Raw genomic sequence first — 55,608 nt, 5'->3', positions numbered from 1 at the left:
GCGCGCCGAACGTGATGAGCAGTGCGCCGAGCACGACAGCGGCGATCAGCGCCATCCAGATCGCCTGCCCGACGCCGCGACGGATGCGATCCGGGCGGCGCGCTCCCAGGTTCTGGGCGGCGTACATGGATGCCGCGAGCCCGAGAGACTGCAGGAGCGCCACGGCCAGGCCGTCCACGCGGGAAGCCGTCGTGTAGGCGGCGACCGCATCGGCGCCCAGGGTGTTCAGCGCGACCTGCACCGTCAGGGTGCCGATCGCGATGATCGACGCCTGGAACCCCATGGGCAGGCCGAGTCGCAGGTGCTCGACGAGATCGGCTCGCGTGATGCGCCAGTCGGCGCGCTGCACGTGGAGGACGGGCAGCCGACGGCGGACGTAGACGAGGCAGAGGATCACCGACAGCGCCTGCGAGACGACGGTCGCCAGTGCCGCTCCGGCCACGCCCAGTCCGAACGGCCCGACCATGAGGATGACGAGCACCACGTTGAGTCCGCAGGCGATCGTGAGGAACACCAGCGGCGTGCGCGAGTCGCCGATCGCCCGGATGATCGCGGAGAGGTAGTTGAAGCCCATGATGGCACCGGCACCGAGGAAGCTGACCTGGGCGAACACCGTCGCCTCGTCCATCAGCTCCGGAGGCGTCTGCAGCAGGTGCAGGGCGGGTCCGGCCAGCAGCGGCGCGCCCACGGTGAGCACGATCGTCGTGATCGCGGTGAGAATCGTGCCCGCCGCCACCGAGCGGCGCACCGCTGTGACGTCGCGGGCGCCGAAGGCCTGCGCCGTGGGGATCGCGAATCCGCTCGTCAGGCCCCAGGCGAACCCGAGCAGCAGGAACAGCAGACTGCCGGTCGCGCCGACCGCGGCGAGCGCATCGACGCCGAGATGGCGCCCGACGACGATCGCGTCGGCGAACTGATACAGCTGCTGCACGACGTTGCCGATGAGCAGGGGCACCGCGAAGGCGAGGATGACGCGCCAGGGGCTACCGGTGGTGAGAGAACGTGACATACGGCCGGTTTCGAGACGGGGGCGGAAACGGCGAAAGGCGCTCCTCAGGAGAGCGCCGGATTCCAGGCTATCGAATCGATTCGAGAAGCGCAAGGCCCGGCATCTGTCGGTCGCATTCGGCGAGGCCGGTACTGTTGCAGGCATGTCCGTAGGTCTGCTCGCCGTCGTCGATGACATCCTCAGCGCGGCGCTGAAGGCGTCGGCCAAGTCCGCCGGAGTGGTGATCGACGACGCGGCCGTCACCCCGCAGTACGTGCAGGGGCTCTCTCCCGCGCGGGAGCTTCCGGTCGTGGGTCGCATCGCCCTCGGGTCGCTCGCGAACAAGTTCCTCATCATCATCCCCATCGCGATGCTGCTGACCGCGTTCGCACCGTGGGTGCTGCCGTGGCTGCTCATCGTCGGCGGCGGATACCTCTGCTTCGAGGGCGCCGAGAAGGTGCTGGAGTGGTTCGGCTTCCACCACGGCGGTCACGACGACGAGGGAGGGCGTGACGAGAAGCGCCTCGTGATGGGCGCGATCCGCACCGACCTGATCCTGTCGACCGAGATCATGCTGATCGGCCTGTCGAACGTCGATCCCGATCTCGACTTCTGGCTGCGGCTCGCCGTGCTCGCGGTCATCGCACTCGCCATGACGGCGCTGGTCTACGGCGCCGTCGCCCTGCTCGTGAAGATCGATGACATCGGCCTGAAGATGGCCAAGAGCTCCTCGGCGCGCGTGCGCCACACCGGCACCCGCATCGTGCGGTCGATGCCCGCGGTCTTCCGCGTCATCTCGATCGTCGGCACCGTCGCGATGCTGTGGGTGGGCGGCCATCTCGTGCTCGCCAACCTTGGCGAGGTCGGCTGGCATGCCCCGGTCGAACTCCTGCACGCCGTCGAGCACGCGCTCGAACCGCTCGGCCCGGTCGTCGTGTGGATCGGCGACACGGCCGTGTCCGCCGTCGCAGGACTGTGCGTCGGGCTCGTGATCGTCGGCATCGCGCTCGTGATCGGCAAGGCGTTCGGTCGCAACCTGAGCTTCAGCGAGGGGCACCGCGCGCCCCACGGCGAGACCGACTGACGGCGACGACCCCGCGGCCGAGCGGGCGCGGCCCCGCGGCCGAGCGGGCGCGGCCGAGCGGCGACGTCCTCGCAGTCGAGAAACCACATCCACTCCGAGAAACCGTCGGCGCCGTGGTTTCTCGGAGTGGATGTGGTTTCTCGCGTGTGGGCGCGGCGGGCGCGGCGTCAGTCGAGCGTGATGACCGGGTCCACGCCGTCCGGGCGGGTGACGTGGATGCCGCGAGCGTCCGCGACCGTCCACGTCGGCGCCGCCGCGGCGGCGTGCGGGCCGACCCCGATCACGCGCATGCCCGCGGCGAGCCCGGCGGCGATGCCGTTGTCGGAGTCCTCGACCACGATGCATCGCGCGGCATCCACTCCGAGCGCCGCGGCCCCCGCGAGAAACCCCTCGGGATCGGGCTTGCTGCGCGAGACATCACCCGCGGCGATGACGACCGGCGGCATCGGCAGCCCGGCGGCACGCATGCGCGCCGCCGCGAGCTCGGCCGTCGCCGACGTGACGAGGGCGTACGGCACGCCCTCGCGGTCGAGGGCGGCGAGCAGGTCGGCGGCACCGGGGATCGCGACGACGCCGTCGGTCTGCGCTGTCTCGGCGGCGAGCAGCTCGGCGTTCTCGGCGAGGTTGATCTCGTGCGGACGATCGGGAAGCAGCAGCGCCATCGAGTCCTGCCCCTGGCGGCCGTGGATCACCGCGAGCGTCCGTGCCGGATCGACGCCGTGATCGAGCGACCACTGCGTCCACAGGCGCTCGACGACGGCGTGCGAATCGACGAGCGTGCCGTCCATGTCCAGCAGCAGCGCGGCGGCCCGCGTCTCGATGCGAACGACGGATGCCGGCACGCGCAGCACCTCCCACCCGCCGCCGAGCGGTGGCACGTGCCACCCGGCGTGGACGGTGCCATCACCGTCGCGCGACACGATCACCCGGTGCGGCGAGGTCGTGTCGACGAGGTGCACGAGCGCGGCGCCGTCGTCGCGGCGTTCCCCGCGCGTCGCGAGGCGCAGATGAGTGGCGGCGGGGGCATCCTCGAGGGCGGGTCCCGTCACGGACACCTCCTGCCAGAACGTGTCCACCGGCACCGAGCCGACGCCCGGCAACACCAGCGTCCAGCCGTCGCCATCGGCGCGGTCGTGCAGTGCGGCACCGTCGAACGGGTCGGCGGCGAGCAGGCGGTCGCGCTCGGCCCAGGTGTCGCGCTCGACGCGGCGCGCCGACACGGCGGCATCTGCCACACCGGCATCCGCCCGGCCGGCGGCATCAGCCCCGCCTGCGACATCCGCCCCACCGGCCGCGTCCGCGACCTCGACGGCCGCGACGAAGGCCCAGAACGCGCGCAGCGTCGCCTGGGTGTCGAGCGTGGCGCCCTGGTAGGCGATGACGAGATCATGCTCGGGGAGGACGAGACCGAACTGCCCCGCGGCGCCGTCGAGCCGGAACCCGTGGCGGCCACGCCAGACCTGGTAGCCGTAGCCGAGGGCCCAGTCGTTGACCTCGCCGGTGGCCGCAACCGGGCCGTCGAAGGCGGCGGTCTCGGACCAGGGGCGCGACATCTCCTCGACGTACCACGCGGGCGCGACCTGCACGCCGTCGAACGCCCCGCCGGCGCTCAGCATGATGGCCGTGCGCGCGAGGTCATCGACCGTCAGGTGGAAGCCGGACGCACCGTGCTCGATGCCGCCGTAGGGCTGCATCCACCGCTCGCCGATGCCGAGCGGATCGAGCAGTCGCGGGCGCAGGTACGCGGTGAGGGGCTGGCCGGTGACGCCGGTGACGATCGCTGACAGCAGGTGCGTGGCCGGAGAGCTGTACGCGAAGTGCGTGCCCGGGGCGAAGGCGGGCGCCTCGCGCAGCAGCACGAGCGGATCGGCGCCGATGCGCTCGATCTGCGCGGCCGAGTGGCCGGTGTTCATCGTGAGCAGATGACGCACGGTGATGCCGTGCGGGTTCGCCCGACCCACGTGCAGACCCGCAGAATCGTCGAGGCCCAGCCGCCCCTCGTCGGCGAGGAAGCCGATCGCCAGTGCCGTGTAGGTCTTGGATGCCGAGTACACGAGCGCCGGCCGCTCCAGGTGGTACGGCGCCCACGCGGTCTCGAACGCCACCTCGCCGTGACGGGCGACGAGCAGCGCGTGCGGGTCGAGGCCCTCCGCGGCGACGCGCTCGGCCAGCGCGAGGACAGCGGCTTCGGGGATGCCGAGCCCCTCCGGGGCCCGACGGACCAGGGGGCGGGACGACAGGGGACGACGGGACTGCGGCGAGGAAGTCATCTCCTCCACTCTACGAGCGGAGCCCTGGTCGGGGCCGCCCGCCCCGGCATACCGCGGTCGCGCTCAGTCGCGGAGAGCGCCCAGCACGGCGTCGAGGGCGGCGACAAAACGGCGCGCGTCGGCCTCGGTCAGCACGAGCGGCGGCTTGACCTTCAACACGTTCTGCCGTTCCGAGGCGGCCTGCACGATGAACCCGTGCCCGAGCAGCAGATCGCACACGCGCGCCGCCTCCTCCCGCGCGGGCTCGAGCGTCTCGCGGTGGCGCACCAGCTCGATACCGAGATACAGGCCCGTTCCGTGGACGGCGCCGATGAGCGGATGCCGCGACATCAGCGCCCGCACGCCGTCGGCGATGATGCCGCCGACCCGCGCTGCATTCTGCTGCAGCCCTTCCGCGTCGATGATGTCGAGGATCGCCGATCCGGCGACGGCGCTCGCGGGGGCGCCGCCCGCCGACGAGAAGAACGTGCCCTCGCGGGCGAGCGCGTCGACGATCTCCCGCCGCGTGATGACGGCACCGAGCGGATAGGCGTTGCCGGCGGCCTTCGCCACCGACACGATGTCGGGCACGAGCCCCTGCATCGTGCTCCCCCAGAACGACGATCCCAGGCGCCCGTATCCGACCTGCACCTCGTCGGCGATGACCAGTCCGCCGTGCGCGCGCACGGCGTCGGCCACCGCCGTGAGGTAGCCGGCCGGAGGGATGACGCCACCGGCGTTGCCCAGCACCGGCTCGCAGATGAAGGCGCCGGCCGGGCGGCCCTCGTCGGCCAGGGAGCGCGCGAGGTCGGCGACCTCGCGCGCGTAGGCGGCCCCGGCATCCGGTCCGCGGTGACGGCCGCGGTAGGCGTTCGGGGCGTCGACGAGGTGCACCCAGTCGGGGCGCGAGTCGGCGGCGTGCGGGTTGTCGAACGCCGAGGTGCTCACGGCGTCGGCCGCGCTCGTCCAGCCGTGGTAGCTCTCGCGCACCGCGATGACGTCGCGCCGGCCGGTCGCGACCCGGGCGAGCGTGAGGGCGAGGTCCACGGCCTCCGACCCGCTGTTGACGGGGATGACGGTGTCGAGCGACGGGTCGGGGCTGTGCGCGACGAGCCGCGCGGTGAACTCGGCGAAGGCGTCGTAGAGGAAGCGCGAGTTCGTGTTCAGCAGGTGCAGTTGACGCGAGATGCGGTCGGCGAACTCGGGATGGGCGTGCCCGATCGCGGTCACGTTGTTGACGAGGTCGACGTAGGCGCGGCCCTGCGTGTCGATGAGCAGCGCTCCCCACCCGCGCTCGATCTGCGGCGGCTCGGCGTAGAAGCGCTCGGCGGCGGCGCCCACGGCCTGCTCGCGCGCCCGCCGAGCACGGCGCGTCGCCCGCACCGGATCGGGTACGCGGTCGGTGCCCACGATCACCGAGGGATCGGCCGCCCCGGGAGTCTCGGCTTCGCCCTCGGCATCTGCGAACACGTCGCCGGGCGCGGCGTCGCGCACCCTCCGCGTGACGCGCAGCCGACCGAGACCCGGTTCGAGCTCGGCGATGCGTCCGAGGCGGGCGCCGGCATCCACCCCGCTATCCGCGACCGCCGGGTCGAGAACGATCCCCTCGATCCGCAGCACGACACCGGCATCGCGCACCTCGACCGCGCCGGCGCCGCCGTCGGGATCGGTGTCGACCGTCAGAATGCCGCCGAACGGCGCGGTGACCTCGACACCCGGGCGGGTCCACAGCTCGACGCACCGCGCCCGGGTGGCAGCGGGTCGGGTGGTGTCGGTCGACACGCGGCTCAGGCGGCTCTCGCCGTAGCGCAGCACCGCGACCGGGGCGGAAGCGAGGGTCTCGCGGACGAGCGCCTGCTCGGTGCCGGGAACCGTCCAGCGACCGCGATCGAGGTGCGCGCTGCGGATGCCGAGATCCACGGTGGCCGCGGCATCCAGCTGCGACAGGACGGGACGGTAGACGAGGCCCGCGCGGTGCGGCCGGCCCGCGGCCAGGCGCAGCTGCGCCGTCACCTCGGCGGACGGCACCCGCGCCGTGCGCGCGAAGACCTGCCATTCGTGCTCGACCCGCTCGCGCGCGTAGTCGTTGCCCGGGTCGATGCGCAGCTGGCTCCACCCGCTGACGGCGAGCACCGCTCCGCGCAGCACGACGAGGGGCCACAGCGCCTCGATCTCCGCGTCGGTGAGGCGCGCGCGCCGATCGAAACCCGCGACCGCGCGGGCGACGATTGCGAGGTCGTCGGTGCGACCCATGAGGTCGGCGAGGAGCATCGCCAGCTCGGCGGGGCGCCACGACGTGGCGACATCGCCCAGGTCGATCACCCAGTGCCGCCCGCGCCGATCGCGCATGACGTTGTCGGCGGTGAGGTCGCCGTGGATCACCTGCCGCGGAAGGTCGGCCGCGACGGCGTCGAGCTCGGCGGCGGCGCGGCGGGCCGCCGCCAGGCACTGCTCGCGACGGTCCTCGGGAAGGTCGTCGATGAGCTGCTCGACGACGGCGAGGGCGTTGCCGAGCTCCCACTGCAGGTTGCGGTCGGTGTCCTCGGCATCCATTCCGGCCAGAACGTCGGCGACCTCGGCGACGAGCTCACCCAGTTCTTCGGCCTGGGCGCCGTCGGCGTCGGTGATGTCCGACAGCGGTTGCCCGTCGACGATCTGGAACCCCGCGACGCGAGCGACCTGCCCGTCGGCGCAGACGATCTGCGTCGTGCGAGCGCCGCCGGCGGTCGTCAGCACTTCCGGTGTCAGCAGTCCTTCTGAGCGCAGGCGATCGGAGGCCGCGATGTGCAGGTCGACGGCGAACGCGTCGACCGTCGGGTGGAAGATCTTGACGAGCATGCCCGCCCCGTCCACGCCGCGCACGAGGAAGTTGCGGTCCTGCTGACTGCCCAGCTCGGTGAGCTCGCCGTCCACGCCGTACTCGCGCCGCGCGAGCGCGCGAACCTCGTCGAGGTCCACCTCGGGTCGGGCGAGCAGCCAGTTGTCGGTCATCGGGTCACGTCCTTCGGGAGAGGGCGGTAGAGCGGAGATGCCGCCGGTGCGCGCCGCACGGGCACCACGATTCTGGCGGATGCCGCGGCATCCGTGTGTCCGGATCGGTTCGGCCATCCGGTCATCCCGTCCGCCCGTCGATCCTGGGCCCCTCACCGCTCCCGCAGGGCCGTCGCCGCGCCTACTGCACCGTCCACCAGGCGATGTCGACGAGACAGAGCTCGCCGCCGGCCTCCCGGTAGAAGACGTCGCCTGGATACTGCGCACCCGCGACGACGCCCGACGCAGGGAGCGAGAGGTTGATGCTCCACGTCGGATCATGATGGGCCATCTCGGGCCAGTGGGCGGCGACGAACCGCTCGGGCTCTTGAGCGGTCAGCCCCTCCCAGTCCGCCGGATCGCGCACGTCGGGTTGCGATCCCGGGCAGACGAGTGCCGCAGCCTCGCCCGCCGCGGCGGCCGCGATCAGTTTCTGGGTCGTGTCGATGACGTGTGCACCGTCGGCGCCCCAGATGAGTTCGTTCATCGTGCAGCCGCTGAGGCCGACCGCGAGGGCTGCGCTCAAGCCGACGACGACGATCTTCCGCACCGGCGTCATGCGGCGACTCTATCCGCCACAGACGGGCACCGCCACGCCCAGCCGCAGGACCGCCTCACCGCTCCCGCAGCGCGGTGACCAGCTCCTTCGCGTAGCGAGCGCCCTGCGCGGTGGTGCTCCAGGCGATGCCGATCGCGCGCACGCGCTGGGGCTCCAGCGGCAGGTAGACGACGCCCGGGTCGTCGCGGCCCGGAGTCCGCGGAAGGATCGAGACGCCGAGGCCACCCGCGACCAGGCTGCGCATCGTGTCGATCTCACTGCTCTCGAAGGTCACGTTCACGGCGACGTCGGCCTCATCCAGGATGCCGGTGACCGCCGTCCGCAGCTCCGCGATGCGCGAGAAGCCGATGAAGTCGCGCCCTGCCAACGCACGCACATCGACCGGACCGGATGCCGCCGCGAGCGGATGGCCCGCGGGGACGGCGATGCACAGCGGCTCTTCGGCGAGCGGCTGCCATCCGATGTCGTCGGAGGTCGCGGAGGTTGCGAGCGGTGCCGTGCTCAAGGCGACGTCGATCGTGTCGAGGGCGAGCCAGCCGTAGAGGTCGCGGGCGAAGCCCTGACGCAGCGAGACCCGCACGTCGGGTCGCAGTGCGCGGAAGCGCTGGATGACGTCGGGGACCATCCACCGCGCCACCGAGTGCAGGAACCCGACGCGCAGCAGGCGCCCCTCGTCGGCGATCAGTTCCGCGTGACGGCGGGCCGACTCGACCGCGTCGAGGATGCCTGCCGCGTCGGCGCGGAAGGCGAGGCCATTGGCGTTCAGCTCGAGCCGTTTGCCGTGTCGGGCGAACAGCGCCATCCCGACCTCGTCTTCGAGTCGCGCGAGCGCGCGTGACACGTTCGACTGGTTGACGCGCAGTTCCGCGGCGGTGTCGCGCGTGTTCTGCGTCTCGGCCAACGACAGGAAGATGCGGAGGGTCTGCTCGTCCATGACACCGATTATGCGCCGAACGCATCAAAAGTGGCTTTCGTTTCATTTCCGGCCCGTCTGTGCGCGGGACGACGATGGTCCGCATGGCCGTCACCCTGCTCGATCGCACCCCCACCGGGTCGATCGCGCGCATCGCCGCAGGCACCCCCTCCTACCGACGCGTCGTGGGGCTGCTCGCCGCAGGCGGACTCGCGAACTTCGCGATCATCTACTTCCCGCAACCGTTGCTGCCGGCGATCGCGGCGTCGTTCGGAGTGGATGCCGGGGTCAGCGGACTCGCGATCTCGGCGACGACCGCGGCCATGCTGCTCGGGCTGCTGCTGTCGGCACCGCTGTCCGACCGCATCGGGCGGGTGTCCGCGATGAGCGGGTCGCTGGTGGCAGCCGGCGTCCTGTCGGTCGCGTGCGCGTTCGCGCCCACGTGGGAGGCCTTCCTCGCGTTGCGTGCCGGCGGGGGTCTCGCGCTGGCGGTGCTGCCGGCCGTCGCGCTCGCCTACCTGCGCGACGCCGTCCGCGACGACGCGCACGGGCGCGCCAACGCGCTGTACATCTCGGGCACGGCCCTCGGCGGCGCCGTGGGCCGGCTCGCGCCGCTGCCCCTCGCGACCCTCGGCGGCTGGCAGCTCGTGAGCATCGCGCTCGGTGCGCTCAGCGTCGTCGTCGGCGTGCTGGTCTGGTTCGCGCTCCCCCGCGACGGCGCCGCCCCGCTGCCGCTGCGGATCGGCGACCTGCTCGGCGGCACGGTCGCGTCGCTTCGCGACCCCGTCATCCTCGCCGTGTGCGTCGCGGGCGCGCTCGCGATGGCGACCTTCGTCGGGTTGTACAACGCGGTGCCGTTCCGGCTGGACGGGCCCCCGTTCTCACTCGGCGCGGCGGAGGTGTTCGTCTACTTCGCCTACCCCCTCGGCATCCTCGCGCCGGGCCTGTTCCACCGGATCTCGAGGCGCCTCAGCCGCGCGATGACGTCGCTGGTCGGCGCGATCGCGATGCTCGCCGCGATCGGTCTGGTGTTCTGGCCCAACGTCATCGCGGTGTTCGCCGGTCTCGGTCTGCTCACGGCGGCCTTCCTCGGGACGCACTCGATCCTCAGCGGCTGGGTCGTCGCGCGCGCTCACGCGGTGGGGCGCAGCACCTCGCGGGCCTCCAGCGCCTACCTGCTCACCTACTACCTCGGCAGCACGGTGTCGGGAGCGGCATCCACGCATCTGTTCGCCAGCGCGGGCTGGACGGCCGTCGTCCTTCTCGCGGCGGGGCTGACGACTCTGTGCGCTGCGCTCTTCCTCGGGCTGCGCCTGCGCCGCGCCGGCTGAGCAGGGCGCCGACGGGAGCTCCGCGGCACCCCGCCCTATGAGAGCACGACGAGGCGCTGGGTCGCACGCGTCATCGCGACGTAGCGGTCGACGGCGCCCGAGACGCCATCGCCGAACCGGTCGGGGTCGACGAGCACGACCAGGTCGAACTCGAGCCCCTTCACCCGCTGCGCGTCGAGCGCGGCCACGCGCGGGCGCGGCACGAAGGCGGGCGCGCCGATCACCACCGCTGTGCCGTCGGCGCTCTCGCGTTCCCAGGTGTCGACGATCGCGTCGAGGTCGCGGCGCGAGCCGTAGCTCACCGGAACTCCCGTGCTGCGGATCGACGCGGGGACGTTGGCGTCGGGCAGCGCGGCGCGGATCACCGGACCCGCGACATCCATCACCTCGCTCGGCGTGCGGTAGTTGACGGTGAGCGTCGTCACGTGCGACCGGTCGATCCCGACGCGCGTGAGTCGATCTTCCCAGCTCTCGGCGAAACCGCGTCTCGCCTGCGCGCGATCCCCGACGATCGTCAGGCTGCGCGAGGGGCACCGCTGCAGCAGCATCCGCCATTGCGCGTCGGTGAGCTCCTGCGCCTCATCGATCACGAGATGCGCGAACGGCCCGGCGAACGGCTCACGATCGGATGCCGTGGGCTGCGCGAGTGTGCGGCGCAGGTCCTGACCGCGCAGCATCGACATGAGGCGCAGGTCGCCATCGTCGGCAGCGATGAGGTCGCTGACGACATCCGACATCACCCGATGCTCCTCGGAGGCCGCGCGTCGGTCTCGGCGCGCACGCACCTCGCTGCGCGGGTCGCCCACGCTGCGGCGCGCAGCGTCCAGCAGGGGCAGATCGACGTCAGTCCATCGTGTCGGAGCACCGCGTGTGATCAGCACGTCGACCTCGACAGCGCTCAGCCACGGCGCGCAGCGCCGCAGCATCTCTCCCGTCGTGAGCAGACCGCGCAGCAGCGCATCGGGATCCAGCAGCGGCCAGGCCCGGTCGAAGAGCGCCTGCAGCTCCTCGTCGTTCTCGAGCGTCTCGCGCGTCGACTCGTCCGCGTCCCAGCCCGCCCCGTAGGCGTCGAAGTCGTCACCGGAGCGGGGCGAGGAACGGGACGCCTCTCCCCAACCCTCGCCCCACCCGTCGCCGCCTCCTCCGCCGTCGCGCAGCTCGTCGTCGACACGGTCTTCCAGAACGTCGAGCAGTCGCTCCCACGCACGCACACGAAGCGCGTTGTGCGGCATCGCCTCCGCGTCGGCGAAGACCTCTGACCACTCGGCCGGGCTCACCACGACCGTCCCCCACGCCGTCTCGATCGGCGTGCGTCGCCGCGGCGGGCGCTGCCAGAGACGCACGGCGACTCCGACGGCGTCCACGACACGGCCGTCGCCGAGCAGACGGCGAACCTCCGGATCGTCCTCCTCCCACACATCGCCGCCGTCGACGAGGTCGTTCACCGCGCAGACGAGCGCACCGTCCTCGCCGAGTCCGGGGAGCACGTCGTCGACGTAGTCGACGTACGGGCGATGCGGCCCGACGAACAGCAGCCCGCCGTGCCCCGCCTGAACGCGCGGATCGGCGTAGAGCAGATACGCCGATCGGTGCAGCGCCACGACGGTCTTGCCGGTTCCGGGGCCGCCGTCGACGACGAGCGCGCCCCGGGAATCGGCGCGGATGATGGCGTCCTGATCGGACTGGATCGTCGCCAGCACGTCGCGCATCTTCGGCGACCGGCTCTCGCCGAGACTGGCGATGAAGGCGGACTGGTCGTCGAGGGCCGCGCGGTGATCGATGCCGTCGTCGGCGAACACCTCGTCCCAGTAGTCCACGACGCGACCCTCGCGCCACCGATACCGGCGTCGACTGGTGAGCCCGAGCGGATGCGCCGCCGTCGCGGCGAAGAACGGCGCGGATGCCGGGGCCCGCCAGTCCATCAGCAGCCGCTCCTCCGCGGCATCCGCGAGGCCGAAGCGTCCGATGTAGGTGACGATGCCCTCCTCGTCGACCATGCGACCGATGCACGCGTCGAGGCCGAACCGGCGAAGGATGCGCAACCGCGCCGACAGGCTCTGCACCTCCAGATCGCGTTCGAGTGCGCGCTGGCCTCCGCTAACGGCTTCGTGCTGGAGCGCGGCCAGCCGCGTCTGGGTGCGCTCGACCTCGGCGGCCAGCACCCTCGCGATCGCCGCGAACTGTCGTTCGTCGCGGTCGATGAGCGCGGAGTCGGCCTTCCGCCGAAGCCGCGATGGAAGATCGAACACGCTTTCCTGAGACTTTTCGCTCGGCATCCCACTCCCCCTCTGGCGCCGAAAAGCCGACGCGACCTGCGATTCTGCCTCACGCAGGGGGCCTTGCGGCAAGCCCCCCTGCGCGCGGGATAATAGAAAGGGCACCCCGGATGGCGTGAAATGTACTCATGCGAGCAACCGTCATGTTCGGCGCGGGGGACGTCCGCGTCGAGAACGTCCCCGATCCCGTCATCCAGCAGCCGACCGATGCGGTGGTGCGCATCGTCCGCGCGTGCGTCTGCGGCTCGGACCTGCACCCGTATCACTCGATGACCGAGAGTTCGACGGGCCGGCGGATGGGGCACGAGCTCATCGCCGTCGTCGAGGAGACCGGCGCGGACGTCACCACGGTGCGCCCCGGTGACTTCGTCGTCGTGCCCTTCGTCTACTCCGACAACACGTGCGTCTTCTGCCGCGAAGGGTTCCAGACCTCCTGCCAGCACGGCGGCTTCTACGGCAACGGGCGGGTCGGCGGGCTGCAGGCCGAGCGGGCCCTCATCCCGCAGGCCGATGGCACGCTCGTGGTCGTGCCGGGTGTCGACCCCGACGCGGCATCCGACTCCCTGCTGGCGTCGCTGCTGACACTGTCGGACGTGTATCTGACGGGCTATCACGCCGCGCATCTCGCCCGCGTGCGCCCCGGCCAGACCGTCACGGTCGTCGGCGACGGTGCCGTGGGGCTGTCGGCGGTGCTCGCCGCCCGCACCCTCGGCGCGGAGCGGATCATCCTCATGGGCCGCCACACCGACCGCACCGATCTGGGCGTCGAGTTCGGCGCGACCGACGTCGTCGCCGAGCGCGGCGCAGAGGGCATCGCCCGCGTGATGGACCTCACGAACGGCGAGGGCAGCCACGTGGTGATCGAGGCGGTCGGCCACATGCCCGCGTACGAGCAGTCCTACGGCGTCGTGCGTCCGGGCGGAGTCATCTCGCGCGTCGGCGTGCCGCAGTACGAGAGCGCACCGGTGGGCTTCGCCTCGCTGTTCGGCAAGAACATCACTCTGACGGGCGGCGTCGCCCCGGTGCGCGCCTACCTCGACGACGCGATTCCGCTCGTGCTCGACGGCACGATCGAGCCCGGCCGGGTCTTCGATCGCATCATGCCGCTCGACGAGGCGCCCGCTGCCTACGCCGCGATGGACTCCCGAGAGGCGCTGAAGGTGATGCTGACGGTCTGAGCCGTCGAAGCGCCCGGCAGCAGGCTCACGCGTTGAGCAGCTCCCAGTGGCCCTCGGAGATCACGTCGACCTCGCCGTCGACGACACGGATCGCCGTCTGGTCGTCGATCGCGTAGGCGCGACCGCCGATGCCCTCTGCCCACCGGTGGGCCGCCGCGGTCGTGTTTCCGGTCCAGCCCGGATAGTCCAGATGCGGGAAGATCGAGAAGTCGACCAGTCCCAGCGTCTCGTCGGTGCCGCCCGGATGCCGGTCGACGAACTCCGGTCCGATACGCGGCGTGAGGGCCATGCTGCCCGCGCTGATGCCGACCCAGACAGTCTCATGCAGCTCCGGCAGGAGGTCGGCCAGTCCCGACCGACGGATCCATTCGGCCAGATACACCGCTTCGCCGCCGTCGACGAGAAGCGCATCGGCTTCCTGCACCCACGGCATCCATCGCTCGGGCGCGATCGTCGGCAGGGCGGTGAGCTCGAGGACGCCGACCGCACGCCACCCGAGCTCGACGGGGCTGTGGATGCCGCCGGGCCACCGCCCCGCCGTCGACCGCCACACCGTCTCCGGCGAGCACATCGGCTGACCCCACTGCGCCGTCGGGACGAACAGCGCGGAGCTGTCGGCGATGGGCTTGCCGAGCAGGTCTTCGAGAGTGGTGCGGATGCTGTCGTTCGTGACGCCGCCCGAGGTCAGCAGGAGCTTCATGCGGACAGTCAATCGCGTACGGCGGCGCGCGGCCAGGGGGTGAGCCTCCGCCTGCCGGCGGTGCAGTGTTAGCGTGCGAGGGTGACCTCGACGCCGCCCCCCGATTCCGCGACCGCCCGCTCCATCCGTGTTTCCGCGGCCGTCATCACCGACGTCGACGGACGGCTGCTGCTCGTGCGCAAGGCGGGGACGACCGCGTTCATGCAGCCGGGCGGCAAGCCGGAGGCGGGCGAGGACGCGGCGCAGACCCTCATCCGCGAGCTCGCCGAGGAGATCGGGCTGCGCCTGCAGCCGAGCGACCTCACGCCGCTCGGCGAGTTCACCGCCCCGGCCGCGAACGAGCCGGGCTTCGCCGTCGTCGCCGACGTCTTCCGCGTCGACATCGGCGATCAGCAGCCCGTGACGGATGCCGAGATCGAGGAGCTGCGCTGGGTCGACCGGGGCGCGGCATCCGCTCTGGAGGTCGCCCCTCTCGCCGCGGCCTACTTCCTGCCCGAGGCTTGAGCGCCGGCGGCGGCCGACCGGCTCACCACGAGCTCTTGCGGTAGTCCTTGAGGAAGATACCGAAGAGGTCTTCGCCCGCCTCGCCGCGCACGATCGGGTCGTACACGCGGGCGGCGCCGTCGACCAGGTCGAGCGGGGCGTGGAAGCCCTCCTCCGCGAGGCGCACCTTCGTGTAGTGCGGGCGCTCGTCGGTGATCCAGCCGGTGTCGACGGCCGTCATGAGGATGTTGTCGGTTTCGAACATCTCGCGAGCGCTGGTGCGCGTGAGCATGTTGAGCGCCGCCTTCGCCATGTTGGTGTGGGGGTGTCCGGGACCCTTGTATCCACGACCGAACACGCCCTCCATCGCCGAGACGTTCACGACGTACTTCCGTCGCGCCGGCGAGGCCGCCATCGCGGGCCGCAGACGCGAGACGAGCAGGAACGGCGCGGTCATGTTCGCGAGCTGCACCTCGAGCATCTCGAGGGGCTCGACCTGGTCGACCGACTGCGTCCAGCTGTTGATGTGGTTCTCGTCGGGCACGAGCCCGCCCGCGTCGATCGCCGTGCCGGCGGCGAGACGCTCGAGCGACGACGACCCGGCGGCCATCGCCTCGGCGGTGAGCTCCTCGGCCGTGCGTGCGGCGGCCGCGAGGATGGGATGGCTCGAGACCGACTGGGCCAGTGCGAGCGGGTGGGCGTCGTTGGTGTGGCCGAAGGTCAGCAGTTCGGGCAGCGGGCCCTGCGGCAGCGGCGCGAGCTCGGCGTCCACGAGCGGCTTGTACGCCCCGGCGGAGCGACGCACGGTCTGCGCCGCGTTGTTGATGAGGATGTCGAGCGGTCCGTCGGCGGCGACGGCATCCGCGAGGCCGATGACCTGGGCGGGGTCGCGCAGGTCAATGCCGACGATCTTGAGCCGGTGGATCCAGTCGCCGCTGTCGGGCAGCGCCGAGAAGCGGCGAACGGCGTCGCGCGGGAAGCGGGTCGTGATGGTCGTGTGGGCGCCGTCGCGCAGCAGGCGCAGCGCGATGTACATGCCGATCTTCGCGCGGCCTCCCGTGAGCAGGGCGCGCCGGCCGGTGAGGTCGGTGCGGGCGTCGCGCTTGGCGTGGCTCATCGCCGCGCAGTCGGGGCAGAGCTGGTGGTAGAACGCGTCGACGATCGTGTACTGCTCTTTGCAGATATAGCAGGCGCGGGGCTTGATGAGCTCGCCCGCGGTCGGGGCCGCGGAGCGGGACGCGAGCGGGACGCCGCGGGTCTCGTCGTCGATGCGGTCGGGCGCTCCCGTGGCGGTCGCAGCGACGACGGCACGGTCGGCGTCGGCGATGCGCTGGCGCTTCTCCTTGCGCGACATGCGCTTGACGTCTTTGTACATCTTGCCGGTCTGGCGACGCAGGGCGATGTAAGCGGGGTCGTCGCGATCGAGCAGGGATGCCGCGTCGATGACGCGCAGCGCGATCTCCAACTCGTGGGGGTCGATCGAGATGGGGGCCGGGGTCGCCGCGTCGTCCGGGTCGGGCGTGATCTCGGTGTCTGCAGGCGTTTCGGGCACGAGGGATTTTATCGGACGCGGCTGAGCGCGAGCCCGACGGGACGAGAGGTGCGGGGCGTCCGGCGCGTCCCGGGGCCTCAGCCCGCGATGCCGAGCAGCTGCTTCGCCGCGGCGACGGCCGGTGCGCCGAAGAGACGCGGGTCTTCGTTGAGCGCACCCGAGCTGATCGAGACGCCCACTCCGGGCATGTCGACGAGCGTGCCGTAGATGCGCAGATCCCCGGTGGACTTCGTGCCGTAGGCGATGCCACCGCGAGCCTCGACGGCCCCATCGGCGAGGTACTCCGACCCGATGGCGGCGATGTCGTCCTTCTTGGGCACGTCGACCGCGCCGTTGTTGGTCGTCACCGTGACAAGAACGGTGTTGACGTAGTCGCCGGTCGTCGACATCCAGTTGCACTGCACGGTGCCGTCTTCGTTGCTCTGGTCGCTCAGTTCGAGCCCGTCGATCGCCGAGCCGAGCACAGAGCCCATGGCGGCGCAGTCGGGGTAGCGGGCGAGCACATCGGCGAGCGCCATGCTGGGTGCGGCCGGCGCAGCGCCACCGCCGGCATCTCCGCCCCCATCCCCGTCCCCATCGCCGGGGTCGCTCGCGCCGTCCGACGGCGTACCCGCGCCGCCGACCGCTCCGGACGCCGAGACCGAGGGCGACGCAGCCGTTCCGCTTCCGGCGGCGCATCCCGCGAAGGCGAGAGCTCCGGCGGCGACGAGGAGGGCGAAGGCGGCACGGGGAACGAGGCGGGGGGCTGTCACCCCGGCATCCTAGCCATCCGCGTGAGCCGGCCTCGGAAGTTCTCCACAGCCCCTCTGCCCCGCTAGCCTGGCGCCATGTCCGCAGAGCAGATCGACGATGGCGCCCACGGGGCCGCTCAAGGCGAGAAGGCCCTCGACCGGCTCGTCGCGTTCAGCGACGCGGTCGTCGCGATCGCGATCACTCTCGTCGTGCTGCCCCTGGTGGATAAGGCGATGGATGCCGAGTCGGCGTCGGCCTTCTTCGCCGACAACGTGACCGGGATGATCTCCGCGGCGCTGAGCTTCGTGGTGATCGCGGCCTTCTGGCGTGCCAACCACGTGATGTTCGTGCACGCCCGTGGCTACACCCGCCTGGTCGGCCGCCTGCAGACCCTCTGGCTCGCGACGATCGTCTTCCTGCCGGTCGCGACGGCGCTCGACCTCGCCGGGCCGGGCACAGACAGGGTCGGACTGGGGGCCTACGTCGGAACGATGCTGGTGGGCGGAGTGATCCTGCGCGTGCAGGCGGTCGCGCTGCAGCGGGCGGGACTGAGCGACCGCGCACCCGCACCGCCGCTGAGGCACTGGATCGGCGCGATCCTGATGGCGGTCGCGCTCGTGCTCGTGCTGCTGTTTCCTCAGTACGGCGCTCTCTGGCTGCTCGTCCTGCTGCTGGAGATCCCCCTCGGCCCCCTGCTGAATCGCGGGTCGCGCTGACGCTTAGGATCCCATCGCCGTCTGGAAGAGTCTGAGCGCTATCAACAGCCCCGCCACGGTGCCCGCGCTGGCGGCGAGCGGAACCCAGGTGAGATCCCTCTCCGTCCGCCGCGCGAAGAGAGCCGTGGCGGCGGTGCAGAGGAACATGAGAGCCGCGATGCCGTAGTAGATCATGCCGGCGCCCTGAGCGCCGACCCAATCGCAGTGATCTGCACACGCTCCTCCGGCGAAGATCGTGCTCCCCACCCAGATCGCCGTCGTGATCGCGAAGACGGCGACCTGGATGACCGCGACGGCAAGCACCGATGCCGCCGCACTCCTGCCTGACCTTGTGCTCATCGGCTCAGTCTGTCGTTATCGGTCGACGCCACGCTCCCGTTGAACACATCGTTCCCGTACCGCGCGTTGCCCGGCCACGCGACCCGCAGCCCGCGCCGCCGGATCAGCCCCCCGTGATCCAGACGGTCGTCTCGCCCGGCACGGTGTCGCCGTCGACCGGCGCGCTCGACAGCACGACGCGCTGTCCCGGACGCAGAGACAGAGCGAACGGCTGCGCACCGAACACGGTCACGACCTCCCACCCGTTCGGGCGGCGGAAGCGCAGCACGTCGTCGCGGCCGGTCTCGACCCATTCGAGGCTCTCCGGGGCGAGCAGTTCGTGCCGCAGCGCCAGCGCACGACGGTAGAGCGCGAGGGTGGATGCCGGGTCGCCCTCCTCCGCCTCCACCGACGCGTCCGCGAACCACGACGGCTGCGGCAGGTGCGCGCCCCCCGAACCGAAACCGAACGAGGAGCCCTCGCGGGTCCACGGCAGCGGCACGCGGCATCCGTCACGTCCGTACTGCTCTTGCTGGGTGCGGAAGAAGGTCGGGTCCTGCCGCTGGTCGGCGGGAATCTCCGCCACCTCGTGCAGGCCGAGCTCCTCGCCCTGGTAGAGGTACGCCGACCCCGGCAGCCCGAGCAGGAACAGCGACGCCGCACGCGCGCGGCGAAGGCCACCGGCGCGATCGATGACGGCCTCGTCGGCGCCAGCCTCGAGCCAGCCGCCGCCGTGCCGATTGGGCACCGCGCCCTCGACCTCCTCCACCCGCGGCAGCGCGTAGCGGGTCGCATGCCGGAACACGTCGTGGTTCGACAGCACCCAGGTGCTCGATGAGCCCGAGCGGGCCGCGAGGGCGATGTTGTCGGACACGATCTGGCGGAACTCGCCGGCGTCGAACGACGCGCGCAGCAGGTCGAAGTTGAACGACTGGCCCAGACTCTCCGGGCTCGCGTACTTCGGCACGCGGTCGGACGCGACCCAGGCCTCGGCCACCGCCGTGCGCGGCGGGTCGTACGAGTCGAACACGCGGCGCCACTCGGCGTAGATCTCGTGCACGTCATCGCGGTCGAGTAGCGGATGCGAGCCGTCGACGGGCAGCGCGGCAAGCTCCGCCGCAGACGGCAGGGGCTCGCTCAGGTCTTTCGTGAGCATGTGGGCGACGTCGATGCGGAACCCGTCGACGCCACGGTCCGACCAGAACCGCAGCGTCGTGAGGAAGTCCTCACGTACCTCGGGATTGTTCCAGTCGAGGTCGGGCTGCTCGATCGCGAAGCTGTGCAGGTACCACTGCCCGTCGGCGACCCGCTCCCACGTCGATCCGCCGAACGCGGCGGTCCAGTCCGTGGGCGGTTCGGATCCGTCGGGTCCGGCGCCCTCGCGGAAGATGTAGCGCCCCCGCGCGGCCGATCCGCGACCGGCGGCGAGCGCCTCCTGGAACCATGCGTGCCGGTCGGAGGTGTGATTGGGCACGATGTCGACGACGATGCGGATGCCGCGCTCGTGCAACGCCGCGACGAGCTCGTCGAAATCGGCGAGCGTCCCCAGCCGCGGGTCCACGTCGCGGTAGTCGGCCACGTCGTACCCGCCGTCGGCGAGCTCGGACGGGTAGAAGGGGCTCAGCCACACGGCATCCACCCCGAGTTCGGCGAGGTAGTCGACCCGCGACAGGATGCCGCGGAGGTCGCCGATGCCGTCGCCGTCGGCGTCGGCGAAACTGCGGGGATAGACCTGGTAGACGACGGCTTGACGCCACCAGTCGCGATCCTCCGGGCGGGAGAGCTCGAGGCGGTCGGAGGCGGAGAGCACGGCGGACATGCGGGACCTTTCGGAGTCGGGGTCAGGTTCGGGGGTGAGGCCGGGCTGCGGCGCGGGCGTCAGCCCTTGACGGCGCCTTGCGTGACGCCCTCCATCACCCAGCGCTGGGTGAACAGGTAGGCGAGGATCGCGGGCGCCATCGCCATGAGGTACGAGGCGAACGACACGTTGTAGTTGTTGCTGAACTGCGTCTGGAAGAGGTTCTGGCGCACGGGCAGCGTCTGCAGGGCGGGGTCGGAGATGATCAGCGACGGCATCATGAAGTCGTTCCAGGCGTAGAGGAAGGCGAAGATGCCGACGGTCGCGCTCATGGGCGCGAGCAGCGGGAAGATGAGCTTCCAGAACGTCTGCCACGTCGTCGCCCCGTCGATGCGCGCGCTCTCTTCCAGCTCGAGCGGAATCGATCGCAGGAACGCGGTGAACAGCAGCACGCTGAAGCTCAGCTGGAACATCGTGGCGAGGATGATGACCCCGAACGGGTTGTCCAGGCCGACGCGGCCGGTCAGCTGGATCTGCGGCAGCGCGACGACCGGGAACGGGATGAACATCGCCGCCAGCAGATAGAAGAAGGAGTAGCGGAACAGCCGGCGGTCCCAGTTGCGCACGATCGCGTAGGACGCGAACGCGGCCAGCAGGATCGTGGCGATGACGGTGCCTGCGGTCACGAACAGGGAGATGCCCGCCCCGACCGGGAACTTCGTGAGGTTCCACGCCTCGACGAAGCCGTCGAAGCTGAACGGCGCCGGCAACGAGAACGCGTTGCCGTCGACGGCTTGAGCGGTGGTCTTCAGCGACATCGAGATGGTGACGTACAGCGGCAGCAGCACGGTGACGGCGCAGAGGATCAGGATGATCGTCGTCGACCAGCTGACGCGTTCGCCGCGGGTGGTGGGACTCTTGCGACGGCGGTCGTCCGCGGGCGCGAAGGCCGCGGCATCCTCGACGACGAGGGCGGGTTGCGTGGACATCAGAAGGCGTTCCTTCCGCGAGTCAGGGAGAGCTGGAGCAGGGAGATGAGGATGGCGACGACGAAGAAGATGGTCGCGTTGGCCATCTGGTAGGCGTAGTCGCCGCCGTTGAAGCCCGCGATGATCGTCATCGCGACGCTGCGGGTGGCCGTTCCGGGGCCGCCGTTGGTGAGGCCGACGATGATGTCGTAGGCGTTCAGGAAGCCCTTGAAGCCGAGGATGATGTTGATCACGACGTATCCCGCGACCAGGGGCAGGGTGATGCGCACGAGCTGCTGACCCTTGGAGGCGCCGTCGAGCGCCGCGGCCTCGTACACGTCACCCGGCACGGCGAGCAGCCCCGCGATGTAGATGAGAAGCGTGCCGGGAATGGCCTGCCAGGCCGTGACGAGCACGATCGCCACCCACGCGAGGTCGGGGTTGGCGAGCAGGCTCGTCGACAGCGCCGGGATGCCGAGCGACTCCCCCAGCGCCGGAAGCGAGTTCGAGAACAGGAAGTTGAAGACGTAGGCGATGATGATGCCCGAGATGACCATCGGGATCACGAAGACGGTCCGAAGGGCGGTCTTCATCCGGATGCGGGCGGTGAGGCCGACCGCGAGCAGGAACGCCACCACATTGACGACGAGCACGGTCGCGATGGAGAACCCGATGGTGAAGAGGTAGCTCTGCAGAATCGCCGGGTCGCTGAACATCGCGATGTAGTTGGTCAGTCCTGTGAAGTGCCACTCGCCGATGCCGATCGAATCGGTGAAGCTGAAGAAGATCCCCACGACGCCCGGCACCGTGATCGCCAGCGTGAACAGCACGAGACTCGGCAGCAGGAACAGGTAGTAGATCGGCTCGACACGGCGGTGGCTGCGGCGCGCCGTGCGGTCACCGGCGGTGACGATCGTGGACGTGGTCATTGCCCGGACTCCTCTGTCTCGGTCGTGGGGGCGGGGGCGCGGAAGGCGAGGCGCGCCCAGTCGGCATCCATCGTGCGGAGGGTGCCCTGGGGGCTCGCGCCGAGCACGACGGCCTGCACGTAGTTGAAGACGGGGATCGTCTTGGGCACCAACACCGACGGCCCCTGATAGACCTTGCCCGCCGTGTAGAAGGGGATCATGCCCGCGATGCGCGGGTCGTCGGGTGCCGGCGCATCCTTCGTGGGAGTGAAGCCGAGCTGCGACGTGTTGTAGGCCTCGATGGTCTGGGGACGGTAGAGGTACTCGAGGAAGTCGCGCGCGGCATCCTTGTGCCGTGAGCCTTCGGGGATCATCGCGGCGAGGTCCATGTTGACGCGTACGCGGCGATCGGACGGGTCGTCGGTCATCGGCAGCGGGAACGTGCCGAGGTGCATGTCGGGCGAGGTCTTCGCGATCTCGCTGAACGCCCACGGACCCTGCAGGTACATCGCCGCCTCGCCCTTCGCGAAGGCGAGGTTGCCGTCGCCGTAGCCGCGGCTGGGCGCGTCGGTGTTGACGAACTGCGACGTGAGCTGGGTCATCTTCTCCACGGGCGAGGAGAAGTCCTTCTCGAACGAGGTCGCCGAGTCGGGCCCTACGTCGGCGCCTTCTGCCGCAAGCCGGTTGAAGAAGTCGACGACGTCGACGGCGCCGCCCACCGCGTAGTCGTACCAGCCCTGGCCGACCGTCCAGTCGTCTTTGAAGGTCGCGTAGAACGGGGTGATGCCGGCCGCCTTCAGCTTCGCGCAGGCGGCGAGCAGCTCGTCCCACGTCGTGGGGACGTCGACCCCGGCCTTCGCGAACAGGTCTTTGTTGTAGATGACGGATGCCGCCATCACCGAGTACGGCAGCGCACTGATGCGACCGGGGCACGAGCCGTACTGATCCATCAGGCCGCGGAGGTCATCGCGGGTCGTGGAAGCGGCCGTGGTGCCGGTGAGGTCGCTGAGTGCACAGCGCTGGACGAAGCGCGCGGTCTCGTAGTTGTAGTTGGCGAGCATGATGTCGGGCGGGTTGCCGCGGACGAAACTCGCCGAGACGACGTCGACGCCGGAGGTGTCCATCTCGACGCGCACGCGGTCCTGCGACGCGTTGTACGCGTCGACCACGCCGTTCATGAAGTCGAGGGCCTCGCGCTTGCTGAAGGTGAAGCGGATCGTCTCGCGGCCGTCGCTGCTGCAGCCGGAGAGCAGGCTCCCCGCCAGCACGAGAGCGAATCCGGCGGCCACCGCCCGGAGCGCTCGTGAGGTTCTCACAGACACCTTCGTCCTTCCGTCCGACGGCATCGTGGCCGCCTTTCCAGATTCGACTTTGATTAGATTTAGTGGTCGAATCAACTGTTCGGCAATACTCTGACAGAACACCTGCGGAAAGGTCAAGAGTGAGTCAGACGGTCCTCGACACGGGCACCGGTCGCGCCAGCGTCGACGGAGTGCTCGACTTCGCGTGGGATGCCGGCACCTTCACCGCCACCGAGGCGATGCGCGCAGCATCGCTCACTCGTTCCACCGCGATCGAGGCCATCGACACGCTCATCGCTGCCGGGGTGCTGCAGGAGCTTGCCAACGCGCGAGATGCCGGCGAATACCGCGCAGGCCGGCCCGCGCGGCGCTTCCGCTTGCGCGACGACGCCGGCGTCCTCGCGGCGCTCGACGCCGGCGACACGCACTTGACCGCGGCCGTGTCCGACCTTTCCGGCGAGGTGCTGCTGCGGCGCCAGATCGCGCTCTCGCCCGCCCAGAGCGTCGACGAGCGTCGCGACACGATCGTCGCGCACCTGCGTGCGACGCTCGCCGAGGCCGGCGTGGCCCGCGACGACGTGCTCTCCCTGTGTGTGGGAGTGGCCGCCCCCGTCACGCTGCAGGGGCAGTCACCGCCGCACCCGGAGGGATTCTGGGAGCGCACGAACCCGGGTCTGATCGATGCGCTGGGCGACGAAGCCGACGTCGTCGAAGTGAAGAACGACGCGCAGCTGGCGGCGGCAGCCGAAGGCACCGCGGGCGAGGCCGTGGGATGCCGCGACTACGTCGCGCTGCTGGCCGGCGAGCGCCTCGGGGCCGGCGTCGTGGTCGACGGTCACCTGCTGCACGGCGCTCACGGCGGTGTCGGCGAGATGTTCGCCTTCGACTTCATCCGCGATGTGGATTCCGCGTTCGGTCTCGGACCGACTCTCGAACGCCTCGCGCGCGAAGCCATCGCCAAGGCGGAGACCGAAACGACCGAGCGCCGCGGACTCGCTGCCATGGACCCCGCGCAGGTGCGCGGCCGCGACGTGCTGGAGCTCGCCGCCGGCGGCGATCCTCTGGCGATCGAGATCACCGATGCGATCGGCCGCGTGCTCGCGCGCATCGTGGGCGTGCTCGGCAACATGTTCGACCCCGAGCGTGTCATCGTCTGCGGAGCCATCGCCGACGGCATCCAGCCGGTGCTCGACGCCGCCCAGCGCACGCTCGCCGCCCAGATCCACCTGCCCGCGCCGACGCTGCTGCGCTCGCACCTGGGCGGCGACGTGGTGATCCGGGGAGCGCTCGCCCGAGCCCGCGACAGCGCACGCTCGACCGCCCTGCCCCGCCGCGTCGCCCGCGCCACTCGCGCCGACTGACCACCGCCACGCCGGGACGTCTCATACCCGGCAGGCGCATAATGTCGGGCGTGCACCTGAGTATCCCGAGCCCCGACCTCAGCTGGTCCAGCTTTCACATCGGCCCGCTGACGATCCACGTCTACGCGCTGTGCATCATCGCGGGAATCATCGCCGCCGTCATCATCGCCGAACGACGGCTGCGGGCGCGCGGAGTGCCGGCGGGAACCGTGATCGATGTCGCGCTGTGGACGGTGCCGCTGGGCATCGTCGCGGCGCGGATCTACCACGTGCTCACGCACATGGGCGACTACTTCGCGCCCGGCGACAACCCGTGGACGGTCGTCGCCATCTGGGACGGCGGCAACGCGATCTACGGCTCGATGATCGGCGGCGCGATCGGCATCTACATCGCCACGCGGCGCGCCGGCATCCGCTTCTTCGCCTTCGCCGACGCGCTCGCGCCGGCCCTGCTGGTCGCGCAGGCCATCGGACGACTCGGCAACTACTTCAATCAGGAACTGTTCGGGCTGCCGACGACCCTCCCGTGGGGCCTGGAGATCTCCCCCGACGCGCCGATGTTCCCCGCCGGCGTCGCGCCGGGCACGCTGTTCCATCCGCTGTTCCTCTACGAGATGATCTGGAACCTCGTCGGTGCCGCGCTGATCATCGTCCTCGAGCGCAGAGTGCGTCTCGGCTGGGGCCGCAGCATCGCGTCGTACTTCATCTGGTACGGGCTGGGCCGCAGCTGGCTGGAGGCGATCCGCATCGATCCCACGAGCGATGCGCCCCTCGGCATCCCGGCGAACATCTGGGCCTCGTTCGCCGTCGTGCTGCTGGGCGTCGCGATCTTCGTCGTGCAGACGGTGCGCCATCGTGGCGAGCCCGACACGTCGCCGTTCACCGCCGCGGAGCAGCAACGACAGGATGCCGAGAAGCTCGCCGTGACCCGCGAGGACGCACCGCAGCCGTCGTGACGAGCGCCGCCCCGCAGCGGGGGTGACGTGGACGCATCCCGCGGGAGCTCAGCTCGGTGCGTCCGGGCCGAACGCTGCTGCGCCCGGACCGTGGAGGTGCCCCGTCGCGGGATCGACCCAGTTGCCGGAGCCTGTCATGCGGTGCCAACGCTTGTGGAACGCGAGGTCGGTGTCAAGAGACCCGTCAATCTATCCGTGTACAACTCCGGAGTTTTGGCGACGGCGAGCCCCGAAGGGGCGCTGAACCGGCAGACAGCCCGAGATTTCCGGAGTTATGAACGCACGGCCGGAGTAACTCCACCCGAGAGGGCCGGCGCCAGCACCGATGCCGCCGTCGTCACGCCCGCGGGGTCTTGATCATCGCCCCCGCGACGAGGAACACGATGGCAGCAGCGGGCTGCACCAGCGACCAGACCAGGCCGTCGAACCCGAAGGGGAACACCGGGTTCCAGATCACCGCGATCACGGCGAACACGACCGCCCACACCCACTGACGCGCCTGCGCGGCGAACCAGCCCACGATCAGCGCCAGGATCGCGACGACGTAGAGCACGACGATCCCCCACCCGGCCGTCAGCAGCACGGGCGCGAGGAAGAGCACGGCGGCCGCCAGCAGGGCCGGGGCGAGGGCGTTGCGCTGGAAGGTCGGCTCGCTCCGCTTCGTTCCGCTCATGCCGGCACTCCCGTCGTCGCGGGCAGGGCCGGATCGATCATGGTCATACCGGCGAGTGTGGCGCGGTCGAACGTGGGCAGAAGTGCGGCCGCGTCGGCGAGCGAGATCGTACGCTCGATGAGCTCCTGCGGGCGCAGACGTCCCTCCGCGATGAGCGCGAGCATGGCGGGATAGTCGACCGCGGCCATGCCGTGGCTGCCGAGCACATCGAGTTCCCACGCGATGACGCGTGCCATCGGCATCCCCGACAAACCGCTCGCAGACGGCAGCAGCCCCACTTGCACATGGCGTCCGCGGCGACGCAGGCTCAGCACCGCATCCGCCGAGGTCTGCTCGGCGCCCACCGCGTCGATCGACACGTGTGCGCCTCCCCCGGTGATCCGGCGCACGGCGTCGGGCACCTCCGCCCCGTCGGCGACGACGACGGCATCGGCGCCGAGCGCGGATGCCGCGTCCAGCGCGGCCCGGTTGCGATCGACGGCCACCACGTGCGCACCGAGCGCGCGGGCGATCATGACGACGCTGAGTCCCACACCGCCGGCGCCGACGACCACGACCCACTCGCCCGGCTGCACGCGCGCACGTCCGGTGAGTGCGCGGAAAGCGGTGGCGAAGCGACACCCGAGGGAGGCGGCGGCGGCGAAGGAGACGTCGTCGGGAATGCGCACGAGGTTGGTGTCGGCGGCGTGCAGCGCGACGCGCTCGGCGAACGAGCCCCAGTGCGTGAAACCGGGCTGCTGCTGGTCGGGGCACACCTGCGCGTCGCCCGCGCGGCACCACTCGCAGGTGCCGCACCCGCAGACGAACGGCACGGTCACCCGGTCGCCGACGGCGAACCGCTCGACGCCCGCACCGGTCTCGACGATCACACCGGCCAGCTCATGGCCCGGAACGTGCGGCACCGCGATGTCGTCGTGGCCCACCCACGCGTGCCAATCGCTGCGGCACAGGCCGGTCGCCCGCACCTCCACGACCACGCCGCCGACAGGCGCGACCGGGTCGTCGACCTCGCGCACCTCCACCGGTTCGCCCACGGCATCCATCACCACTGCACGCATCCGCACCCTTTCGTCCTCTTCACGCTAGCCGGTGACGCGGCCCGTCCATTCCTGACCGTTTGGCACCAATCGTCCCCGTTTCCCCAGATCCGCGCGGGGAAGGAGCATACTTCAGAGACTGGAGATCATTCTCACGTCGTCGACGGCTACCCTGTCCTCCCCCATTCAGACAGGTGCCGCCATGGCCACGTCCCGCTCGTTCCCTCCATTTCTCACGGCCCTCACCGGCCTCGCTCTCGCCGCCTCGCTGGCGATGGTCGCCAGTTCGTCCGCGTCGGCGGCGACGGTGATCGACGGCCCGGTGGACCTCGGCACCGCCGCGACCTACGGTGTCCTCGGCGCCAGCGCCGTCACGAACACCGGACCCACCGTCGTGAACGGAGATCTCGGAATCTCCCCGGGCACCTCGATCACGGGCTTCGGAGCCGCGCCGGACGGCGTCGTCAACGGCACGGTCCATCAGACCGACGCTGCGGCCGATCAGGCACAGAGCGACGCCACGACCGCCTACGACGTCGCCGCCTCACTGAGCCCCACCCAGACGGGCATGACGGAGCTCAACGGACTGTCGCTCACGCCGGGTGTCTACTCCGGCGGCACCCTCGGCCTGGCCGATACGGGTGAGTTGACTCTCGCCGGCGGCGCGAACTCCGTGTGGGTCTTTCAGGCCGCCTCGACGTTGACGATCGGCTCGGACACGCGCATCACCATCACCGGTGGCGCCAGCTCGTGCAACGTGTTCTGGCAGGTCGGCAGTTCGGCGACGATCGGTACCGGTGCGCAGTTCCAGGGCACCGTGCTCGCTGCCCAATCGGTCACCGCCACCCGGGGCGCGGTCGTCGTCGGACGACTCCTCGCACGTAACGGCGCCGTGACGCTCGACACGAACACGATCACCGCGCCGAGCGGCTGCGCGACTCCCGGAACGCCGTCGGAGACCACCGCTCCGGTGATCACCTCGGCCGGGCCGACCGGCGCAACCGTCGGGACGCCCTACTCCTACACCGTCACCGCCACCGGCAACCCGGCCCCCACGTTCACGGCATCCGGCCTGCCTGCCGGGCTGAGCCTGGACGGCGCGACGGGCGTCATCTCGGGCACCCCCACGACACCGGGCACATCGACGGTGACGATCACGGCATCCAACGGCACCTCGCCGGACGACACGACCGTCGTTCAGGTCACCGTCGCCCCGTCGGTGACCGCGCCTTCGGCGAGCCCCCTCTCCCCTCCGGCGGGTGGTGACGTCGGCGGCGACCAGCCTTCCGCGGAGCTGGCGGCGACGGGCGGCGACTCCACCGTGCCGCTCGCTGCGGCAGGCCTCCTTCTCGTGGGCGGCGTCGCCCTGACCACGATCGCTCATCGGCGTCGGTCACGACGTGCCTGAGTTTCCCCCAGCCCGCTGAACATCGAAGGAACCCCATGAAGACCGTCATCGTCCTCCTCACCATCTGGCTCATCCTCAGCATCGTCGGCTTCGCCATCGAGGGGCTGTTCTGGCTCGGGATCATCGGCATCGTGCTCTTCCTCGCCACCGCGGCCTTCGGCGCTGTCCGCCGCTCCGCCGGCAAGGCCAAACGACGCGCCTGATCCACCGGCGGCATCCGCCCGCCCACCGGGTGTCGCCGGCACGCCCCGCGGGCCGCCCCGTCAGACCGTCGCGGCGGTCCCGTCCGGCTACGTAACCGGAGCGGCCGCGAGAGGCGCGGCCGGCGCGGCGGCGTCCGCATACGCACGCGACTGCCGCACGAACAGCATGAGCCACGCGAACAGCAGGCCGGCGATGATGAACTCCGACCCGGTGAGGTTGTAGTAGTCGACCGGCACCCACAGAGCGACCGCGACCACGATGCCCGCCACGACGAGCACCGAGAAGACCGCGATGTCGCGGCCGATTCCGGGGACGAGCGTCAGCAGGCATCCGACGAGCACGCCGAAGACGACGACCATTCCGGATGCCGCGCCCACGTGCACCGGAAAGGCGACGGCGTCCGGCACGAAGCCGGCGACCATCAAGCACAGACCGATCACGGCCAGCAGCCAGGCGAACAGGCGGGCACGGCGCTGTGCGGTGTCGACGTGCGCACGCAAACCTACCTCGAGGTCGTGGGCGACGAAGTTGGCGAGCGCGGTGATGACGGCGCCGGTCGTGATGAGGGAGAGGTTGAACTGGTAGCCGGCGTACCCCGACTCGTTGCCCAGTTCGGAGAAGTGGAACCGCCACCAATCGCCCTGCGACGCGCTCACCATACTCGCGAGCGTGCCGATGAACAGCACGAGGGTGGCGAGCGAGGCCACGCCCGTGGAGGTGACCCGTGCCCCCGAGACCGATGCGACGTAGGTCATCGTGCCGACGGCGGCGGCGACCAGCGCCGCGGCACCGAACGGGTCGATCGTGAGGCCGCGGAAGCCCAGCTGGAAGAGTTCGGCGACGGCGACGACGACGAGGGCCGCCAGCATCATCATCGCCGCCGACAGGGCGATCAGATCGGTCACACGTTTGGCGCGCGGCAGGCTGTTGCGCCAGGCGAGATATCCGCGGCGCCGTTCGAGCGCGAACGAGACGGCGAAGGCCGGACCGGCCGCGATCGCCGCGAGCAGTGCCGCAAGGCTGCCGACGGACTCTCCGCCGCCGAGCGGCATCCGCGCCCCGCCCATGACGAGCACGGTGGTGGCGGCGGCGACGAGCGCGGATCCCAGCGCCCACCTCGTCGCCCGGGCCTCGACCGTCGGTGAGAAGCGCGGCGTCTCGGATGCCGCGTGATGCGTCCAGCGCGCGGGGGACGGCCGCCATCTACTCACAGATCGAGCTTACTTTCGGCCGCCTCCTGACCGATCGACGTCGGTCAGGAGCAGCGGGCCCGCTACCGCCGCCGCAACGACGCCGCCTCGCCGCCACCCTTCACTGGTTGGGCTCGCGTGTGATCATGTCTCATGCCGTCTTTCCCGGAGAGGAGCCTTCCCGCCGCGCCAGAGCGTGAACCGGATATCGATGACGACTTCAGCGCCGGGCTGAGCCCAGAACGATGGGTGGCGAGCTACCTACCGCAGTGGACGACCCCAGAGCGGGCGCGCGCGCATTACGGAATCGTCGCTGCCGGGATCGAGCTGCGGATCGACTCTGATCAGCTGGACTGGCGCCTTGAAGATGCACCTCTTCGCGTCTCCAATCTGCAGACGGGTGTGTATTCCGGGCCGGTCGGCTCACGGCTCGGAACACATCGTCACCGCGTCGATCTCGACGTCCGCACCGAGACACCGCAATGCCTCCTGTTTGCGCCGTCACGCGGGCGGGTGGACATCACCGTCTCCGCGAGCCGCGCCACCAACTGCATGCTCGCGGCATGGCTGGTGGGAACCGAGCACCGATCTCCGACAGAGTCCGGGGAGATCTGCATCTTCGAGATCGACGCCGACGGCATCGGCGAGGTCACCGTGGCCCGCACCGGCATCAAAGCGCACCACGACCCGGAGCTGACCACCGACATGGGCGAAGTCGTCATCCCCTTGGACGCATCCTCTCCCCACACCTGGACGGTGATCTGGGGTCAGGGCGAGACGGTCATCGGATGCGAAGGTCGCTCACTCCGTCGGATCACGCAGGCTCCCGACTATCCGATGTTCCTCATGATCGACCTCTTCGAGATCGGACCTCGCGGCGGCAGCTACCCCAAGTCCGCCACTATCCACCATGTCCGCGCCTGGCAATGACAAGTGACACGACGCGGCTCTGCAACACGCCGTCGTCGTCTTACTCGGTGTTGGCGGCCTCTCTCTGGGCGACGAGGTGGGCGCGGAGGCTCGCTCGCGCGCGGTGGTAGCGACTGCGGGTAGTGCCTTCTTTCAAACCCATGATTCGACTGGCGTCAGCGAGGGTGAAGCCTTCCCAGTGCACGAGCCCGATGATGTCGCGGTCGATCTGGTCCAGGCCTAGCAGCGCCTGACGGAGGTCGAGGTGGTCATCCGTGGTAAAGCCGGGGTGGTCGGTGACGGTGAGCATGCTGCGGAGCCGATCGGCGAGGGCGTGCTTCCTGCCGAGGGTGCGGTAGTGGTGGTGGAGCATCTTGCGGGCGATGCCGAACATCCAGGGCCGGACGTCTTCGTCGCGGGCGGGTAGCGCTCCGGCTTTTCTCCAGAGCACGGTGAGCACCTCGGAGAGTAGGTCAGCGGCGTCTTCGACGGGATCGACTCGTCGGGTGAGGTAGGCGAGGATGTCGGCGGCGTTGTCGTTGACCGCGGCGATGACGCGGTCCCGGTCGCGAGTCATGATGCCGGCGCGCAGGTCATGCCCCACGCGTCCACTGCTCGAGCGCCGGAAGGAGCGTTCTCACCCAGCCAGCCGATGCCGGGGAAGGTCTGTTCCGCGAACGCCTGAACGACCGGAGCAAGAGCGCCAGAGACCCGTTCTTCCCCGTCCGGGTCGTCGGTGCCGGTACCGAGCGGGGCTGCGTTGTAGAGGTCCTGTCCGAGGCCACCCCAGTCGTGGGCGGTGATCGCAGCGTCGAGTGTTGCGGCGTCGCCGGTGGTGGGGTGACGTAGTTCGATCCAGACCCGGCATTGCTCCGTGTGTCCGGTGGGGGTGGTCCAGGTGACAGGGATGGGTTGGGTGTTGCGAATGTTCTGGGCCGGCATGCTCACTCCGGCCCAGTGCGACATCGCGACTACCGCAGTGCTGGCCCCGGCGGTCAACGCGAGCCCTCCCGCCACGACAGCGGGCAGCACCCAGGGTGCGCGCGGCGCCCGGCCTCTCCGCAACCGGGGTGGCATGGTGTCCCGGGCGACGTGTCCAGCCTCGGCTTCGACCGCCGACGGCAGGCGGTCAGCCATCCGGTTCAGTCGGATGTCCAGTTCGTCGTCGGTCATCAGTGCCTCCAGCCTCTCACCAGAGACATGCCCGGAACGGGCCCAAACGTTGCAGACCCGTTCCGGAATCTTTCCGCGGAACGTGAAGGTCTCCTCGATCACTCATACCAAGCTCCTTCGCGCGGCAGTCATCCGTCTTCAGCAAACGTGGGGCCTGGCCGCAGACGGAATCGTCTCGAAGTACCGAGACGTCCGAGCGTGGATCAGCTGGCCGGAGCAATGCGGCCGTCAGTCGCGGACAACGCGGTAGCGCAGCGCCTGAATCCCGCGCGCCCAGCGGTGCGTCGACACCAGCTCAAGCGCCGTGGGGCCTACTCCGGGCGGGTAGAACGGGGTGCCACCGCCGAGCAGGATCGGATACACGACGCTGCGGTACTCGTCGACGAGCCCCGCCGCGGCGAGGGTCGCCGCCAGGGTCGCACCGCCGACGGCGATGTCGCCCGCCGCGTCGTCGTCGCGCATTCGCGCGACCTCGTCGATCACGCTTCCGCGCAGCAACCTGGTGTTCTGCCCGGGCGCGGCATCCAGCGTCGACGAGACGACGATCTTCGGCAGCGCTTTCCATACCTCGGCGAACTCGCGCTCAAGCGGCTCGAAGGTGGGCTCGACGTCGGGATCCTCCCAGTACCGCATCGTCTCGTAGAGGCGCCGGCCCAGGAAGTGGGCGCTGAGACCACGCACCTCCTCGAGGGCGGCACGGAAGATGTGCTCGTCGGGCGCACCCCAGTCGAAGCGCCCCTCGGCATCCGTGATGTAGCCATCCAGGGAATGCGACATCGAGAGGATGATCCGACCCACGTTCCGCTCCTTCTCGTCGGTGCTGTGCGCTCGACGCTACCCCCGCGGGCAGCGGGGCGACAGCGGGTCGCTCGGCGTCAGCGGGATGCCGAGGTCAGCACGCCCCCGTTCGATGCCCGCGGCACGAGGCGCTCCAGCTGGGTCACGTGGCGCGGCTCGAGCTCGGCGAGGGTCGAGACGCCCAGGAGCTTCATCGTGCGCTCGATCTCGGTGCGGAGGATCTCGATCGTGCGGTCGACGCCCTGGCGTCCGCCGGCCATCAGGCCGTACAGGTAGGCGCGGCCGATCAGCGTGAACTTCGCCCCCATCGCCACGGCCGCGACGACGTCGGCGCCGTTCATGATGCCGGTGTCGATCATGACCGTGGCGTCCTTGCCGACCTCGCGCACGACCTCGGGCAGCAGGTGGAACGGGATGGGAGCGCGGTCGAGCTGCCGACCGCCGTGGTTGGAGAGGATGATGCCGTCGACGCCGCGATCGATCAATCGCTTGGAGTCCTCGACGTTCTGCACGCCCTTGACGACGATCTTGCCGGGCCAGAGGCTGCGGATGACGTCGAGGTCGTCGTAGCTGATGGTCGGATCCATCGCCGCGTTCAGCAGTTCGCCGACCGTGCCGCCCGTGGTCGACAGCGACGCGAACTCGAGCTTGGGTGTCGTCAGGAAGTCGATCCACCACCAGGGCCGCGGGATGGCGTTGATGATGGTGCCGACGGTCAGCTGCGGAGGGATCGAGAAGCCGTTGCGCTTATCGCGCAGGCGCGCGCCGGCGACCGGGGTGTCGACGGTGAACTGCAGGGTGTCGAAGCCCGCCGCCGCCGCGCGCTTCACGAGTCCGTACGAGATCTCGCGCTCACGCATGACGTACAGCTGGAACCAGTTGCGCCCGTGCGGGTTCGCCGCCTTCACGTCTTCGATCGAGGTCGTACCGAGCGTCGAGAGGGTGAACGGGATGCCGGCGGCACCGGCCGCTCCGGCGCCGGCCGTCTCTCCCTCGGTCTGCATGAGCCGCGTGAAACCGGTCGGCGCGATGCCGAAGGGCAGCGCCGAGGGGCCGCCGAGGATCTCGGTCGACATGTCGACCTCTGCGGCCGGACGCAGGATGTCGGGATGGAACTCGATGTCCTGGAAGGCCTGGCGGGCGCGGGCGAGCGAAAGCTCCCCCTCCGCCGCACCATCGGTGTAGTCGAACGCCGCCTTCGGCGTGCGCCGCTTGGCGATGACGCGGAGGTCGGCGATCGTGAGCGCGGCATCCAATCGCCTCTTGCGGGCATCGAGTTCGGGCTTCTTGAACTGCATGAGCTCCAGGAGCTCGCCGGGCTTGGGCAGCTGACGCTTCACGGGTGACATGGCGGGCCTTTCGAGAGGGGTGGGAGGAGGTTGTGGGAGTCGCCGGCCGGTTACGGCAGCATCCACGAGAGGACGGAGGACTGCAACCCGACGAGCAGGCACATGGCGGCGAGCATGCCGAGGCTCCACCAGATGACGCGCCGGAGGATCGTCGACTCCTGACCGACCAGGCCCACGGCGGTCGCAGCGATCGCGAGGTTCTGCGGGCTGATCATCTTGCCGATGACCCCGCCGGAGGTGTTGGCAGCGACCAGCAGCGCCGGATCGAGGCCGGCTTTGAGCGCCGCGCTCTGCTGCAGCGTGGCGAACAGGGCGTTGGCGCTGGTGTCGGAGCCGGTGACCGCGGTGCCGAACCAGCCGAGGATCGGTGAGAGGAAGGCGAAGAGGGCCCCGGTGCCGGCGATGAAGGCGCCGATCGTCAGCGTCTGCCCCGACATGTTCATCAGGTAGGCGAGGGCGAGCACCGCGCCGACGGTCAGGAGCGAGAAGCGGAGCTTGACAAGCGTCTGCCACCACGTGCGGGCGGCGTCCTGCAGCGGGAGGCGGTAGACAAGAGCCACGATCACCCCGCAGATCACGAGCAGGCTGCCGGCCGACGACAGCCACGGCAGCGTGTACACCGTCGCCCCGGACGCGGCGCCGGACGAGGTGAGGATGTGGCCGTTGAGACCGGGCCACGGGATCTTCACGTCGGTCGCTCCGAGGGCGGCCTTCAGGTCGGGCACGAGCTTCGCGAGGGAGAACACCACGATGACGAGCAGGTACGGGAACGTGGCGAGCAGCACCGTCGCAGCGCTGAGCGGCGCGTCGGAGACGGGGACGGGGCCGGTCGCGGTGCGGGTCGCGGCGGATGCCGAGGCAGACGCCGCTGATGAGCCGCCGACACCGGCGCGCGCTGCCCCGCGGCGGGTGCGGATGCTGCCGGTGGCCGCCTTCTCGCTGGCCAGGAGGTCCACCGCGGCGTTGGTCAGCAGTCGTTCGCGAGCGGCGGCGGTGCCGCGGGGCTTCCAGAAGCGCAGGAGGATGACGGCGGCGAGGATGCCGGCGAGCGAGGCAACGATGTCGGTGAGCTCGACCGAGATCCAGGTGGCGCTGACCCACTGTGCGATCGCGAACACGACGCCGAAGACGACCGTCGCCGGCCAGGTCTCACGGATGCCCCGCCAGCCGTCGGCCAGCAGCACGATGATCAGAGGGACGAACATCGCGATGAGCGGCGTCTGGTGGCCGACGATCGCGCCGATGTGACGGTAGTCGATGCCGGTCAAGGCTCCGGCAGTGACGATCGGCGTCCCCACGGCGCCGAAGGCGACCGGCGCGGTGTTGGCGAGCAGCACGATCACGGCGGCGCGCATCGGCGAGAATCCAGCGGCCATCAGCATCACGCCCGTGATCGCGACCGGTGCGCCGAAGCCGGCGAGCGCCTCGAGCAGCCCTCCGAACCCGAAGGCGATGATGACGGCCTGGATGCGCGGGTCGTCCGAGAGCGCGTTGATCACGCGGCGAAGGTCTTCGAAACGTCCGCTGCGCACGGTCAGCTCGTAGAGCCAGATCGCGTTCAAGACGATCCACATGATCGGGAAGAGCCCGAAGACGAAGCCCTGTGTGGACGCGAGCAGGGCGAGGTCGACCGGCATCCGGAACCCGAGCACCGCGACGAGGAGGGCGACGGCGAGCCCGGTCAGTCCGGCCCAGTGCGCCTTCCACCGCAGCACGCCGAGTGCGATGAAGACCGTGAGGAACGGGAGGCTGGCCACCAGTGCCGATAGCGCGAGGCTGCCACCCACCGGAGCGAGTTCGGGTGTATACATCTCAGTCTCATTTCGTACGTCGTTGTGCGAGAGTGCGAGGTTCGAGTGCCGACCATTTAGAGGTCTGACCGCTAGCGCAATGTATTCGACTGACCGCTAGGCTGTCAACACATCTGAGAAAGGTGGCGCGGATCCGATGGAGGAGCACGCACACGACACCCTCTGGCAACCGGTCAAGAAGGCACGCGCCCACGAGCTCGTCATCGAGGCCATCGAAGACCGGATTCTCTCTGGAGCCCTTCAGGTCGGCGACGCGTTGCCGCCGGAGCGGGAGCTCGCCACCAGCCTGGAAGTCAGCCGGGCCGGCGTACGAGAAGCCGTTCGCGTGCTCGAGGCCCAGGGCGTGCTGCGTTCACAGCCCGGGGCGGGCGCCGCGGCGGGGACATTCGTGGCGGCGCTGCCCCGCGATGCACTCACCCGCTTCCTGCGTCTGCATGTCGCACTGTCGAACTTCACGATTCAGGACGTGACCGACGCGCGTGTGGTGCTCGAGCGCGCCAGCGCGGCATCCGCTGCGCGCCACCTCGACGACACAGCGCGATCGCAGTTGGTCGACGCGCTCGACCGCATGGATCAGCCGCATTCCTCGCGCGACTCGTTCAATGAGGCCGACACGCAGTTTCACCTCGCGATCGCCGAAGCCTCGGGCAGCGCGTTGTCCGCGGCGCTGACCGCCGCGATCCGCAGTGCGATGAAGGTGCCGATCCTGCGCGCCGCCGAACGCACCGAGGAGTGGCCCGAAGAATCGGATCGCCTCCGGCGGGAACACCGCGCGATCTTCGCGGCCATCGACGGCGGAGATCCCGATCGCGCGGCCGACCTCGCCGAAGCGCACATCCGGCGCGCGGCATCCGTGCTGTTCGGGCTGCCCGGCGCTGCGCCCCGCTGACCCACGCCGCATCGGCGCTGCCCACGCGTCTCGGCCCGGTCCTCGCTAGCGTGTGGGGAGGTCGGGCGATCGAGACGCCGACACGAGCAGTCGCGGACGTCGACCGAAGCCGGTGACGAACCCCGCCGGTAACGTGGAGGGAATGCCGCACCCTCCCCTCGTCACACTGCGCGCTCGCACCGCCGCCGATGTCGACGCCCTGTACCGCGTCGCCGCCGACCTGGATACGTGGGAGGAGCGCACGCCGTCGCGCCCGTCGCCGCTGACGAGGTCGGCTTTCGAGAAGCGGCTCACCGATGCCACGAACGGCTCGAGTACGCGCAGCATCGAGTTTGTGATCGACGTCGACGGCGCCGCAGTCGGCAGCGTGAGCCTGTTCGGCTTCGACGACCTCGCCCACCACGCCGAGATCGGCATCGCCGTGCTCGCCGAACATCGCGGGCGCGGCATCGGGTCCGCGGCCCTCGCCCAGATGGTGGAGTTCGCGTTCGTGCGCTGCAACCTGCGCCGGGTGCACCTGCAGGCGATCAGCTCGAACACGGGCGCGATCCGCGTCTACGAGAAGGCGGGTTTCGTCAGGGAAGGCCGCTTGCGCGAGCATGCGTGGGTGCGCGGCGCCTACGAGGACATGGTGGTTCTCGGGCTGTTGCGCGCGGAGTGGGAGCGCAAGGACGGCTGACGTCGCGCCCCGCTACTGAGCGGATGCCGGCGGCACGACCGTGCCCTGATGGAAGCGCAGGCGCGGTGCGGTGCCGCCGACGTCCCACAGTGATGAGTGCCGACTGATCCGCGAGGGCGTCGTGAGCCGATAGGTGACCAGCACCAGCTCGGGCGAGAGCTGACGGAACTGCCACTCATCGGTCTGCGGCGTGACGCGCGAGTCCGCGCTCTCCTCGGCAAGCGCACCGACGATCTGTTCCCGCGTCCAGAGGGTGCCGGAGCGGCCGATCTCGACGAAAGCGGGATGCAGCAGCTCGTCGACCTGCGCGGTGTCGCGGCGCACGTCGGCGGTGAGCAGGGCCGTTTCGGCATCCTTCACCGCCGCCCATTGCGGCACTGCGGCGTGACGCACCAGCCGGACGATGTGGATGGGATGGCCTGCCAAGAGCTGGTCGCGCTCGATCGCGTCGCGGACGAAGCCGTTGCGCAGATAGAACGCTTCGGCGCGGGGGTTGTCGTCCATCATCCAGAGGTAGGCGTCGCCGGCACCGATCGCCGCGTCCAGTAGCAGCTGCCCCGCACCGGTACCGTGGTGCGCCGCCAGGACGTAGATGCCCTCCAGCTCCCGCGACGTCGGCCGATCGTCGTCGCGCCCGTCACCGGCCGTCGCCCAGCCGACGATCCGCCCGTCGACCTCGGCGACGAAGACGTCGGTGACGTCGTCTTCGATGATCGACGCCCACCGCTCGATGCGCGGCTCGACCCGCAACCCGGCGAGGACCGTGGCCGGAAGCTGGCGGACATACGCCTCGCGCCACGCCTGGACATGAACCTCGGCGACGCCCCGGGCGTCGTCGACGGATGCCGGGCGAACGCGCACGGTGGGCGGGGCAACGGGTGCGCTCATCTCCTCATGTTCGCAGGCCGCATCGAAAGAGATTCGCACGAATCGCGTAACGAAAGCCGCGTCGGGTCATCTCATCAGTGCGGCGGTGATGGTATCCCGCCGTGTTCGGGCCTCGATGAGCTGGGGGGCTCGTCACCCGCAGACGCCGCCTTCCCCAGAGGCCCGTGCTGCGGGGCGGGGCGGCGCACAGCGTCGCCCCGCGGCCCGAACTCACCCGGCGGTGCCGGCGCCCTCGCTCTGCGCCGCCCGCGCGACCACGCGCACGCCCGCCACGCGGCGGCGGTCCATCGCGACCACGTGGATCGCAGCATCGGGCAGCTCGACGGTGTCGCCGACAACGGCAAGACGCCCGAGCTGTTCGATGACGAACCCGGCGATGGTGTCCGACGAGCCGGGCGGCAGCTGTACGCCGGTCGCCTCCTCGAAATCCGCGCGGTTGAGGCGCCCGTCGAAGACACCCGCGTGCGCGTCGGCGACGGTGTCGTACTCGTCGAAGATCTCGCCGACGACCTCTTCGACGAGGTCCTCGAGAGTGACGATGCCGTCCGTCCCGCCGTACTCGTCGATGACGACGGCGATGTGATCGCCGTCGGCGCGCATGCGCGTGAGGGTGGCCAGCACCCCGGCCGTCGCGGGGAGGTACGGGATCGGACGCATGACCCGACTGACAGGGGCCTCGGCATCCCGCGACGCGATGTCGAAGAGGTCGCGCACGTGGACGAAGCCCGAGATGTCGTCGATGGACTGATCGACGACCGGATAGCGCGAGTGCGGCAGCTCGCGCACCTGGGCGACCGCCGCGGCGACGGTCGCGGTGGCGTCGAGGACGACGACGTCGGGACGCGGGCGCATCACCTCGCTGATCTGCCGCCCGCGCAGCGAGAGCACATCGTCGAGCATGCGCCGCTGATCGTCGGGCAGACCCTGGTGGGTCGCGACGATGTCGCGGATCTCGTCCTCGCTGAGCTCGTCGGCCGTCTTGTGCGGGTCACCGCCGAGCAGGCGCACCAGCGCGTTGGTCGACACCGACAGCAGCCAGATCACCGGTCGCATGACGACCGCGAACCCGTCGAGCACCGGGGCGACGGCGTAGGCGAACTGCGCGTTGCGCTGAATGGCGAGGCGTTTGGGCACGAGCTCGCCCAGCACGAGCGACAGGTACGCGATCACCAGCGTCAACGCGACGGTCGCCAGCGTCATCGCCAGCTGTGGTGCGGCGCCCACCCGCTCGAGCAGGGGCGCCACGGCCGGGGCGATCGAGGTCGCGCCGTAGGCCGCCGAGGCGAAGCCGGCGACGGTCACCCCGATCTGCACGGCCGACAGGAACGTGTTGGGGTTGCGGGCAAGGCCGGCCACCTTCTGCCCTCGCGCGCCGCGGGCGGCGATGGCGTCGATCTGGCTCTCGCGCAGGGTCACGAGGGCCATCTCGGTGGCGGCGAAGACACCCCCGACGAGCACGAAGACGAAGACGAGAGCGATGTTCCAGGCGAGATCGCCCATCAGCGGGCATCCTCACGCGCGGCGGGCAGGGCGTCGCCCCGGGCATCCTTCCGCGTCTTCAGCAGGCTCGCGATCGTGGCGACGGCGACGGTGGCAGCGATGAACAGCAGCGACAGCCAGATCGGGATCTCCGGGATGAACGTCACGTGCTCGCCGCCGTTGATGAACGGGAGCTCGTTCTTGTGGAGCGCGTGGATGAGCAGCTTCACGCCGATGAACGCGAGGATCACCGCGAGACCCTGGGCGAGGTACACCAGGCGCTCCAGCAGACCGCCGATGAGGAAGTAGAGCTGGCGAAGGCCCATGAGCGCGAAGGCGTTCGCGGTGAAGACGAGGTACGCCTCCTGCGTGAGCCCGTAGATCGCGGGGATCGAGTCGACCGCGAACACGAGGTCGATGAACCCGATCGCGACGATGACGAGCAGCATGGGGGTGACGAACCGGCGGCCGTCCTTCTTCACCGTGAGCCGGTCGCCGTCGTACTCGTCGCTGACCGGGAGCACACGACGTACGAGGCGCATGAAGCGGCCGTCGGCGGGGTTGGACTCACCGTGCGCGAAGGCCTGCCGATACGCGAGGAACAGCAGCAGCGCGCCGAAGAGGTAGAACACCCACGAGAAGTTCTCGATCAGCGCCGCCCCGACGGCGATGAAGGCGCCGCGCATGATGAGGGCGATGACGATGCCGATCATCAGCACTTTCTGCTGGTACATCTTCGGCACTGCGAACCCGGTCATGACGATGAGGAACACGAACAGGTTGTCGATCGACAGGGCCTTCTCGGTGAGGTACCCGGCGAAGTACTCGCCGCCGTACCCCCACCCCGAGAAGACGCCCACGCCGACACCGAACAGAAGCGCGAGACCGATGTAGAAGGCCGACCAGCGCGCGGACTCGCCGACAGTCGGCTCGTGCGGCTTGCGCACGTGCGCGAAGAACTCCCACACGAAGAAGGCGATCGTGACGGCGATCGTGATGATCCACACGAGGGGGGTGATGTTCACAGGAGGCTCCCGAAGAATGGCGTGACGTGGTCGACGCCAGAGTCTCCCCCATCCCTTGCGGGACCGGTCGGCCCGGGCCGCGACGCGACCGTAATGACGAGCCGTCCGTATCGGAGTACTCCCCCTGGACTGCTGACACAGTAGGGCAGCGAAGTGACGCGAAGCTGGGAAGTCGCCGGATGCCGCGGCATCCGACCGGCGCCGGCGATCAGGATGCCGTGCGGATGCGCACCTCGCGCTCCATCCGCTTCTCGTGGCGGGCGCGTCCCTTGACCGCCTCGGCCTCGCGGTTCTTCGGCGGTGCGGTCGTCACGAGCGCGTCGAGCAGGCGACGCGTGGCGGCGGCGATCTCGTCGATGGCCGCGTCGAACGCCTCGGCGTTGGCGCGCGAAGGATGCGTCGATCCACTCACTTTGCGGACGAACTGCAGAGCCGCTTCGCGCACCTCGTCATCGGTGGTGGGCGGTTCGAAGTTGTGGAGCACCCGGATGTTTCGGCACATGCGGCGAGCGTAGACCGCGACGCACGGCAGCGACAGGGGTGACGCCGCGCGCGGGCGACCCGATCAGCCCTGCGCGGCCGAGCCGTAGGCGCCGGCGCGGATCTCCTCGAGCAGAGACGGGCGGGCGGGTGTCCAGCCGAGGGAGCGCGCCTTCTCGCCGCGTCCCTGCTGGTCGAGCATGAGCGCATCGGCGAAGGGGGCGCCCAGGCGTGCGCGTGAGGCCTCGACGCCCTCCGCAGCGACCGGACCGTCGGCGAGCGCTTCGCCGAGCTCGATGACCGTCGCGTTGTGGCCGCTGAGACCCAGCACGCGTCCGACCGGCGCGGAGCGCTCGATCACCCGCACGTACAGTTCGGCGAGGTCGTCGACGTGCACGGTCGCCCAGTGCTGGGTGCCGTCGCCGATGACGGTGAGGCGGCCCTCGCCGTCACGGGGCGCGGAGGCCAGCATGGCGGGGATTCCTGCGCCGTGGCCGTGCACGATGCCGGGCTCGACGATCGTGAGGGCGAGCTCTGCGGCGGCGAGGCGGGACTCCACCTCCTCACGCCAGGCGACGATCGCGGGTGGGTGGAACGGGGTCTGCTCGGTGAGGTCGTCCGACGGGCCATGGATCCAGAGACCGCCCGTGTGGATGTAAGGCTTGCCGGTGCCGCCGAACGCGGCGATGACGGCATCGGCGACGGCGCTGTCGAACTGGGGGGCCGTGCCGTCACCCGGTGCGGCGGTGTGGATCGCAGCATCCACGCCCTCCAGCAGCGGAGTGAACCAGTCGGCGTCGGTGACGTCGCCGACCACCGCAGTCGCTCCGGCCGCGGTGGCCTTCTGCGCGGCGTCTGCGCTGCGCACCGGCGCAACGACGTCGTGACCATGAGCGCGCAGAACGTCGAGGACGGACGAGCCGATGTAGCCGGTGGCACCGGTGAGGAGGATCTTCATTCCGTCATCGTAGGCACGACGACAGGGAGCGAGGGTCGGATTCGGCGCGCTCGTCAACCCCGAGATCGGATGCCGCGGCATGCCTAAGCTGGCGGCATGCGACGGTGCGGCGGGGACCCCGGACGCGTCCGACGACGAGAGGCGGAGCGGCGATGCATGACGTCGTGGTGATCGGAGCAGGCCTCGCGGGGCTGCGGTGCGCGGTAGTGCTGGCCGAGCGCAGGCTCGAGGTCATCGTGCTCGACGCGGGAGACGAGGTCGGCGGCCGTCAGCGCACCGACCTCGTCGACGGGTTCCGACTCGATCGGGGCTTTCAGGTGCTCAACCCGGCGTATCCGGCGCTGCGTCGCAGCATCGATCTCGACGCTCTGGCGCTGCGGTCGTTTCCCGTCGGCGTGCAGGTGCGCACCGATCGCGGCCTCGCTGAGCTGCGGCATCCGCTGCGCTCACCGCTGTCGATCCCCCGAACGATCGGCAGCGGGCTGGTGAGCGCTGCGGATGCCGTGGCGTTCTCACGCTGGCTGACGCCGGCGTTCACGCGGCGGCTGTCGGCACGGGCGCGAAGCGATCGCGCGCTGCGCGAGGGGTGGGACTCCGCGGGCCTGCGCGGCCCCCTGCGCACCGCCGTGCTCGATCCGTTCCTCACCGGTGTCGTCGCCGAGGACCGTGAGGGCAGCTCGAACGCGTTCGTCCAGGAGTTGGTGCGGTACTTCGCGCTGGGGCGGCCGGGGCTTCCCGCGCAGGGGATCGCGGCGGTGCCGGCGCAGCTGGCGGCGCGGGCGCGTGCTGCGGGAGCGGAGATCCGGCTCGGGGCCCGAGCGGAGCGCGTCGACAGGGACGGCCCGATCGTCGAGGTCGGCGTCGCCGGTGGCGAGGCCCTCCGCGCCGGGCGGGTCGTGGTGGCCGTCGGCGCGGAGTCGGTGGCGGAGTTGGCGCCGGTGCCGCGACCCGCGACGAACGGGCTGCAGACGTGGTGGTTCGCGGCACCGGCAGCACCCTCGGCATCCGCTCTGCTGCGTGTGGACGGGCGCGGGATCGGCGTCCGCGGGCCGGTCGTGAACACGGCGGTCATGTCGCACACCGTGCCGTCGTATGCACCCGTGGGGCGTCATCTCATCGAGGCGACGTGCCTGCTGCCGCGCGGTGGTGCGCCAGCAGGCGAGGACGAGGTGCGCCGCCACCTCACCGAGCTCTGGGATGCCGGGGTCACCGACTGGCAGTTGCTGCGTCGCGACGACATTCCGGATGCGCTGCCCGCACAGCCGGCACCGCTGCGTGCGCCTCGCCCGCCGCGCGTCACCGACCGGATGTACCTCGCCGGCGACCACCGACATGCGGCGTCGATCCAGGGCGCTCTCGCATCCGGCGAGCGCGCTGCTCGCGCGGTGCTCGTGGACGCGGGCGTGTGATGGGCGAGGCGGAGCCGCTGCGGTCAGCCCCGCGACCTGAGGACTTCGAGAGCGTCGAGCACGAGGTCGAGACCGAAGAGGAACTCCTGGGACGGGTCGTAGCCGCTCCCCATGAGATGCGCTCCAGACTCGTGTAGGTACGGATATCGATCGGCCGGGACCTGCGGCAGGTAGACGCCCTCGGTCATGTCGGCCATCTCCTCGGCCGTTGCGAACGGCAGGTTCGCCTCTTGCAGCGCGTAGCCGTAGACATGACTGTTCAGCAGCCAGTTCGCGTGCGTCGCCATCTCGATCGAGAAGCCGGCTCGCCGCAGGCACGCGGTCACGGCCTCGCGATGCCGCAGATTCGCCGGTCCGGGTGACGTGCGCGACTCCATCAGGCTGATCGCCCACGGATGCCGCGCGAGCACCTCCCGAGCCGACACCGCTTCGGCACGCATCGCGACCGTCCACGGGGCATCGAGAGAGGGCAACTCGATCTCGTCGAACACGACGTCGATCATCGCGTCGAGCAGCTCCTCCTTGTTCGCGACGTAGTGGTACAGCGACATCGCACCGGCGTCGAGCGCAGCAGCGAGACCGCGCATGCTCAGCCGCTCCACTCCGTCGCGGTCGGCGATACGCAGCGCCTCGGCCACCACGCGCTCGGCGCTGAGGCCCGTGCCGTCCGGTGTCGGCGTGCGTCGCTGCGGCATCGATCGGTCTCCTCATCGGGTCGAAGGACTTGACAATCGTACAGCGTACGGTCGATAGTACGGTGTACGACGTACAGTGTACGAAGCCAGAGCTCAGGAGATCCCGTGGCCACGACAGCCCTGCCGCACGCAGCTGCGGCGACACCCACACCACCACGCATGCGCGCCCTCGTGCACGAGCGCTACGGGCCGCCAGACGTGCTGCGACTGGCGACGGTCGCGCTTCCGACGGCTGGCCGTCGCGAGGTTCTCGTCGAGGTCGGCGCGGCCTCCGTGCATCCCGGCGACTCCTTCGTCATGACGGGACGGCCGCGCCTGGTGCGGCTGGCGTTCGGCCTGCGCAGACCCCGCCGTCGCACGCCAGGCATGGATCTGGCCGGTGTCGTCCGCGCGGTCGGCGCCGATGTGACCTCGGTGCGCGTGGGGGACCGCGTCTTCGGCTGGACGACCGCGGGGGCGCTGGCAGAGTTCGCCACCGTACGTGACGACCACCTCGCGCCGATTCCCGCGGGTGTCCCGGTCGACGTCGCAGCCGCCGTTCCCACGTCGGGCATGACGGCGCTGCAGGCCCTGCGCGACGTGGCGCAGCTGCAGTCCGGGCAGACGGTGCTGATCACCGGCGCCTCCGGCGGGGTCGGCTCGTTCGCGGTGCAGATCGCGAAGGCACTCGGCGGCGAGGTCGCCGGTGTGTGCAGCGGACGCAACGTCGAGTTCGTCCGTCAGCTGGGCGCCGATCACGTCATCGACTACGAGACGACCGACGTGACTCGCGGGAGCACGCGCTTCGACGTGATCCTCGACAGCGTAGAAGCGCAGCCCCTCGCCGCGATGCGCCGCATCCTCACTCCGCGCGGCACCCTCATTCCGAACAGCGGCCGCGGCGGTGCCTGGATCGGACCGCTTGGCCGGATCGTACGAGCGCGCCTGCTGTCCGCCTTCACGCGCCAACGGCTGCGACCGTTCACCTCTCTCGGTCGGCGCGGCGACCTGCTCGTGCTCGCCGAGATGCTCGCGAGCGGCGAGATCACGCCGTTGGTCGATCGCCGCTATGCCCTCGCGGATGCCGCCGATGCCCTCCGGCAGGTCGCGACCGGGCACACCCGCGGCAAGGTCGTCGTCACCCCGTGACGCGGCATCAGCTCACCCACGCACCGCACCACCACACACAAGGAGAGACCATGTCGACCACGCTCAAGATCCGCACCCCGCTCGAGATCGCACCAGTTCCCGTCCCGGTGAAGCTCGCCGCCGCGTGGGCGAGCTTCATGTTCCTCTACGTCTACGTCGACGTCTTCAACTTCTACAAGCCGCATGTGGTCGCCGGCATCCTCGAGGGGATGGTGTGGCGGTTCGAAGTGAGCCCGCCCCTGCTGACGGCGATGCTCGCCTCGGTCATGATCCCGGCGGTGATGATCGTGCTGTCGGTGACCCTGCCACCGCGGGCGAACCGCATCGTGAACGTCGTCGTGGCCTCGCTGTATGTGCCGTACTCGGTGTTCAACATCGCCGGATCGACCCCCGAGTGGCTGCCGTTCTACGTACTGTCGATCGGGGTCGAACTCGCACTGCTGGGGTTCATCGTGCGGCGCGCGTGGGTCTCGGTCCCTCGCCGCGAGCCGGGTGAGCTCGGCGCGGAGAGGTGACGCCGGATGCCGCAGGCACGTCCCTCACTCCCACGTGGCGGTGTCGGGGTCGATGCCCGCGGCGCGCGCGCTCTCATCGATCGCCCGGCTCAGCCAACGGGCCAGGCCCGGCCGCACCGCGTCGTAGTGCGCCGAGAACCGCGGGTCGGCGACGTAGATCCGCCCGAGGCACACCTGCATCTGCCGCGTGATCGGGAAGAACTGCGAGAGCAGGGTGCGGTGTCGCTCGACGAGACCGTTCGCCACGGCATCCCCGGGTGTCGCTCCGCCGTCGACCGCGGCGCCCATCTCGAGCTCGAACGCGGTCATCGCCTCGGTCACCGCCGCCCAGTCGCCGGCCGAGCGCGACGCCGTACGCTCCGCGTACTGCTGCCACTGCGCCGATTGTCCGTAGGCCTCGCGCGCCTGCGCGGGCCACTCGGTATTCCAGTCGGGGCCGAAGATGTCGCGCTGTTCGTCCTCGGAGAGCAGGATGCCGCGCTCCTGCGCCTCGATCATGCGCGCGAGGTCCTCGTCGAGGTCGTTGAGCTGGGCGATCCGCTGCGCGAGCTGGGCGCGCTGCACCCGCAACTGGTCGGCGACATCGCCCCCCGGCTCATCGAGAATGGCCCGGATCGCGTCGAGGTCGAGCCCGAGCTCGCGGTACACGACGATGCGCCGGAGGCGTTCGAGGTCGGCATCCGTGTAGAGCCGGTAGCCGGCCCGCGATCTCGCTGCAGGGCTCGCGAGGCCGATCTCGTCCCAGTGGTGGAGCGTCCGCACGGTCAGGCCCAGGCGCGCAGCCGTCTCGCCCACCGGCAGTCCGTCGTCAGACATGGGACTCATTGTCGTCGGTGCCGATGCCGACCGCGCGGAGGGTGCGGCCCTCGACGCTGTCGGGGTCGAACACCTTGCCCGCCGTGAAGATCACGCGGGTGTTCTCGGGGGTGATGACCTCGATGTCGCGGGTGTTCCACATCGTGTCGCGCGGGTGGGCGTCGACGCCGAGGGCGCGCAGGGCCTCGGCGATCGGATCGAGCTGGTCGAGCACGCAGGCGAAGCTCACGCTCGCAGCCGGGGCGGTGTCGTCCGGCGCGCCCGCGACGAGCAGGACGTCCTGGAACGCCCACCGGCGCAGGTGCGTCATCTGCCCCGGGATGCCGAACAGCTCGAAGAAGCCGAGGCCGCGGGTCCAGAAGTCGATGGATGCCGCGAGATCGGCCGTCGGGATCGTCACGAACATGGGCATGCCGTAGATGCCGCGGAACAGAGGCGGGGCGACGGCGTCGGGTCCCGGGGCAGGGACGGGGCTGATGTCGAAAGCGTGGGGAAGGTCGGTCATGAGACCACGATCGAGCCTGACGTCGCGTGAGGGTCAAGCCCGGGATGCGATCCGATTCTGCAATGTTCGGATGGTCGATCCCAGGATGCCGCGGGCCAGCAATCCGCCGGCGACGAACGGACCCGCGGCATCCTCGCCGACCGGTGGAAGCTGACGGAGGGCGGCGCGGACCGCCGGTGTCATGCGCTGCAGTTGCCACTCGATCTCGGCATCCGCCTCGTCGGGCCGGTCGATGCCGACGGCTTTCACGGCGTAGGCGGCGGCGCCCAGGGCGTGCGCACCCATGTGCGCGACGCCCGACGCCTGCGCCGCCGACCGGGCCGCCGCGATCGCGGCGGGCGAGGTGACCGAGGCGGCGGCGCGGCCCGCAACGAACCGGCGGCGGATCTCGCCCGCCGAGTCGAGCTCACCGCGGGCGTAGGCGCGGGCCCGCGCGATGGCGTCACGCGGGCGATCGTCGTCGGGAGCCTCGCTCTCGAAGAGAGGGAGCACCCGTTCGGCGCAGTCGGCCGCCCACGCGGCGACGAGGCGCCGGTCGGGCTCGCTCAGGGTTTGCGGGGAGAGCATCTGCCCATGCTGTCACCGGGGCTGTTCGCGCGGCGGCCCCGGGCGGCGGCGGGGCGGGGAGAATGGCGTGATGACACGTCGCGCGAAGAAGCCCGCCGCCACCGTTCCCTGGATCGTGATGGTGCCGTTCGCGGTGTCGGGCGTCATCCACCTCGTGCGACCCGGCGTGTTCACGCCGATCATCCCGCGGGCGCTGCGCCGATGGGATCGGCCGCTCGTGGTCGTGTCGGGCATCGCGGAGCTGGCATGCGCGGTGGGGTTGGTCGTGCCTTCGACTCGGGCCGCCGCGGGGCGAGCGAGCGCGGTGGTGCTGGCCGGCGTCTGGCCCGCGAACATGCAGATGAGCATCGACCTCGGCCGCCGGGCAGCGCGCCGCCGCTCCCCGAAGGCGTGGGCGGCGTTCGCCGTGTCGCTGGTGCGGCTGCCGCTTCAGGTGACGTTGATCCGGCGGGCGCTGCGGGCCTCACGCTGATCCTGGTCTTCGTCGCGGCGCCGACGCGATGCGCGGTCAGACCCAGACGAGGAATCCGAGGATCGCGACTGCGACGGCCAGCAGCAGCAGAACCAGATTCATCGGCACCACCCGGGCTTCGCCTCGACGCAGGTGGAAGATCACGGCGCCCAGCTGCACGAGCGCGAGCCCGATGGCGGCGACGGGCCCCAGCACCGGAGCGATGCCCGTGAGCGGCGGCAGGATCAGACCGAGCGCTCCCAGCACCTCGACCACACCGATGACGCGGACGAGCGGCAGCGATACGTCCTTCGCCCAGGCGATGCCCCCGGCGACAAGGGCATCGGGAGAGCGGAAGGCCTTCATACCCCCGGCGGTGAGGTAGGCCAGGGCGAGCAGACCGGCAATGATCCAGTAGGCGATCGACATGAGTGATTCCTTCGGTTGTGGTGTGGTGATGACGGGTGGAACAGTGGTCAGCGCGGCGCCCGCGCGTTCCAGATCAGCGGCGCCTGACGCAGCCAGGTGTCGTCCTCCAGGGAGTCGAGAAGGAACCGGGCGACGTCGGCGCGGCTGATGGTGAAGCCCGGCTTCGCCTGCTCCATCTGAGCGGCGCGCACCGGCCCGCGAGGGGTGGCATCAGACAGTGCGACGGAGCGGACCATGACCCACTCGGCATCCGAAGCACGAACGTCGGCGTCGACGCCGTGGTGGTCGTTGTAGCCGTGGCGAATGCCGGAGCTCTTGATCAACGCTTTGAACAGCAGGTTGCACGAAGCCCAGGAGTCGCCGGCGCCCATGGTGGAGGCGACGGCGATGCGACGGATGCCCTTCTCTCTCATGACCGCGAAGGTGTCGCGGGTGGCATCCGTCATGAAGCTCGGCGGGCTCACCGCCTTAGACCAGGGGTTGTCGCTCGCGCGTGAGTTGTTGAGCGCACTCACGACCGCATCGGCGCCCTCTGCCGCCGAGAACGAGGACGGTGGTCACAGAAGAGTCCTTTCGGGGCATACGCACTGATGGTGTGGCAACATATCTTTCAGTCGGTAATCAGGAGCGGCGGGGGCGAAAGATGGCGTCAGCGAGGACGATCAGCGGTCCGTGCCGGGCATGGCCGGCCGAGAGCGACTTCATCCGCGAGGTGCTCGACCGCATCGGCGACAAGTGGACAGTGCTGGTGGTGAGCACACTCGGCGGCGCACCATTGCGCTATTCGGATCTGCAGGCGAGCATTCCGGGCATCTCGCAGCGGATGCTGACCGTCACACTCAAGGCCCTTGAGCGTGACGGCTTGCTCACCCGCACGGCCTACCCCGAGGTGCCGCCGCGGGTGGAGTACGAGCTGACAGATCTGGGGCGGTCGCTGCTGGACGCCGTCATGGCGCTGGCCGGCTGGGCGGCCGCCCACCACGAGACCGTGGCGGCGAACCGCCGCGATCACGAGGTCACGGGTGTCGGCCGCGTTGGGGCGCATGCCATTCTCGCTTCCGTCGGCCAATAGCGCTCGCTCTACTTCTTGACGACCAGCTCGTGCACCGCGCGAGTGTGATGCATGTCCCAGTACAGGGGGGCGATGTCGGCGGCGGGGAGGAAGTCGAGTCCGGGCGCGGGTGCGTGCTCGGCGATCATGAGCGCGATGGCGACATGGGCGACATGGACGCCGCTGCCGGCGAGGGCCTGACCGAGGTTGAGCGCCCAGTTGCGCAGTGCCGCACCACCGGCGGTGACGTTGCCGTACTGGGCAACCGGGTACATCGATCCGGCGCCCGTGGTGAACAGCAGCGTGCCGGCACCGATCGCGAGCATCTCGGGCAGAACGACGTCGGCTGCCGTCATGGCGCCGTACAGGTAGTACTCGATCTGCGGCTGCACGTTCTCCGGGGTGGCTTCACGGATGTCGACGGGAGCCAGGGGACCTGCCGACGCGTCGGCCGGCGAGTACTCCAGCACGTCGATGCCGCCGAAGTGCGCCGTTGCGGCGGTCAGCGCTGCGCGGAGGGTGGGCCGGTCGAGCACGTCGGCGGCGAAGCCGGCGGCAGTGATCCCGTCGGCGGCGAGTTGGGCGACCAGGCTGTCGAGCTTCGCCTGGTTGCGGGAGATGAGCGCGACGTCGAATCCCTGGGCACCGAAGCTGCGCGCGATAGCGAGTCCCAGGCCGGAGCCGGCTCCGATGATGGCGATGGTGGGCACAGTCTTCCTCAGATTCGTCAGTGTGTGGGGGTCGGTGGGTTACGGGCGGGTGGCTGTGGGCAGGGCGCACGCTTCACCGTTGGGATCGCACGCGGCCGCGGCGGGGTCGCCGAAGGTGAGCAGGACGGGCTTCGCGGTGTCGTCGGTGCTCATGCCACACCGTCCGTGGCGTCTGTAACGAGGTTGTCGAGCACCTGCCCGTATGCCTCGACGGACTGGGCGCCCGACGCGGCGAAGCGGCGGTCGAAGACGGTGAAGGGCACGCCTTGGATGCCGAGTGCTTGACCTTCATGGGTGTCGGCGCGCACGGCATCGGCGTATTCGTCGCTGGTCAGCACCGTGCGAACGCGGTCTGCCGACAGCCCCACCTCTGGGGCGGCCTGTGCGAGCACCTCGGCATCGAAGGGGTTGATCTCTCCGGCGAAGAATCGGTCTTGCACTCGGGAGAAGAACTCGAGGCCCTTGCCCGCCTCCTCGGCGTAGTGCACGACGCGATGGAAGTCGAAGGTGTTGGCGTTGAGCCGGTCGAGCGAGAAGGGCAGACCCTCGCGCTGCGAGAGCGCCTGAATCTGACGCTCGGCTTGAAGGACGACGTTCGCGTTGCCGCCGTGCGAGCGGATGAAGGCGCTCTCGATGGTCTCCGGTGTGTGCGGCGCGTTCGGGTTGAGCTCGAACGAGCGCAGCTTCACCTGGAACCGATCGGCATCCGCGCGGGAATCAATGGCTCGCTGCAGTCGATGCTTACCGACGTAGCACCACGGGCAGCTGAGATCCGCCCACACCTCGATGACGATCGGGGCCGCCGCATTGGTCTCCTTGGACGACATGATCATTACCTCACTTCTGATTCGTAACCACATTGTGAGTGAGTAAGGTGAGGCCTACAAAAGGCACTTCGAGGTGCGTTTCGTGAGGGCTCAGAGTCGCCGCCCGCTCCTGCGGCGGTGGTCCCTGGCTATGCGATACTTCCCGCATGTCGACACCGCCGCCGGACTTCCCTTCGTCTGTGGCTCCGGGCGCTCAGGCACCCGTGAGGCCACCCACATCGGGTGCTCGCATCGCCGACGTGATCTCCTCGGTGATCCTCGTGGTCGCCGGCTTCCTCGGCTTCGCGGTGCTCGCGTTCATGTCGCTTTTTCTCGTCATGATGTCGGACGGGTGCTTCGGTGACCGGTGCAACACCGGCCTCATGTCGGTGGGCTGGCTGATCGCTCTCGGCGTGCCTCCCGTCGTGTTCCTCGCCGCGGCGGTGTGGACGATCATCCGCCTCGTCCGCCGCAAGATCAGCTGGTGGGTTGCGGCGGTCGGCGCGGCGTCGGGAGTAGCGATCTGGTTCGCGGGTGTAGGCATCATGAACGCGAGCCTCGGTCGCTGACCCTCGAGGCTCGAACTACCCCTCGGGAGCAGTTCACGTGGCGACGGATCCCGACGTCTTCACGTGGAACCTGAATGCGACTCCTACCCGAAGTCGCCCGGCGCCATATCCGTGAAGCGCGAGAAGTGACCCTGGAAGGCGACGGTAATGGTGTCGGTGGGGCCGTTACGGTGCTTGGCGACGATCAGGTCGGCCTCGCCGGCGCGGGGGCTGTCCTTCTCGTAGGCGGCCTCGCGGTGCAGCAGCACCACCATGTCGGCATCCTGCTCGATCGAGCCCGACTCACGCAGGTCGCTCAGGGCGGGCTTCTTGTCGGCGCGCTGCTCGGGGCCACGGTTCAGCTGCGACAGCGCGATCACCGGCACCTGCAGCTCCTTGGCCAGAAGCTTCAGCGCACGCGAGAACTCCGAGACCTCCTGCTGACGGCTCTCGACGCGCTTGCCCGACGTCATCAGCTGCAGGTAGTCGATGACCACCATCTTCAGGCCCACCCGCTGCTTGAGCTTGCGGCACTTCGCGCGGATCTCGACCAGCGTCATGTTCGGACTGTCGTCGATGTACAGCGGCGCGTCGTTGATACGCCCACGGGTCGCCGCGATCGTCGTCCAGTCGCGGGAGTCGAGCGTGCCCTTGCGCATGCTCTGCAGCGGAATGGCGCCCTCAGCGCTCATGAGACGCATCGCGATCTCGCTGCGACCCATTTCGAGCGAGAAGACGATCGTCGGCTGCTGCGCCTTGATCGCCGCGGCCCGCGCGAAGTCGAGCGCGAGCGTCGACTTACCCATGGCGGGTCGCGCCGCGATGATGATCATCTGGCCGGGGTGCAGACCGTTGGTCAGCTGGTCGAGACCCGAGAAGCCGGTGGGGATGCCGGTCATCTGACCGTCGCGCCCGCGCGCCGCCTCGATCTCCTCCACCGCGGCATCCACCGCGATCTGCAGCGGCACGTAGTCTTCGGCCTGCTCCGCGCCGGTGACCGAGTAGATCTCCGCCTGCGCGTTGTTGACGAGGTCGAGCGCATCGCCCTGGCCGTTGTAGCCCATCTGCACGATGCGCGTGCCGGCCTCCACGAGCCGGCGCAGCAGCGCCCGTTCGCGCACGATCGACGCGTAGTAGGCGGCGTTGGCCGCGGTCGGCACGATCGAAGTCAGCGAGTGCAGGTAGTCGGCACCGCCCGAGCGCTGCAGGTCACCCGTCTTGATGAGCTCGTCGGTCACGGCGACGACGTCGGTCGGCTCGCCGTGCGAGTACAGCGAGAGGATCGCCTCGAAGATCAGCTCGTGCTTCGGCACGTAGAAGTCGGTGCCGCGAAGAGCCTCGATGACATCGGCGACGGCGTCGCTCGACAGCAGCATGCCGCCCAGCGTGCTCTGTTCGGCGAGGAGGTCGTGCGGCGGCGTGCGCTCGGGGCCGCGGCTCTCCAGGGGTCCACCGAAGCGATCCTCGGAGATGTCCGCGATCGACATGCAGTCCCCTTCACACGCTCGATGACCGGTCCCGCCGCGAGACCACACGTCACGTTAGGCACGGGTTCCGACAGTCGCAAACAGGCCTGTGGATAACTCTGTGGATGATCTGCGCGAAACGCCGGACACCCTGTGCACAGTACCTGTGGAAACACGCCGAGCAACCTCAAGATTCATCGAGACAAATCGACTTTGACCTGGGTTTTCCAGATTCACAACCTGTGGATGCGCAATGTGGTTGAAGTACCGCTTGAAGGTTGACGCTGTGGGTGGGGGTTGGGGACAACCATGGGGATGAATGCGCCCTTGTCAAGTCGAGCTGTCCGCCCCGGCGCGTCGGAAGTTTCGCGACAGGGGTCTGGACACGAGTGATATATCGGCGTATCTTCTCTGTTCCAGGCACTCCATGGGTGTCGGCGTGCGCCGGCATCCCGACACATCGTCGTGGGAGGTGAACATGGCAACAATCGCAGTCCCCCCGCTGCGCCGCGGACGATCGACCACCGAGTCGACACGGCGATGGGCGATGCTGGGCGCGCTAGGCGTCGGAGCCGCGTTCGCCTGGTTCGCCATCTCGCTCTTCTCCGGTCCGTCGGCCCACGCCGCCGACGACATGGACAACCCCCTCGGCTCCCTCGTGAGCGGCGTTTCCAGCACGCTCTCGAAGGTCACCACGCCCGTCCTCGACCCGGTCGCAGAGATCCTCTCCCCCGTCACCGAGACCGTCGCCCCCGTCGTCGAGAGCGTCGCTCCGCCGGTGGGCGGCATCGTCGACTCCGTCGCCCCCGTCCTCGAGCCGCTCGCACCGGTCGGCCAGGTCGTCGCCCCCGTCGGCTCGGCGGTCGGCGAGATCGTCAGCCCCCTCGCACCCGTTCTCGCGCCGGTCACCGGCGCGGTGAAGCCCATCGTGGATGCCGCGGCCCCCGTCACCGACGCCGTGAGCTCACTTCCGGTCGTCGGCGAGCTCGTGACCCCCATCACGAGCGTCGTCGTCCCCCCTGTCGGCGGCCCGGCATCCTCCTCCGACCCCTCCGCGCCGGCCGTGGGAACTCCCCCCGCCGCGGCCGCTCTGGCCGTGCTGTCGGCCGCGTGGGATCAGACCATGCATGGCGTCGCGACCACGACGACAGCGGCCGCACTCTCGCTCGGCAGCGCCGTTACCTCGTTCGTTCCGGGCGCGGGCGCTGTCGCGTACCCGGCAGCGCCCGGCGCTCCGGCCGGCGGCTGGGGACTTCTCGGTCCCACCCTGGACGCCACCTCGTTCTTCTCCAGCGGAGCTGGATTCTCGTTCGGCGCGGGCGCTGTGCTCGCCTTCGGTCTGTTCGCTGCACACCGTGCCTGGGTGCTGCGACGCCGACCGGAGGACGACTCTGCCCTCCCCGCGCCGGTGTTCGCCACCGACGTCTCCCCTGACTGACGGGGGTTCGGCCGCCTTCCGAGCGGCACGATCCCGCGCGCTGTGCGCGCATACCCCCCAACACTCTCAGGAGAGAAATCATCATGAACACCAACCTCAAGCGCGCCCTGTGGGGCACGCTCCTGGCCGGAGGCATCACGCTCTTCGGCGCAACGGTCGCCCAGGCGGCCGAGACAACGGGTGACGACGGTCTGCTGTCGGGCACCCAGGGGCTCATCTCCGTCGCGGTGCCCGTCACGGTCGCCGGCAACGGCATCTCGGTGCTCGGCGACGCCACCAGCACCGACGCGCAGACCTCGACCCCGTCGATCTCGGTCGGCGGCGGTGACGCGTCGACGAGCGGTTCCGACGGCGCCGGCTCGGGCACCCAGGCCCTCATCGATGTCGTCCTGCCGGTGACGCTCGGCGGCAACGCCGTCTCCGTCCTCGGTGACGCCGAGAGCACGGATGCCGCGACCTCGCAGCCCGCTGAGGCACCCGCAGCGGCGCCGGCGGCACCGGAGGCTCCCGCACCCACCACGAGCGGCTCCGACAGCATCCTGGGCGGCACCCAGGGCGTCGTGAACGTCGCCGCACCGGTGACCGTGGGCGGCAACGCCATCTCGGTCCTCGGCGACGCCGACAGCACCAAGGCGACCACCACGGCCCCCGCCGGCACCGGCAACGGATCGACGGGCGGCTCCACCACCGACGGCACGGACGGCATCCTCGGCGGCACCCAGG

The 55,608-nt window shown here is 70.1% G+C and carries 54 protein-coding genes and 2 pseudogenes (1 of these 56 only partly in view); 20 read left to right on the top strand and 36 right to left on the bottom strand.

Annotated elements, in window-relative coordinates:
* A protein-coding gene (locus tag ACT53O_RS05080; protein WP_294979313.1) for an MATE family efflux transporter crosses the window boundary here: on the bottom strand, nt 1–1,009 show its 5' portion. Its footprint begins 509 nt before the window's first position; 1,009 of the gene's 1,518 nt are visible here — the first part of the coding sequence; it begins with the start codon at nt 1,007–1,009; the stop codon falls past the left edge of the window.
* A 142-nt stretch (nt 1,010–1,151) separates the two neighbouring features.
* Between ACT53O_RS05080 and ACT53O_RS05075 the strand changes: the two genes are divergently transcribed.
* Nucleotides 1,152–2,072 (top strand): DUF808 domain-containing protein, encoded by a 921-nt coding sequence (locus ACT53O_RS05075; RefSeq protein ID WP_112932100.1) that lies wholly within the window; start codon nt 1,152–1,154, stop codon nt 2,070–2,072.
* Between the two features lie 167 nt (nt 2,073–2,239).
* Here the strand turns inward: ACT53O_RS05075 and ACT53O_RS05070 are convergent, their stop codons facing one another.
* From ACT53O_RS05070 to ACT53O_RS05055, 4 genes are all read right to left on the bottom strand, one after another.
* Nucleotides 2,240–4,342 (bottom strand): HAD-IA family hydrolase, encoded by a 2,103-nt coding sequence (locus tag ACT53O_RS05070; protein ID WP_476151513.1) that lies wholly within the window; start codon nt 4,340–4,342, stop codon nt 2,240–2,242.
* A gap of 63 nt (nt 4,343–4,405) precedes the next feature.
* Nucleotides 4,406–7,312 (bottom strand): aminotransferase class III-fold pyridoxal phosphate-dependent enzyme, encoded by a 2,907-nt coding sequence (locus ACT53O_RS05065; protein WP_476151512.1) that lies wholly within the window; start codon nt 7,310–7,312, stop codon nt 4,406–4,408.
* A gap of 181 nt (nt 7,313–7,493) precedes the next feature.
* Complete coding sequence (locus ACT53O_RS05060; RefSeq protein ID WP_476151511.1) at nt 7,494–7,910, bottom strand: hypothetical protein; 417 nt, start codon at nt 7,908–7,910, stop codon at nt 7,494–7,496.
* A 55-nt stretch (nt 7,911–7,965) separates the two neighbouring features.
* Entirely contained in the window at nt 7,966–8,844 is an 879-nt protein-coding gene (locus ACT53O_RS05055) for a LysR family transcriptional regulator (protein WP_476151510.1), read from the bottom strand.
* Nucleotides 8,845–8,927: 83 nt separating this feature from the next.
* Here ACT53O_RS05055 and ACT53O_RS05050 point away from each other — a divergent pair, with 83 nt between their 5' ends.
* Nucleotides 8,928–10,154, top strand: a complete 1,227-nt coding sequence (locus ACT53O_RS05050; RefSeq protein ID WP_476151509.1) for an MFS transporter — start codon at nt 8,928–8,930, stop codon at nt 10,152–10,154.
* 35 nt (nt 10,155–10,189) lie between these two features.
* Here the strand turns inward: ACT53O_RS05050 and helR are convergent, their stop codons facing one another.
* Nucleotides 10,190–12,403 (bottom strand): RNA polymerase recycling motor ATPase HelR, encoded by a 2,214-nt coding sequence (gene helR / locus ACT53O_RS05045; RefSeq protein WP_476151508.1) that lies wholly within the window; start codon nt 12,401–12,403, stop codon nt 10,190–10,192.
* A 155-nt stretch (nt 12,404–12,558) separates the two neighbouring features.
* On the opposite strand from helR, the gene ACT53O_RS05040 reads away from it, so the two are divergent.
* Nucleotides 12,559–13,608 carry a zinc-binding dehydrogenase gene (locus ACT53O_RS05040; protein WP_476151507.1) on the top strand — a complete coding sequence of 350 codons (1,050 nt, stop codon included), beginning with the start codon at nt 12,559–12,561 and terminating at the stop codon, nt 13,606–13,608.
* Nucleotides 13,609–13,633: 25 nt separating this feature from the next.
* On the opposite strand, the gene ACT53O_RS05035 is transcribed toward ACT53O_RS05040, so the two are convergent.
* Nucleotides 13,634–14,308, bottom strand: a complete 675-nt coding sequence (locus ACT53O_RS05035) for a Type 1 glutamine amidotransferase-like domain-containing protein (protein ID WP_476151506.1) — start codon at nt 14,306–14,308, stop codon at nt 13,634–13,636.
* An 81-nt stretch (nt 14,309–14,389) separates the two neighbouring features.
* Between ACT53O_RS05035 and ACT53O_RS05030 the strand changes: the two genes are divergently transcribed.
* A complete protein-coding gene (locus tag ACT53O_RS05030; RefSeq protein WP_378794213.1) occupies nt 14,390–14,812 on the top strand; it encodes an NUDIX hydrolase in 423 nt (140 codons plus the stop codon).
* A 22-nt stretch (nt 14,813–14,834) separates the two neighbouring features.
* Here the strand turns inward: ACT53O_RS05030 and ACT53O_RS05025 are convergent, their stop codons facing one another.
* Entirely contained in the window at nt 14,835–16,343 is a 1,509-nt protein-coding gene (locus tag ACT53O_RS05025) for an SDR family NAD(P)-dependent oxidoreductase (RefSeq protein ID WP_476151505.1), read from the bottom strand.
* Between the two features lie 77 nt (nt 16,344–16,420).
* Nucleotides 16,421–17,095: a hypothetical protein gene (locus tag ACT53O_RS05020; RefSeq protein ID WP_476151504.1), complete on the bottom strand. Its 675-nt coding sequence runs from the start codon at nt 17,093–17,095 to the stop codon at nt 16,421–16,423.
* A 75-nt stretch (nt 17,096–17,170) separates the two neighbouring features.
* Here ACT53O_RS05020 and ACT53O_RS05015 point away from each other — a divergent pair, with 75 nt between their 5' ends.
* Complete coding sequence (locus tag ACT53O_RS05015; RefSeq protein ID WP_135949931.1) at nt 17,171–17,791, top strand: TMEM175 family protein; 621 nt, start codon at nt 17,171–17,173, stop codon at nt 17,789–17,791.
* A 3-nt stretch (nt 17,792–17,794) separates the two neighbouring features.
* On the opposite strand, the gene ACT53O_RS05010 is transcribed toward ACT53O_RS05015, so the two are convergent.
* From ACT53O_RS05010 to ACT53O_RS04990, 5 genes are all read right to left on the bottom strand, one after another.
* Nucleotides 17,795–18,130 carry a hypothetical protein gene (locus tag ACT53O_RS05010; RefSeq protein ID WP_476151503.1) on the bottom strand — a complete coding sequence of 112 codons (336 nt, stop codon included), beginning with the start codon at nt 18,128–18,130 and terminating at the stop codon, nt 17,795–17,797.
* Nucleotides 18,131–18,233: 103 nt separating this feature from the next.
* Complete coding sequence (locus tag ACT53O_RS05005) at nt 18,234–19,928, bottom strand: glycoside hydrolase family 13 protein (RefSeq protein ID WP_476151502.1); 1,695 nt, start codon at nt 19,926–19,928, stop codon at nt 18,234–18,236.
* A 59-nt stretch (nt 19,929–19,987) separates the two neighbouring features.
* Nucleotides 19,988–20,896: a carbohydrate ABC transporter permease gene (locus tag ACT53O_RS05000; protein WP_112932112.1), complete on the bottom strand. Its 909-nt coding sequence runs from the start codon at nt 20,894–20,896 to the stop codon at nt 19,988–19,990.
* The gene (locus ACT53O_RS04995) at nt 20,896–21,804 is read right to left on the bottom strand and encodes a carbohydrate ABC transporter permease (protein WP_036319569.1); all 909 of its coding nucleotides are present in this window, start codon (nt 21,802–21,804) and stop codon (nt 20,896–20,898) included. The genes ACT53O_RS05000 and ACT53O_RS04995 overlap by 1 nt, the downstream gene beginning before the upstream one ends.
* A complete protein-coding gene (locus tag ACT53O_RS04990; protein WP_476151501.1) occupies nt 21,801–23,105 on the bottom strand; it encodes an ABC transporter substrate-binding protein in 1,305 nt (434 codons plus the stop codon). Before ACT53O_RS04990 ends, ACT53O_RS04995 begins: the two co-directional genes overlap by 4 nt.
* A 119-nt stretch (nt 23,106–23,224) precedes the next feature.
* On the opposite strand from ACT53O_RS04990, the gene ACT53O_RS04985 reads away from it, so the two are divergent.
* Together ACT53O_RS04985 and lgt are read left to right on the top strand one after the other, a co-directional pair.
* Nucleotides 23,225–24,445 carry an ROK family protein gene (locus tag ACT53O_RS04985; protein WP_476151500.1) on the top strand — a complete coding sequence of 407 codons (1,221 nt, stop codon included), beginning with the start codon at nt 23,225–23,227 and terminating at the stop codon, nt 24,443–24,445.
* Between the two features lie 41 nt (nt 24,446–24,486).
* Nucleotides 24,487–25,401 carry a prolipoprotein diacylglyceryl transferase gene (lgt, locus tag ACT53O_RS04980; protein WP_476151499.1) on the top strand — a complete coding sequence of 305 codons (915 nt, stop codon included), beginning with the start codon at nt 24,487–24,489 and terminating at the stop codon, nt 25,399–25,401.
* Between the two features lie 337 nt (nt 25,402–25,738).
* Here lgt and ACT53O_RS04975 read toward each other — a convergent pair whose 3' ends face one another.
* Nucleotides 25,739–26,074, bottom strand: coding sequence for a DUF6804 family protein (locus ACT53O_RS04975; protein WP_039415054.1), 336 nt, complete (start codon nt 26,072–26,074; stop codon nt 25,739–25,741).
* The gene (locus ACT53O_RS04970; protein ID WP_476151498.1) at nt 26,071–27,132 is read right to left on the bottom strand and encodes a zinc-binding dehydrogenase; all 1,062 of its coding nucleotides are present in this window, start codon (nt 27,130–27,132) and stop codon (nt 26,071–26,073) included. Before ACT53O_RS04970 ends, ACT53O_RS04975 begins: the two co-directional genes overlap by 4 nt.
* A gap of 181 nt (nt 27,133–27,313) precedes the next feature.
* On the opposite strand from ACT53O_RS04970, the gene ACT53O_RS04965 reads away from it, so the two are divergent.
* Both ACT53O_RS04965 and ACT53O_RS04960 read left to right on the top strand, forming a co-directional pair.
* Nucleotides 27,314–28,519 carry an ice-binding family protein gene (locus ACT53O_RS04965; RefSeq protein WP_135949920.1) on the top strand — a complete coding sequence of 402 codons (1,206 nt, stop codon included), beginning with the start codon at nt 27,314–27,316 and terminating at the stop codon, nt 28,517–28,519.
* A 35-nt stretch (nt 28,520–28,554) separates the two neighbouring features.
* Nucleotides 28,555–28,722: a hypothetical protein gene (locus ACT53O_RS04960; protein ID WP_167487235.1), complete on the top strand. Its 168-nt coding sequence runs from the start codon at nt 28,555–28,557 to the stop codon at nt 28,720–28,722.
* An 87-nt stretch (nt 28,723–28,809) separates the two neighbouring features.
* On the opposite strand, the gene ACT53O_RS04955 is transcribed toward ACT53O_RS04960, so the two are convergent.
* On the bottom strand, nt 28,810–29,934 hold the full coding sequence (locus tag ACT53O_RS04955; protein WP_135949919.1) for a DUF998 domain-containing protein: 1,125 nt from the start codon (nt 29,932–29,934) through the stop codon (nt 28,810–28,812).
* 132 nt (nt 29,935–30,066) lie between these two features.
* On the opposite strand from ACT53O_RS04955, the gene ACT53O_RS04950 reads away from it, so the two are divergent.
* A complete protein-coding gene (locus ACT53O_RS04950) occupies nt 30,067–30,843 on the top strand; it encodes a LamG domain-containing protein (RefSeq protein ID WP_135949918.1) in 777 nt (258 codons plus the stop codon).
* 40 nt (nt 30,844–30,883) lie between these two features.
* Here the strand turns inward: ACT53O_RS04950 and ACT53O_RS04945 are convergent, their stop codons facing one another.
* The 5 genes from ACT53O_RS04945 to ACT53O_RS04925 form a co-directional block, all read right to left on the bottom strand.
* Complete coding sequence (locus ACT53O_RS04945) at nt 30,884–31,426, bottom strand: RNA polymerase sigma factor (protein WP_135949917.1); 543 nt, start codon at nt 31,424–31,426, stop codon at nt 30,884–30,886.
* On the bottom strand, nt 31,396–32,097 hold the full coding sequence (locus ACT53O_RS04940) for a hypothetical protein (RefSeq protein WP_476151497.1): 702 nt from the start codon (nt 32,095–32,097) through the stop codon (nt 31,396–31,398). The genes ACT53O_RS04945 and ACT53O_RS04940 overlap by 31 nt, the downstream gene beginning before the upstream one ends.
* Nucleotides 32,098–32,223: 126 nt before the next feature.
* Nucleotides 32,224–32,793, bottom strand: coding sequence for a dihydrofolate reductase family protein (locus ACT53O_RS04935; protein WP_476151496.1), 570 nt, complete (start codon nt 32,791–32,793; stop codon nt 32,224–32,226).
* Nucleotides 32,794–32,870: 77 nt separating this feature from the next.
* A complete protein-coding gene (locus ACT53O_RS04930) occupies nt 32,871–34,142 on the bottom strand; it encodes an alpha-hydroxy acid oxidase (protein WP_476151495.1) in 1,272 nt (423 codons plus the stop codon).
* A gap of 50 nt (nt 34,143–34,192) precedes the next feature.
* A complete protein-coding gene (locus ACT53O_RS04925) occupies nt 34,193–35,953 on the bottom strand; it encodes an L-lactate permease (RefSeq protein ID WP_036319558.1) in 1,761 nt (586 codons plus the stop codon).
* A gap of 136 nt (nt 35,954–36,089) precedes the next feature.
* Between ACT53O_RS04925 and ACT53O_RS04920 the strand changes: the two genes are divergently transcribed.
* Both ACT53O_RS04920 and ACT53O_RS04915 read left to right on the top strand, forming a co-directional pair.
* Nucleotides 36,090–36,842: a FadR/GntR family transcriptional regulator gene (locus ACT53O_RS04920; protein ID WP_476151494.1), complete on the top strand. Its 753-nt coding sequence runs from the start codon at nt 36,090–36,092 to the stop codon at nt 36,840–36,842.
* 142 nt (nt 36,843–36,984) lie between these two features.
* Complete coding sequence (locus tag ACT53O_RS04915; RefSeq protein ID WP_112932128.1) at nt 36,985–37,521, top strand: GNAT family N-acetyltransferase; 537 nt, start codon at nt 36,985–36,987, stop codon at nt 37,519–37,521.
* A gap of 12 nt (nt 37,522–37,533) precedes the next feature.
* Here ACT53O_RS04915 and ACT53O_RS04910 read toward each other — a convergent pair whose 3' ends face one another.
* The 5 genes from ACT53O_RS04910 to ACT53O_RS04890 form a co-directional block, all read right to left on the bottom strand.
* A complete protein-coding gene (locus tag ACT53O_RS04910; RefSeq protein ID WP_476151493.1) occupies nt 37,534–38,409 on the bottom strand; it encodes a GNAT family N-acetyltransferase in 876 nt (291 codons plus the stop codon).
* A gap of 210 nt (nt 38,410–38,619) precedes the next feature.
* Complete coding sequence (locus tag ACT53O_RS04905) at nt 38,620–39,909, bottom strand: hemolysin family protein (protein ID WP_476151492.1); 1,290 nt, start codon at nt 39,907–39,909, stop codon at nt 38,620–38,622.
* Entirely contained in the window at nt 39,909–40,913 is a 1,005-nt protein-coding gene (locus ACT53O_RS04900) for a TerC family protein (protein WP_036319554.1), read from the bottom strand. Before ACT53O_RS04900 ends, ACT53O_RS04905 begins: the two co-directional genes overlap by 1 nt.
* 208 nt (nt 40,914–41,121) lie before the next feature.
* Nucleotides 41,122–41,415, bottom strand: coding sequence for a DUF2277 domain-containing protein (locus ACT53O_RS04895; protein ID WP_036291017.1), 294 nt, complete (start codon nt 41,413–41,415; stop codon nt 41,122–41,124).
* A 63-nt stretch (nt 41,416–41,478) separates the two neighbouring features.
* Nucleotides 41,479–42,351, bottom strand: coding sequence for an NAD-dependent epimerase/dehydratase family protein (locus tag ACT53O_RS04890; protein ID WP_476151491.1), 873 nt, complete (start codon nt 42,349–42,351; stop codon nt 41,479–41,481).
* A 152-nt stretch (nt 42,352–42,503) separates the two neighbouring features.
* Between ACT53O_RS04890 and ACT53O_RS04885 the strand changes: the two genes are divergently transcribed.
* Nucleotides 42,504–43,760, top strand: a complete 1,257-nt coding sequence (locus ACT53O_RS04885; protein ID WP_476151490.1) for an FAD-dependent oxidoreductase — start codon at nt 42,504–42,506, stop codon at nt 43,758–43,760.
* Between the two features lie 23 nt (nt 43,761–43,783).
* Here the strand turns inward: ACT53O_RS04885 and ACT53O_RS04880 are convergent, their stop codons facing one another.
* Nucleotides 43,784–44,455 carry a TetR/AcrR family transcriptional regulator gene (locus tag ACT53O_RS04880; protein ID WP_036319550.1) on the bottom strand — a complete coding sequence of 224 codons (672 nt, stop codon included), beginning with the start codon at nt 44,453–44,455 and terminating at the stop codon, nt 43,784–43,786.
* A 105-nt stretch (nt 44,456–44,560) separates the two neighbouring features.
* On the opposite strand from ACT53O_RS04880, the gene ACT53O_RS04875 reads away from it, so the two are divergent.
* The gene (locus ACT53O_RS04875) at nt 44,561–45,583 is read left to right on the top strand and encodes an NAD(P)-dependent alcohol dehydrogenase (RefSeq protein ID WP_476151489.1); all 1,023 of its coding nucleotides are present in this window, start codon (nt 44,561–44,563) and stop codon (nt 45,581–45,583) included.
* Between the two features lie 50 nt (nt 45,584–45,633).
* Nucleotides 45,634–46,098 carry a DUF6326 family protein gene (locus ACT53O_RS04870; protein WP_294943722.1) on the top strand — a complete coding sequence of 155 codons (465 nt, stop codon included), beginning with the start codon at nt 45,634–45,636 and terminating at the stop codon, nt 46,096–46,098.
* A gap of 24 nt (nt 46,099–46,122) precedes the next feature.
* Here ACT53O_RS04870 and ACT53O_RS04865 read toward each other — a convergent pair whose 3' ends face one another.
* From ACT53O_RS04865 to ACT53O_RS04855, 3 genes are read right to left on the bottom strand one after another with little or no spacing between them, the layout of a single operon-like run.
* The gene (locus ACT53O_RS04865) at nt 46,123–46,914 is read right to left on the bottom strand and encodes a MerR family transcriptional regulator (protein WP_476151488.1); all 792 of its coding nucleotides are present in this window, start codon (nt 46,912–46,914) and stop codon (nt 46,123–46,125) included.
* On the bottom strand, nt 46,907–47,419 hold the full coding sequence (locus ACT53O_RS04860) for a VOC family protein (protein WP_476151487.1): 513 nt from the start codon (nt 47,417–47,419) through the stop codon (nt 46,907–46,909). The genes ACT53O_RS04865 and ACT53O_RS04860 overlap by 8 nt, the downstream gene beginning before the upstream one ends.
* Before the next feature lie 33 nt (nt 47,420–47,452).
* Entirely contained in the window at nt 47,453–47,986 is a 534-nt protein-coding gene (locus ACT53O_RS04855; protein WP_112932138.1) for a putative immunity protein, read from the bottom strand.
* Between the two features lie 70 nt (nt 47,987–48,056).
* Between ACT53O_RS04855 and ACT53O_RS04850 the strand changes: the two genes are divergently transcribed.
* Nucleotides 48,057–48,458, top strand: coding sequence for a DoxX family protein (locus tag ACT53O_RS04850; RefSeq protein WP_112932139.1), 402 nt, complete (start codon nt 48,057–48,059; stop codon nt 48,456–48,458).
* Between the two features lie 36 nt (nt 48,459–48,494).
* Here the strand turns inward: ACT53O_RS04850 and ACT53O_RS04845 are convergent, their stop codons facing one another.
* The gene (locus ACT53O_RS04845; RefSeq protein WP_016463883.1) at nt 48,495–48,866 is read right to left on the bottom strand and encodes a DoxX family protein; all 372 of its coding nucleotides are present in this window, start codon (nt 48,864–48,866) and stop codon (nt 48,495–48,497) included.
* Nucleotides 48,867–48,913: 47 nt separating this feature from the next.
* Nucleotides 48,914–49,396, bottom strand: a pseudogene (locus ACT53O_RS04840) (NAD(P)-dependent oxidoreductase); the annotation flags it as partial.
* 113 nt (nt 49,397–49,509) lie between these two features.
* Between ACT53O_RS04840 and ACT53O_RS04835 the strand changes: the two are divergent.
* Nucleotides 49,510–49,938 carry a winged helix-turn-helix transcriptional regulator gene (locus ACT53O_RS04835; protein ID WP_476151534.1) on the top strand — a complete coding sequence of 143 codons (429 nt, stop codon included), beginning with the start codon at nt 49,510–49,512 and terminating at the stop codon, nt 49,936–49,938.
* Nucleotides 49,939–49,946: 8 nt separating this feature from the next.
* Here ACT53O_RS04835 and ACT53O_RS04830 read toward each other — a convergent pair whose 3' ends face one another.
* Both ACT53O_RS04830 and ACT53O_RS04825 read right to left on the bottom strand, forming a co-directional pair.
* Nucleotides 49,947–50,627 carry an SDR family NAD(P)-dependent oxidoreductase gene (locus ACT53O_RS04830; protein ID WP_036319543.1) on the bottom strand — a complete coding sequence of 227 codons (681 nt, stop codon included), beginning with the start codon at nt 50,625–50,627 and terminating at the stop codon, nt 49,947–49,949.
* Between the two features lie 149 nt (nt 50,628–50,776).
* Nucleotides 50,777–51,460: a DsbA family oxidoreductase gene (locus ACT53O_RS04825; RefSeq protein WP_476151486.1), complete on the bottom strand. Its 684-nt coding sequence runs from the start codon at nt 51,458–51,460 to the stop codon at nt 50,777–50,779.
* A gap of 233 nt (nt 51,461–51,693) precedes the next feature.
* Here ACT53O_RS04825 and ACT53O_RS04820 point away from each other — a divergent pair, with 233 nt between their 5' ends.
* Nucleotides 51,694–52,002: a hypothetical protein gene (locus tag ACT53O_RS04820; protein WP_476151485.1), complete on the top strand. Its 309-nt coding sequence runs from the start codon at nt 51,694–51,696 to the stop codon at nt 52,000–52,002.
* An 83-nt stretch (nt 52,003–52,085) separates the two neighbouring features.
* On the opposite strand, the gene dnaB is transcribed toward ACT53O_RS04820, so the two are convergent.
* Nucleotides 52,086–53,468, bottom strand: a complete 1,383-nt coding sequence (gene dnaB, locus ACT53O_RS04815) for a replicative DNA helicase (RefSeq protein WP_036288932.1) — start codon at nt 53,466–53,468, stop codon at nt 52,086–52,088.
* 457 nt (nt 53,469–53,925) lie between these two features.
* On the opposite strand from dnaB, the gene ACT53O_RS04810 reads away from it, so the two are divergent.
* Complete coding sequence (locus ACT53O_RS04810) at nt 53,926–54,885, top strand: hypothetical protein (protein WP_476151484.1); 960 nt, start codon at nt 53,926–53,928, stop codon at nt 54,883–54,885.
* 83 nt (nt 54,886–54,968) lie between these two features.
* Nucleotides 54,969–55,608 (top strand): annotated as a pseudogene (locus tag ACT53O_RS04805) (hypothetical protein); the annotation flags it as partial.

The organism is Microbacterium sp. DMC48 (genome assembly GCF_056313825.1).
Note: the sequence above shows the minus strand (reverse complement) of the source record. Positions and strands in the feature narration are given on the sequence as shown.

Excerpts from the sequence above, each read along its gene's own strand:
- ACT53O_RS05075 (WP_112932100.1), top strand. The coding sequence starts at position 1,152 with ATGTCCGTAGGTCTGCTCGCCGTCGTCGATGACATCCTCAGCGCGGCG.
- ACT53O_RS05070 (WP_476151513.1), bottom strand. The coding sequence starts at position 4,342 with ATGACTTCCTCGCCGCAGTCCCGTCGTCCCCTGTCGTCCCGCCCCCTG.
- ACT53O_RS05065 (WP_476151512.1), bottom strand. The coding sequence starts at position 7,312 with ATGACCGACAACTGGCTGCTCGCCCGACCCGAGGTGGACCTCGACGAG.
- ACT53O_RS05060 (WP_476151511.1), bottom strand. The coding sequence starts at position 7,910 with ATGACGCCGGTGCGGAAGATCGTCGTCGTCGGCTTGAGCGCAGCCCTC.
- ACT53O_RS05055 (WP_476151510.1), bottom strand. The coding sequence starts at position 8,844 with ATGGACGAGCAGACCCTCCGCATCTTCCTGTCGTTGGCCGAGACGCAG.
- ACT53O_RS05050 (WP_476151509.1), top strand. The coding sequence starts at position 8,928 with ATGGCCGTCACCCTGCTCGATCGCACCCCCACCGGGTCGATCGCGCGC.
- ACT53O_RS05040 (WP_476151507.1), top strand. The coding sequence starts at position 12,559 with ATGCGAGCAACCGTCATGTTCGGCGCGGGGGACGTCCGCGTCGAGAAC.
- ACT53O_RS05035 (WP_476151506.1), bottom strand. The coding sequence starts at position 14,308 with ATGAAGCTCCTGCTGACCTCGGGCGGCGTCACGAACGACAGCATCCGC.
- ACT53O_RS05015 (WP_135949931.1), top strand. The coding sequence starts at position 17,171 with ATGTCCGCAGAGCAGATCGACGATGGCGCCCACGGGGCCGCTCAAGGC.
- ACT53O_RS05010 (WP_476151503.1), bottom strand. The coding sequence starts at position 18,130 with ATGAGCACAAGGTCAGGCAGGAGTGCGGCGGCATCGGTGCTTGCCGTC.
- ACT53O_RS05005 (WP_476151502.1), bottom strand. The coding sequence starts at position 19,928 with ATGTCCGCCGTGCTCTCCGCCTCCGACCGCCTCGAGCTCTCCCGCCCG.
- ACT53O_RS05000 (WP_112932112.1), bottom strand. The coding sequence starts at position 20,896 with ATGTCCACGCAACCCGCCCTCGTCGTCGAGGATGCCGCGGCCTTCGCG.
- ACT53O_RS04995 (WP_036319569.1), bottom strand. The coding sequence starts at position 21,804 with ATGACCACGTCCACGATCGTCACCGCCGGTGACCGCACGGCGCGCCGC.
- lgt (WP_476151499.1), top strand. The coding sequence starts at position 24,487 with ATGTCGGGCGTGCACCTGAGTATCCCGAGCCCCGACCTCAGCTGGTCC.
- ACT53O_RS04975 (WP_039415054.1), bottom strand. The coding sequence starts at position 26,074 with ATGAGCGGAACGAAGCGGAGCGAGCCGACCTTCCAGCGCAACGCCCTC.
- ACT53O_RS04970 (WP_476151498.1), bottom strand. The coding sequence starts at position 27,132 with ATGCGTGCAGTGGTGATGGATGCCGTGGGCGAACCGGTGGAGGTGCGC.
- ACT53O_RS04965 (WP_135949920.1), top strand. The coding sequence starts at position 27,314 with ATGGCCACGTCCCGCTCGTTCCCTCCATTTCTCACGGCCCTCACCGGC.
- ACT53O_RS04960 (WP_167487235.1), top strand. The coding sequence starts at position 28,555 with ATGAAGACCGTCATCGTCCTCCTCACCATCTGGCTCATCCTCAGCATC.
- ACT53O_RS04950 (WP_135949918.1), top strand. The coding sequence starts at position 30,067 with ATGCCGTCTTTCCCGGAGAGGAGCCTTCCCGCCGCGCCAGAGCGTGAA.
- ACT53O_RS04930 (WP_476151495.1), bottom strand. The coding sequence starts at position 34,142 with ATGTCACCCGTGAAGCGTCAGCTGCCCAAGCCCGGCGAGCTCCTGGAG.
- ACT53O_RS04925 (WP_036319558.1), bottom strand. The coding sequence starts at position 35,953 with ATGTATACACCCGAACTCGCTCCGGTGGGTGGCAGCCTCGCGCTATCG.
- ACT53O_RS04920 (WP_476151494.1), top strand. The coding sequence starts at position 36,090 with ATGGAGGAGCACGCACACGACACCCTCTGGCAACCGGTCAAGAAGGCA.
- ACT53O_RS04915 (WP_112932128.1), top strand. The coding sequence starts at position 36,985 with ATGCCGCACCCTCCCCTCGTCACACTGCGCGCTCGCACCGCCGCCGAT.
- ACT53O_RS04910 (WP_476151493.1), bottom strand. The coding sequence starts at position 38,409 with ATGAGCGCACCCGTTGCCCCGCCCACCGTGCGCGTTCGCCCGGCATCC.
- ACT53O_RS04905 (WP_476151492.1), bottom strand. The coding sequence starts at position 39,909 with ATGGGCGATCTCGCCTGGAACATCGCTCTCGTCTTCGTCTTCGTGCTC.
- ACT53O_RS04895 (WP_036291017.1), bottom strand. The coding sequence starts at position 41,415 with ATGTGCCGAAACATCCGGGTGCTCCACAACTTCGAACCGCCCACCACC.
- ACT53O_RS04890 (WP_476151491.1), bottom strand. The coding sequence starts at position 42,351 with ATGAAGATCCTCCTCACCGGTGCCACCGGCTACATCGGCTCGTCCGTC.
- ACT53O_RS04885 (WP_476151490.1), top strand. The coding sequence starts at position 42,504 with ATGCATGACGTCGTGGTGATCGGAGCAGGCCTCGCGGGGCTGCGGTGC.
- ACT53O_RS04880 (WP_036319550.1), bottom strand. The coding sequence starts at position 44,455 with ATGCCGCAGCGACGCACGCCGACACCGGACGGCACGGGCCTCAGCGCC.
- ACT53O_RS04870 (WP_294943722.1), top strand. The coding sequence starts at position 45,634 with ATGTCGACCACGCTCAAGATCCGCACCCCGCTCGAGATCGCACCAGTT.
- ACT53O_RS04865 (WP_476151488.1), bottom strand. The coding sequence starts at position 46,914 with ATGTCTGACGACGGACTGCCGGTGGGCGAGACGGCTGCGCGCCTGGGC.
- ACT53O_RS04860 (WP_476151487.1), bottom strand. The coding sequence starts at position 47,419 with ATGACCGACCTTCCCCACGCTTTCGACATCAGCCCCGTCCCTGCCCCG.
- ACT53O_RS04855 (WP_112932138.1), bottom strand. The coding sequence starts at position 47,986 with ATGCTCTCCCCGCAAACCCTGAGCGAGCCCGACCGGCGCCTCGTCGCC.
- ACT53O_RS04850 (WP_112932139.1), top strand. The coding sequence starts at position 48,057 with ATGACACGTCGCGCGAAGAAGCCCGCCGCCACCGTTCCCTGGATCGTG.
- ACT53O_RS04845 (WP_016463883.1), bottom strand. The coding sequence starts at position 48,866 with ATGTCGATCGCCTACTGGATCATTGCCGGTCTGCTCGCCCTGGCCTAC.
- ACT53O_RS04835 (WP_476151534.1), top strand. The coding sequence starts at position 49,510 with ATGGCGTCAGCGAGGACGATCAGCGGTCCGTGCCGGGCATGGCCGGCC.
- ACT53O_RS04825 (WP_476151486.1), bottom strand. The coding sequence starts at position 51,460 with ATGATCATGTCGTCCAAGGAGACCAATGCGGCGGCCCCGATCGTCATC.
- dnaB (WP_036288932.1), bottom strand. The coding sequence starts at position 53,468 with ATGTCGATCGCGGACATCTCCGAGGATCGCTTCGGTGGACCCCTGGAG.
- ACT53O_RS04810 (WP_476151484.1), top strand. The coding sequence starts at position 53,926 with ATGGCAACAATCGCAGTCCCCCCGCTGCGCCGCGGACGATCGACCACC.